This window comes from Streptomyces sp. NRRL F-5126, from assembly GCF_000721265.1.
Classification (GTDB): Bacteria; Actinomycetota; Actinomycetes; order Streptomycetales; family Streptomycetaceae; genus Streptomyces.
The window spans coordinates 288,358-345,243 of the sequence record NZ_JOFZ01000005.1 but is presented as its reverse complement, the minus strand read 5'-3'; the positions used below and the strand labels follow the sequence as shown (position 1 = coordinate 345,243).

The 56,886-nt window shown below is 72.2% G+C and carries 50 protein-coding genes and 1 riboswitch (1 of these 51 only partly in view); of the genes, 19 read left to right on the top strand and 31 right to left on the bottom strand.

Features of this window, described 5'->3' with window-relative positions; all coding sequences use genetic code 11:
* A protein-coding gene (locus tag IH48_RS0112710) for a bifunctional salicylyl-CoA 5-hydroxylase/oxidoreductase (RefSeq protein ID WP_051839655.1) crosses the window boundary here: on the bottom strand, positions 1-485 show its 5' end (the start). The gene continues 1,888 nt to the left of window position 1, outside the view; the window shows 485 of its 2,373 coding nt (coding positions 1-485); it begins with the start codon at positions 483-485; the stop codon falls past the left edge of the window.
* Between the two features lie 4 nt (positions 486-489).
* On the bottom strand, positions 490-1,317 hold the full coding sequence (locus tag IH48_RS0112705) for an enoyl-CoA hydratase family protein (protein ID WP_030903085.1): 828 nt from the start codon (positions 1,315-1,317) through the stop codon (positions 490-492).
* A 176-nt stretch (positions 1,318-1,493) separates the two neighbouring features.
* On the opposite strand from IH48_RS0112705, the gene IH48_RS0112700 reads away from it, so the two are divergent.
* The gene (locus tag IH48_RS0112700; RefSeq protein ID WP_234434225.1) at positions 1,494-1,982 is read left to right on the top strand and encodes an ATP-binding protein; all 489 of its coding nucleotides are present in this window, start codon (positions 1,494-1,496) and stop codon (positions 1,980-1,982) included.
* A 46-nt stretch (positions 1,983-2,028) separates the two neighbouring features.
* Here the strand turns inward: IH48_RS0112700 and argF are convergent, their stop codons facing one another.
* From argF to IH48_RS0112660, 8 genes are all read right to left on the bottom strand, one after another.
* Positions 2,029-3,033 (bottom strand): ornithine carbamoyltransferase, encoded by a 1,005-nt coding sequence (gene argF, locus IH48_RS0112695; protein ID WP_030903080.1) that lies wholly within the window; start codon positions 3,031-3,033, stop codon positions 2,029-2,031.
* 96 nt (positions 3,034-3,129) lie between these two features.
* Positions 3,130-4,362: an arginine deiminase gene (locus IH48_RS0112690; protein ID WP_030903078.1), complete on the bottom strand. Its 1,233-nt coding sequence runs from the start codon at positions 4,360-4,362 to the stop codon at positions 3,130-3,132.
* Positions 4,363-4,471: 109 nt separating this feature from the next.
* On the bottom strand, positions 4,472-5,377 hold the full coding sequence (mmuM, locus tag IH48_RS0112685; RefSeq protein ID WP_030903076.1) for a homocysteine S-methyltransferase: 906 nt from the start codon (positions 5,375-5,377) through the stop codon (positions 4,472-4,474).
* Positions 5,378-5,392: 15 nt separating this feature from the next.
* Positions 5,393-6,316, bottom strand: coding sequence for an LLM class F420-dependent oxidoreductase (locus IH48_RS0112680; protein WP_030903073.1), 924 nt, complete (start codon positions 6,314-6,316; stop codon positions 5,393-5,395).
* A gap of 49 nt (positions 6,317-6,365) precedes the next feature.
* Positions 6,366-6,902 (bottom strand): DUF6099 family protein, encoded by a 537-nt coding sequence (locus IH48_RS0112675; RefSeq protein ID WP_078849669.1) that lies wholly within the window; start codon positions 6,900-6,902, stop codon positions 6,366-6,368.
* 185 nt (positions 6,903-7,087) lie between these two features.
* Positions 7,088-7,420 carry a nucleotide pyrophosphohydrolase gene (locus tag IH48_RS0112670; protein WP_030903069.1) on the bottom strand — a complete coding sequence of 111 codons (333 nt, stop codon included), beginning with the start codon at positions 7,418-7,420 and terminating at the stop codon, positions 7,088-7,090.
* Positions 7,417-7,818 carry a cell division protein SepF gene (locus tag IH48_RS0112665; RefSeq protein WP_030903067.1) on the bottom strand — a complete coding sequence of 134 codons (402 nt, stop codon included), beginning with the start codon at positions 7,816-7,818 and terminating at the stop codon, positions 7,417-7,419. Before IH48_RS0112665 ends, IH48_RS0112670 begins: the two co-directional genes overlap by 4 nt.
* A gap of 51 nt (positions 7,819-7,869) precedes the next feature.
* Positions 7,870-9,606: an APC family permease gene (locus tag IH48_RS0112660; protein WP_078849668.1), complete on the bottom strand. Its 1,737-nt coding sequence runs from the start codon at positions 9,604-9,606 to the stop codon at positions 7,870-7,872.
* Between the two features lie 467 nt (positions 9,607-10,073).
* Here IH48_RS0112660 and IH48_RS0112655 point away from each other — a divergent pair, with 467 nt between their 5' ends.
* The gene (locus tag IH48_RS0112655; protein ID WP_030903062.1) at positions 10,074-10,787 is read left to right on the top strand and encodes a glycosyltransferase; all 714 of its coding nucleotides are present in this window, start codon (positions 10,074-10,076) and stop codon (positions 10,785-10,787) included.
* Here IH48_RS0112655 and IH48_RS0112650 read toward each other — a convergent pair.
* The 3 genes from IH48_RS0112650 to IH48_RS0112640 form a co-directional block, all read right to left on the bottom strand.
* The gene (locus tag IH48_RS0112650) at positions 10,765-11,910 is read right to left on the bottom strand and encodes an ABC transporter ATP-binding protein (RefSeq protein WP_051839650.1); all 1,146 of its coding nucleotides are present in this window, start codon (positions 11,908-11,910) and stop codon (positions 10,765-10,767) included. The two genes, IH48_RS0112655 and IH48_RS0112650, sit on opposite strands and share 23 nt — an antisense overlap.
* Before the next feature lie 19 nt (positions 11,911-11,929).
* A complete protein-coding gene (locus tag IH48_RS0112645; protein ID WP_030903059.1) occupies positions 11,930-13,708 on the bottom strand; it encodes an ABC transporter permease in 1,779 nt (592 codons plus the stop codon).
* A gap of 112 nt (positions 13,709-13,820) precedes the next feature.
* Positions 13,821-14,936: an ABC transporter substrate-binding protein gene (locus IH48_RS0112640; protein ID WP_030903056.1), complete on the bottom strand. Its 1,116-nt coding sequence runs from the start codon at positions 14,934-14,936 to the stop codon at positions 13,821-13,823.
* A gap of 431 nt (positions 14,937-15,367) precedes the next feature.
* Here IH48_RS0112640 and IH48_RS0112635 point away from each other — a divergent pair, with 431 nt between their 5' ends.
* Complete coding sequence (locus IH48_RS0112635; RefSeq protein WP_107059288.1) at positions 15,368-16,132, top strand: FadR/GntR family transcriptional regulator; 765 nt, start codon at positions 15,368-15,370, stop codon at positions 16,130-16,132.
* Positions 16,133-16,207: 75 nt separating this feature from the next.
* On the opposite strand, the gene IH48_RS0112630 is transcribed toward IH48_RS0112635, so the two are convergent.
* The 3 genes from IH48_RS0112630 to IH48_RS0112620 all read right to left on the bottom strand — a co-directional run bounded on the left by IH48_RS0112630 (position 16,208) and on the right by IH48_RS0112620 (position 19,405).
* Positions 16,208-17,506 (bottom strand): MFS transporter, encoded by a 1,299-nt coding sequence (locus tag IH48_RS0112630; RefSeq protein WP_030903054.1) that lies wholly within the window; start codon positions 17,504-17,506, stop codon positions 16,208-16,210.
* Positions 17,507-17,627: 121 nt separating this feature from the next.
* Positions 17,628-18,320 (bottom strand): class I SAM-dependent methyltransferase, encoded by a 693-nt coding sequence (locus IH48_RS34340; protein ID WP_030903053.1) that lies wholly within the window; start codon positions 18,318-18,320, stop codon positions 17,628-17,630.
* A gap of 68 nt (positions 18,321-18,388) precedes the next feature.
* Entirely contained in the window at positions 18,389-19,405 is a 1,017-nt protein-coding gene (locus IH48_RS0112620) for a cupin domain-containing protein (RefSeq protein ID WP_030903050.1), read from the bottom strand.
* A gap of 344 nt (positions 19,406-19,749) precedes the next feature.
* Here IH48_RS0112620 and IH48_RS0112615 point away from each other — a divergent pair, with 344 nt between their 5' ends.
* Entirely contained in the window at positions 19,750-21,030 is a 1,281-nt protein-coding gene (locus IH48_RS0112615) for an NAD(P)/FAD-dependent oxidoreductase (RefSeq protein WP_051839648.1), read from the top strand.
* A gap of 461 nt (positions 21,031-21,491) precedes the next feature.
* Here IH48_RS0112615 and IH48_RS0112610 read toward each other — a convergent pair whose 3' ends face one another.
* Together IH48_RS0112610 and IH48_RS0112605 are read right to left on the bottom strand one after the other, a co-directional pair.
* On the bottom strand, positions 21,492-23,084 hold the full coding sequence (locus IH48_RS0112610; protein ID WP_037841744.1) for an ethanolamine ammonia-lyase reactivating factor EutA: 1,593 nt from the start codon (positions 23,082-23,084) through the stop codon (positions 21,492-21,494).
* A 91-nt stretch (positions 23,085-23,175) separates the two neighbouring features.
* The gene (locus tag IH48_RS0112605; RefSeq protein WP_030903045.1) at positions 23,176-24,291 is read right to left on the bottom strand and encodes an ethanolamine ammonia lyase-activating protein; all 1,116 of its coding nucleotides are present in this window, start codon (positions 24,289-24,291) and stop codon (positions 23,176-23,178) included.
* Positions 24,292-24,599: 308 nt separating this feature from the next.
* Between IH48_RS0112605 and IH48_RS0112600 the strand changes: the two genes are divergently transcribed.
* The 6 genes from IH48_RS0112600 to IH48_RS0112575 all read left to right on the top strand — a co-directional run bounded on the left by IH48_RS0112600 (position 24,600) and on the right by IH48_RS0112575 (position 31,393).
* Positions 24,600-24,923, top strand: coding sequence for a 2Fe-2S iron-sulfur cluster-binding protein (locus tag IH48_RS0112600; RefSeq protein ID WP_030903043.1), 324 nt, complete (start codon positions 24,600-24,602; stop codon positions 24,921-24,923).
* 72 nt (positions 24,924-24,995) lie between these two features.
* The gene (locus IH48_RS0112595; protein WP_030903040.1) at positions 24,996-26,282 is read left to right on the top strand and encodes an aromatic ring-hydroxylating dioxygenase subunit alpha; all 1,287 of its coding nucleotides are present in this window, start codon (positions 24,996-24,998) and stop codon (positions 26,280-26,282) included.
* A 2-nt stretch (positions 26,283-26,284) separates the two neighbouring features.
* The gene (locus tag IH48_RS0112590) at positions 26,285-26,821 is read left to right on the top strand and encodes a 3-methyl-2-oxobutanoate hydroxymethyltransferase (RefSeq protein ID WP_234434223.1); all 537 of its coding nucleotides are present in this window, start codon (positions 26,285-26,287) and stop codon (positions 26,819-26,821) included.
* Between the two features lie 76 nt (positions 26,822-26,897).
* Positions 26,898-27,734 carry a 3-methyl-2-oxobutanoate hydroxymethyltransferase gene (locus tag IH48_RS0112585; RefSeq protein ID WP_030903036.1) on the top strand — a complete coding sequence of 279 codons (837 nt, stop codon included), beginning with the start codon at positions 26,898-26,900 and terminating at the stop codon, positions 27,732-27,734.
* Between the two features lie 12 nt (positions 27,735-27,746).
* A complete protein-coding gene (locus IH48_RS0112580; RefSeq protein WP_030903034.1) occupies positions 27,747-28,607 on the top strand; it encodes an alpha/beta fold hydrolase in 861 nt (286 codons plus the stop codon).
* A 26-nt stretch (positions 28,608-28,633) separates the two neighbouring features.
* Positions 28,634-31,393, top strand: coding sequence for a SpoIIE family protein phosphatase (locus IH48_RS0112575; protein ID WP_420705476.1), 2,760 nt, complete (start codon positions 28,634-28,636; stop codon positions 31,391-31,393).
* Positions 31,394-32,094: 701 nt separating this feature from the next.
* Here IH48_RS0112575 and IH48_RS0112570 read toward each other — a convergent pair.
* Together IH48_RS0112570 and IH48_RS0112565 are read right to left on the bottom strand one after the other, a co-directional pair.
* Positions 32,095-32,553, bottom strand: coding sequence for an RpiB/LacA/LacB family sugar-phosphate isomerase (locus tag IH48_RS0112570; protein ID WP_030903029.1), 459 nt, complete (start codon positions 32,551-32,553; stop codon positions 32,095-32,097).
* Complete coding sequence (locus tag IH48_RS0112565) at positions 32,553-33,506, bottom strand: hypothetical protein (RefSeq protein ID WP_030903027.1); 954 nt, start codon at positions 33,504-33,506, stop codon at positions 32,553-32,555. The genes IH48_RS0112570 and IH48_RS0112565 overlap by 1 nt, the downstream gene beginning before the upstream one ends.
* Positions 33,507-33,647: 141 nt before the next feature.
* Here IH48_RS0112565 and IH48_RS0112560 point away from each other — a divergent pair, with 141 nt between their 5' ends.
* The 6 genes from IH48_RS0112560 to IH48_RS0112535 all read left to right on the top strand — a co-directional run bounded on the left by IH48_RS0112560 (position 33,648) and on the right by IH48_RS0112535 (position 39,596).
* A complete protein-coding gene (locus IH48_RS0112560) occupies positions 33,648-34,766 on the top strand; it encodes a zinc-dependent alcohol dehydrogenase (protein WP_030903024.1) in 1,119 nt (372 codons plus the stop codon).
* Positions 34,763-35,488, top strand: coding sequence for a 4-carboxy-4-hydroxy-2-oxoadipate aldolase/oxaloacetate decarboxylase (locus IH48_RS0112555; protein ID WP_051839646.1), 726 nt, complete (start codon positions 34,763-34,765; stop codon positions 35,486-35,488). The genes IH48_RS0112560 and IH48_RS0112555 overlap by 4 nt, the downstream gene beginning before the upstream one ends.
* Positions 35,485-36,507 (top strand): amidohydrolase family protein, encoded by a 1,023-nt coding sequence (locus tag IH48_RS0112550; RefSeq protein WP_030903020.1) that lies wholly within the window; start codon positions 35,485-35,487, stop codon positions 36,505-36,507. Before IH48_RS0112555 ends, IH48_RS0112550 begins: the two co-directional genes overlap by 4 nt.
* A gap of 6 nt (positions 36,508-36,513) precedes the next feature.
* A complete protein-coding gene (locus IH48_RS0112545) occupies positions 36,514-37,509 on the top strand; it encodes a 4,5-dihydroxyphthalate decarboxylase (protein WP_030903016.1) in 996 nt (331 codons plus the stop codon).
* Between the two features lie 134 nt (positions 37,510-37,643).
* Positions 37,644-37,799 carry a hypothetical protein gene (locus IH48_RS36220; protein ID WP_158710282.1) on the top strand — a complete coding sequence of 52 codons (156 nt, stop codon included), beginning with the start codon at positions 37,644-37,646 and terminating at the stop codon, positions 37,797-37,799.
* 18 nt (positions 37,800-37,817) lie between these two features.
* Positions 37,818-39,596 carry an LCP family protein gene (locus IH48_RS0112535; RefSeq protein WP_030903014.1) on the top strand — a complete coding sequence of 593 codons (1,779 nt, stop codon included), beginning with the start codon at positions 37,818-37,820 and terminating at the stop codon, positions 39,594-39,596.
* A gap of 113 nt (positions 39,597-39,709) precedes the next feature.
* On the opposite strand, the gene IH48_RS0112530 is transcribed toward IH48_RS0112535, so the two are convergent.
* Positions 39,710-40,549, bottom strand: a complete 840-nt coding sequence (locus IH48_RS0112530; protein WP_030903012.1) for a LysM peptidoglycan-binding domain-containing protein — start codon at positions 40,547-40,549, stop codon at positions 39,710-39,712.
* Positions 40,550-40,553: 4 nt separating this feature from the next.
* Positions 40,554-40,741, bottom strand: a riboswitch (cyclic di-AMP (ydaO/yuaA leader).
* A 493-nt stretch (positions 40,742-41,234) separates the two neighbouring features.
* Positions 41,235-42,827, bottom strand: a complete 1,593-nt coding sequence (locus tag IH48_RS0112525; protein WP_051839643.1) for a PucR family transcriptional regulator — start codon at positions 42,825-42,827, stop codon at positions 41,235-41,237.
* A gap of 287 nt (positions 42,828-43,114) precedes the next feature.
* Here IH48_RS0112525 and speB point away from each other — a divergent pair, with 287 nt between their 5' ends.
* On the top strand, positions 43,115-44,029 hold the full coding sequence (gene speB, locus IH48_RS0112520; protein ID WP_030903007.1) for an agmatinase: 915 nt from the start codon (positions 43,115-43,117) through the stop codon (positions 44,027-44,029).
* 53 nt (positions 44,030-44,082) lie between these two features.
* Here speB and argH read toward each other — a convergent pair whose 3' ends face one another.
* The 6 genes from argH to IH48_RS0112490 are packed head-to-tail and all read right to left on the bottom strand — an operon-like array spanning position 44,083 to position 49,932.
* Positions 44,083-45,378 carry an argininosuccinate lyase gene (gene argH, locus IH48_RS0112515; RefSeq protein WP_037841739.1) on the bottom strand — a complete coding sequence of 432 codons (1,296 nt, stop codon included), beginning with the start codon at positions 45,376-45,378 and terminating at the stop codon, positions 44,083-44,085.
* A complete protein-coding gene (locus tag IH48_RS34335) occupies positions 45,375-46,064 on the bottom strand; it encodes an AroM family protein (RefSeq protein ID WP_051839642.1) in 690 nt (229 codons plus the stop codon). Before IH48_RS34335 ends, argH begins: the two co-directional genes overlap by 4 nt.
* Positions 46,061-47,311, bottom strand: coding sequence for an imidazolonepropionase (gene hutI, locus IH48_RS0112505; RefSeq protein ID WP_030903000.1), 1,251 nt, complete (start codon positions 47,309-47,311; stop codon positions 46,061-46,063). The genes IH48_RS34335 and hutI overlap by 4 nt, the downstream gene beginning before the upstream one ends.
* Positions 47,308-48,246, bottom strand: a complete 939-nt coding sequence (locus tag IH48_RS0112500) for an ABC transporter substrate-binding protein (protein ID WP_051839640.1) — start codon at positions 48,244-48,246, stop codon at positions 47,308-47,310. Before IH48_RS0112500 ends, hutI begins: the two co-directional genes overlap by 4 nt.
* Positions 48,246-49,013, bottom strand: coding sequence for an amino acid ABC transporter ATP-binding protein (locus tag IH48_RS0112495; protein WP_030902996.1), 768 nt, complete (start codon positions 49,011-49,013; stop codon positions 48,246-48,248). Before IH48_RS0112495 ends, IH48_RS0112500 begins: the two co-directional genes overlap by 1 nt.
* On the bottom strand, positions 49,006-49,932 hold the full coding sequence (locus IH48_RS0112490) for an amino acid ABC transporter permease (RefSeq protein ID WP_030902993.1): 927 nt from the start codon (positions 49,930-49,932) through the stop codon (positions 49,006-49,008). The genes IH48_RS0112495 and IH48_RS0112490 overlap by 8 nt, the downstream gene beginning before the upstream one ends.
* 158 nt (positions 49,933-50,090) lie before the next feature.
* Here IH48_RS0112490 and IH48_RS0112485 point away from each other — a divergent pair, with 158 nt between their 5' ends.
* On the top strand, positions 50,091-51,701 hold the full coding sequence (locus IH48_RS0112485) for a PucR family transcriptional regulator (RefSeq protein WP_158710281.1): 1,611 nt from the start codon (positions 50,091-50,093) through the stop codon (positions 51,699-51,701).
* A gap of 39 nt (positions 51,702-51,740) precedes the next feature.
* Here the strand turns inward: IH48_RS0112485 and IH48_RS0112480 are convergent, their stop codons facing one another.
* On the bottom strand, positions 51,741-53,201 hold the full coding sequence (locus IH48_RS0112480) for a nucleobase:cation symporter-2 family protein (RefSeq protein ID WP_051839636.1): 1,461 nt from the start codon (positions 53,199-53,201) through the stop codon (positions 51,741-51,743).
* A gap of 256 nt (positions 53,202-53,457) precedes the next feature.
* On the opposite strand from IH48_RS0112480, the gene IH48_RS0112475 reads away from it, so the two are divergent.
* Entirely contained in the window at positions 53,458-54,324 is an 867-nt protein-coding gene (locus tag IH48_RS0112475) for a DUF1932 domain-containing protein (RefSeq protein WP_051839673.1), read from the top strand.
* Between the two features lie 125 nt (positions 54,325-54,449).
* Here the strand turns inward: IH48_RS0112475 and nhaC are convergent, their stop codons facing one another.
* Positions 54,450-55,931: a Na+/H+ antiporter NhaC gene (nhaC, locus tag IH48_RS0112470; RefSeq protein ID WP_030902984.1), complete on the bottom strand. Its 1,482-nt coding sequence runs from the start codon at positions 55,929-55,931 to the stop codon at positions 54,450-54,452.
* Positions 55,932-56,112: 181 nt separating this feature from the next.
* Positions 56,113-56,763, bottom strand: a complete 651-nt coding sequence (locus IH48_RS0112465) for a GntR family transcriptional regulator (protein WP_030902982.1) — start codon at positions 56,761-56,763, stop codon at positions 56,113-56,115.
* Between the last annotated feature and the right edge of the window lie 123 nt (positions 56,764-56,886).

Below are 56,886 nucleotides of genomic sequence, written 5' to 3'. Positions count from 1 at the left end.
CGGGTGACGGTCGGGCGGAAGACGTCCGCGTGGGCGGCGCGCGTGGCGCTGCCCGCCCCGTCGGCGGCGATCACCAGGTCGTAGTGGCCGGCCAGTTCGGCGGCGGACGGCGCCTGGGTGCGAAAGCGCAGGTCGACGCCGAGCTGTGTGCAGCGGTCCTGGAGGATGGCGAGGAGCAGGCGCCTGTCGAGGGCGGCGAAGCCGTGGCCGCCGGAGACGAGGGTCGTGCCGCGGTGGGTGATGCCGATCTCGTCCCAGCGCACGAACGCGTCCTCAAGCGCCGCGTACACCACGGGGTCGGCGTGCTCGATGCCGCCGAGCGTCTCGTCGGACAGCACGACGCCGAAGCCGAACGTGGCGTCGGGCGCGCCGCGCTCCCAGACGGTGATGTCGCGCCCGGGGTCGCGGCGGGCGAGCAGGGCCGCCGCGTACAGGCCGCCGGGCCCGCCGCCGATGACCGCGACGCTGCGCGGGCCGCCGTCCATGCCGTCACCGCCCCTGCCAGTGGGCGTCCCGCCTGCCGGTGAAGGCCGCGTGGAACTCGGCGTAGTCGGCGCTGTTCATCAGGAGCGCCTGCGTGCTCGCGTCCATCTCCACGGCGGCGGCGAGCGGCATGTCGAGCTCGGCGGTGAGCAGCGCCTTGGTCTGCGCGTAGGCGAGGGCGGGGCCGTCGGCGAGGTGGCGGGCGAGTGCCGCGGCGCGCTCCCCGGCGCCGCCCGCTTCGGTGAGCTCGCTGATCAGGCCGATGCGTTCGGCCTCGGCCGCCCGCACCGGCTCGCCGAGCATCAGCAGTCTGGTGGCGTGGCCGAGGCCGACCACGCGCGGCAGCAGGTACGCGGCGCCCATGTCGCCACCGGACAGGCCGACGCGCGTGAAGAGGAAGGAGAACCTGGCCGACGGGTCGGCGATCCGGAAGTCCGCGGCGAGCGCGAGTACGGCGCCGGCGCCCGCGGCGATCCCGTGCACGGCGGCGACGACCGGGAACGGGCACTCCCGCAGGGCGCGCACCACCTGGCCCGTCATCCGGTTGAAGTCGAGGAGCCCGGCGGTGTCGAGCGCGAGGGTGGCACCGATGATCTCGTCCACGTCGCCGCCCGAGCAGAAGCCCCTGCCCTCGCCGGCGAGGACCAGCGCGCGCACTGAGCGCTCGCGTGACAGTTCGGCGAGCAGATCCCGCAGGTCGGCGTAGGCGCCGAAGGTGAGCGCGTTGAGCTTGTCCGGCCGGTCGAGGGTGACGGTCATGACGCCGTCCTGCCGGGTCAGCCGCAGGTGTCGCCAGGTCTCGGTGCGGGGCGTGGAGCCGGTGAACGGGCTCATGGAGCCTCCTTCGGCGGATGCGGATACGCTATCACCGCTTTGTGACCATCGTCACGGCTGCGCGATACTTGCAGTGCCGATATGTGGCACACGTCCCATGACGGACCTGTTGTCGCTTCCCGAGCGCCGCCTTTAGCCTCCGATAACGTCAGCCACCGTCCAGGAACCGGATCGCTTTGTCCGACAGTCCACGCCGTTCCCCCTGGCACATCGCACTGCCGCACTCGCCCGCGGCAGTGCCGATGGCGCGTGCGCTGGTGCGGGCCGCGCTCGCGACCCGCGAAGGGGCCGCCGACGCGGACACGGCGGAGCTGCTGACGGCGGAACTGGTGGCGAACGCGGTGGAGCACACGGCGGGCGACGAGCCGATACGGCTGGTGGTCTCGGTGGACACGGCCGGATGCTGCCGCGTCGAGGTGCACGACACCGACCCCGAGCCGCCGCGCGGACTGGCCAGGCCGGGCCCGGCCGCCATGCCCGACCCCTGGCAGGAGGACGGACGCGGGCTGCTGCTGATCCGCACGCTCAGCGCGGAGTGCGGGCACCGGCCGACCGACGGCGGCGGCAAGGCGCTGTGGTTCACGCTGCCCGAGCACGCGGCGCCGGAAGACGGCCTGCCGTCGCCGGCGATCCCCCGGCAGGCGTCGCGGCCGCGGCACATCTGACGAGACGCGGAGGAAGCCCGGCCCCGAGGGAGGCGCCCGCGCGCCGCTACGCGTCGCCCATCGTGGCGACGAGGACGGCCTTGATGGTGTGCAGCCGGTTCTCCGCCTCGTCGAAGACGACCGAGTGCTCCGACTCGAAGACCTCGTCGGTGACCTCGAGCTCACGCATGCCGTACCGCTCGTGGATCTCGCGGCCGACCTCGGTGCCCAGGTCGTGGAAGGCCGGCAGGCAGTGCAGGAACTTCACGTCCGGGTTGCCGGTGGCGCGCAGCACGTCCATCGTCACCGCGTACGGGGCGAGCGCCGCTATCCGCACGTCCCAGACCTCCTTCGGTTCGCCCATGGACACCCAGACGTCGGTGACGACGAAGTCGGCGCCCGCGACGCCCTCCGCGATGTCCTCGGTCAGGGACAGCCGGGCCCCGCTGACCTCGGCGGCCTCGCGCGCCGCGCCGACGACCTCGTCGCCGGGCCAGAACGCGCGCGGTGCGACGATCCGCACGTCCATGCCGAGCAGCGCCGCTGTGACCAGGTAGGAGTTGCCCATGTTGAAGCGGGCGTCGCCCAGGTAGGCGAAGCTGATGCCGGTGAGGGGCTTCGCGCAGTGCTCGGTCATGGTGAGCACGTCGGCGAGCATCTGGGTCGGGTGCCAGTCGTCGGTGAGGCCGTTGAACACGGGCACACCCGCGTATGCGGCGAGCTCCTCGACGATCGCCTGGGCGTCCCCGCGGTACTGGATGCCGTCGAACATCCGACCGAGGACCCGGGCTGTGTCCTTCGCGGACTCCTTGGCGCCGATGTGCGAGCTCGCCGGGTCGATGTACGTGGTCGAGGCGCCCTGGTCGGCGGCTGCCACCTCGAAGGAGCACCGCGTACGCGTGGAGGACTTCTCGAAGATCAACGCGATGTTCCTGCCGCGCAGTCGCTGCACCTCGGCACCCGCCTTCTTGGCGGCCTTCAGCTCGGCGGCCAGACCGACCAGGCCTCGGAACTCCTCGGCCGTGAAGTCCAGCTCCTTGAGGAAGTGGCGGCCCGGGAGGTGGATGGCCATGGGACTGCTCCTGCGGGATCGGCGACGACGGAACGAGTGAGACTATATACGAAACATCGTATGGCTATACAGAGGGGAGGCGCGGAAGCCGCCGATTCAGACCGCGTCCCGCTCGACCGGGCAGCTCATGCAGCGCGGCCCGCCCCTGCCCCGGCCCAGCTCGCTGCCGCGGATCTCGATCACCTCGATGCCCTGCTTGCGCAGGTGCGCGTTGGTGGTGGAGTTCCGCTCGTAGGCGACGACGACACCGGGCTCGACGGCGAGCACGTTGCACCCGTCGTCCCACTGCTCGCGCGCCGCGGAGTGCACGTCCTGGGTGGGGGTGAGCACCCGGATCGCGTCCAGGCCGAGCGCCGCCGCGATCGCCCGGTGCATGTGCTCGGGAGGGTGGTCGGTGACCTTCAGCTCATCACCCCCGTCGCCGGGCTCGATGGTGTACGAGCGGAGCATGCCGAGGCCCGCGTACTGGGTGAACGTGTCGCCGTCGACCATCGTCATCACCGTGTCGAGGTGCATGAACGCGCGGCGCTTCGGCATGTCGAGCGCGACGATCGTGGTGGCCGAGCCCGCGGCGAACAGGCCGCGGGCCAGCATCTCCACGGCCTGCGGCGTGGTGCGCTCACTCATGCCGATCAGGACGGCGCCCCTGCCGAGCACCAGAACGTCTCCGCCCTCGATGGTGGACGGGTAGTCGTCCTGCCCCTCCGACCAGTGGTGGAAGGGGCCGGCGCCGGGGCCGGTGAAGAGGGGATGGTGCTTGTAGATCGCCTCGAAGTGCACGGTCTCGCGCTGCCGGGCGGGCCAGCGCATGGCGTTGATGGAGACCCCGTCGTAGATCCAGGCCGAGGTGTCACGGGTGAAGAGGTGGTTGGGCAGCGGGTCGAGCAGGAAGTCGTCCTGCTCCATGACGTGGAAGCGCACCGAGGTGGGCTCCGCGTGGTCCGCGAGGAACTCCCGCTTGGTCACACCGCCGATCAGCGCCTCGGTCAGCTGGGCGGTGTCCAGCTCGTCGAACGCGGCCCTGAGGTGGCGGATCGCGAGTGGGCCGTACTCCTTCTCGTCGAAGACCCGGTCGAGCACCAGGCTCCGGGCCGCGGGGATCTCCAGCGACTCGCGCAGCAGGTCGCCGAAGAGGTGCACCTCGGCGCCGCGCTCCCGCAGGAGCGCGGCGAAGCCGTCGTGCTCCTCCTGCGCTCGGCGCACCCACAGCACGTCGTCGAAGAGCAGCGTGTCCGCGTTCCCCGGAGTCAGCCGCTTCAGTTCGAGGCCGGGGCGGTGCAGGATGACGCGGCGCAGCCGCCCGGTCTCTGAGTCGACATGGAAGCTCATGCCTCCATCCTGACCGCGGGGCGCCCCGTTCACCCCCGGGAGGTGCCCGTAATCCACGCGCCCACCTCGCACGGCCGGCCGTCGGCCCCCGCACACCCGCGGCCGACGGTCAGGGACTGGCCACGGCCGCGGCGACCTGGGCGATCGCCCCGGGGCCCACGCGGCAGCAGCCGCCCACGAGACGGGCTCCCGCGGCCCGCCACGCCCGCACCAGCGAGGCGTCGAACGTGGCGCGGCCGTGGAAGAGGCCGGATGCCGCGTCCCACCCCTCACCGCTGTTGGGGTAGGCCACGACCGGCTTGCCCGTGACCTCGGCGGCGACCTCCACGGCGCGCTCGGCGTCGCCGGGCGCGCAGCAGTTGACGCCCACCGCGATCACCTGCTCATCCCCCCTGGCCAGGGAGAAGGCGTCGGCGAGCGGCTGGCCCGCCCGGGTCCGTCCGCCCACGACGGTGTAGGAGAGCCACACCGGCACCCCGGTGGGGCGTACCGCCGCGAGCAGCGCTTCCGCCTCGTCGGTGTCGGGAACGGTCTCCAGCGCGAGAACGTCGGGCCCTGCCGCGGCGAGTGCCTCGATCCTGGGCCGGTGGAAGCGAGTCAGCTCCCGCACCGTCAGCCCGTAGCGGCCCCGGTACTCGGACCCGTCGGCGAGCATGGCGCCGTACGGGCCGACGGACGCGGCGACCCACACCTCCTCCCCCACCGTCTCCCCCGCCGTGCGCGCCGAATCCACGCTGCGGGCCAGCAGCCGCGCCGCCTGCCCGGGCCCGGCGCCGCGGCGCGCGAACCCCTCAAAAGTGGCCTGGTAGCTGGACGTGATCAGCACCCGGGCGCCCGCCCGCACGTACGCCGTGTGGGCCGCCGTGATCTGCTCCGGCTCGTCCACCAGCAGCCGCGCGGACCACAGCGCGTCCGACAGATCGCAGCCCTGCGCGGCGAGTTGGTTGGACAGGCCGCCGTCCAGGACGACGGTCCGCTCGGCCAGCGCCGCGGCGAGCGGGCGGACGGGCCGCACGGTTCCCCGCTCCCCTCAGCCGAGCTGGGGCGCGACCTGGGAGGCGACGAGCTCCAGGTGGTCCAGGTCGTCGAGGTCCATCGTCTGGAGGTACATCCGCCGCGAGCCGGCCGCCGCGTACCTGCCGATCTTGTCGACCACCTCGGCGGGCGAGCCCGCGAGGCCGTTCTCCTTGAGTTCGCCCACCTCCCTGCCGAGGAAGGCGGCCCTGCGGGCCACCTCCGCGTCGTCCTTGCCGACACAGATCACCAGGGCGTTGGAGTACACCAGGTCGTCCGCACTCCGCCCGGCCTCCTCGGCGGCCGCCCGTACCCTGCCGAACTGCCGCTCCGTGTCCTCGATCGAGGCGAACGGCATGTTGAACTCGTCCGCGTAGCGCGCCGCGAGGCGCGGCGTGCGCTTGGCGCCGTGCCCGCCGATGATCACCGGCGGCTTGGCCTGGGCCGGCTTGGGCAGCGCCGGCGAGTCGGTCAGCCGGTAGTGGGCGCCCTCGTACGAGAAGGTCTTGCCCACCTCCGTGGCCCACAGGCCGGTCACCACGGCCAGTTGCTCCTCCAGGCGGTCGAAGCGGTTCCCGGGGAACGGGATGCCGTACGCCTGGTGCTCCTGCTCGAACCAGCCCGCGCCGAGCCCCAGCTCCACCCTGCCGCCGGACATCCGGTCGACCTGGGCGACCTCGATGGCGAGCACGCCGGGCAGCCGGAACGTGGCCGCAGTGACCAGCGTGCCGAGCCGGATCCGCTTCGTCTCCCTGGCGAGTCCCGCAAGTGTGATCCAGGCGTCGGTCGGCCCGGGCAGCCCGTCCGCATCGCCCATGTGCAGATAGTGGTCCGAGCGGAAGAAGGCATCGAATCCGAGGTCCTCGGTCGCCTTGGCGACGCGCAGAAGGGTGTCGTACGTGGCCCCCTGCTGGGGCTCGGTGAAGATACGGAGATCCATGTTCCCCATCCTGCACCTTCCCCCGGGGCGGCCTGCCCGCGCGCCCCGGTCATCCCGCGACGCCCCGCGCCGGAGGCTCCCGCCGCACCCTGCCGCCGCGCGGCGGCCCCGGCCCGTGCCGCTCGCACGGCTCCGGCTCGCGCTCCCGTCCCGCCACCAGCCCGAGCAGGACCGTCGCTCGGTCGCCCGACTCCGCGGCGGCGTCGATCGCCTCGACGCACTGCCAGTAGACCCAGGCGTCGTCCGCGGCGGTGGCGACGGCCACGAGCGCCATTCCGACCTCTTCGAGCAGCAGACCGAGCGCGGACAACGCCGCCCGGGGGTGCACCGGGCCCGTCAGCGCCTCCGCCCTGACCCCGCCCGTGGCACGCAGCGCCGCGTGCCCGACCGGGCCGCACCCCCGTTCCCCCGCGTCGGCCAGCTCGCACGCCGCCGTCCGCTCGCGCGGCGGCGCCTCGGCGGCCAGCCGCAGCCCGACCGCCTGCGCCAGGGCCTGCGCCTGCCAGGCCTCGGCCACCACCTCAGCGGTAGTGCCGCTCAGCGCCAATGCGCCCCTGCCCGCCTCCGCGATCCGTACAGCGTCCATCCCACGCCCCGCCCTTCAGCACGCCGGTTCCTTCTGACACCACCCAGCGTGACGGATGGCGAGCAGCGCGTGCAGAGGCATCGGCACATCTGTGGACAAGAGCGGGATTGTGGACAACTCCATCACCCTGGACGGGCTCAGGCCCGGCTCCGGTTGACCGGCTCCGGTTGACCGCCGCAGGGAGGTCAGGACGCCGGCGGGAACCGCCCCTCGTTGCGTTCGATCTTGGCGGCGACAGCCGCCAGCGGATCGATGCGGAGTACCTCGCAGAACTGGAGCAGGTAGGACAGCACGTCGGCCACCTCGTCGTCGACGCGGTGCGCGCTCTCCGGGTCCGCCATGACCCCGGCGGACTGCTCGGGCGTCAGCCACTGGAAGATCTCCAGCAGTTCGGACGCCTCCACGCTCAGCGCGGCCGCCAGGTTCTTCGGCGTGTGGTACTGGCCCCAGTCGCGCGCCGCGGCGAACTCGGCGAGTCTGCGCTGCAGGCCCCTCACGTCGAGCGAGCGTTCCGTCACGAGCCGGGCACCGCCGCGGCCGCCGCGCCCTCCACCTCCGTGCCGACCGGCGCGAGCAGGAAGACGTTCTTGTCGACCCGGTGCATCACGCTGCCGAGCCCGAACACGACCCCGCTGCTGAAGTCCAGGATGCGCTTGGCGACGTCGATGTCGGCCGCCGTCAGGTCGAGCAGCACGGGGATCTGGGCCATCAGGTGCTCGGCCACCTCGCGGGCGTCCGCGAACACCTGGACCCTCAGCACCACGAACCGCCGCTGCTCCTCCGCCATGTCCTGGGGAACGGTGCGGTGATCGACCCGCGAGGGCCATTCGTCGCGGTTGCGCAGCGGTACCACCTGGGCCAGGCCCTCCCACTGCTCGTCGGTGACGTCGTACTCGTACCTGTCGTAGCGGCTCACCGAATCACCCCGCCCGTGTGCTGTGTCTGCATCCGGCCATCCTCCCCCGAGTCACCCGTTCAGCCCATCAGCGACACGGGCCGGCGCGGCGCGGAGATGGCCGGCGCCCGCGCGGACCGCCCACGCGAAGACGGCGAGCGCCACCAGCGCGACCACCACCGAGTCGTACGGCGCCGGCAGCCGCCCCGAGCCGCCGAACGAGCCGAGCCAGGACAGCAGGGTCAGCACGGCGAGGAGGCAGACGAGCCACGCGCCCTGCCGCAGCTCGACCCGGCGCGGGAGTTCGCCCGGGGTGCGCCGCAGCAGCAGGAACATCGGGAGTCCGAGGAGGACGAACGGCAGCGCCAGGCGGAGGCTGTGCCACCCGGACCAGTAGACGAACTCGCTCGACACGACGAAGCTGACGGGCGCGATCCACCGCATCCCCGGCATCTGGCCCGGTTTCCTCGGCACATGCGCCACCCGCCGCGCAGCACCGTCCCCGCCCACGCGTCCGCGCTCGCCCTCGCGCTCGTGCGCGCGGAAGACGGCGACCGCGACCGCCGACGCCGCATAGATCAGCAGGTACATGTCCCCCATCACGCTGACGATCTGCTGCCAGCCACCGAACGGCAGCAGGAAGACGACGATCACCGCGAGGTTGAGCACCAGGGCGCGCCGCGCCGCTCCCGAGCGCGGGTCGATGCGCATGAAGAACCGGGGCAGCAGCCCGTTCTTCGCGAGCGCGTAGGTGTGCCGTGCGTCGATGGCCACACCCACGTAGGCCGATCCGCCGGGCGAGATCACGGCGTCGGCGTAGAGCAGCGCGGCGAGCCACTGGAGGTTGAGGACCAGCGCGAGCTGCCCGAACGGCGAGTCGAAGCTGACGCCCTGCCATCCGTGTGCGAGGTCCGCGCCCGGAACCGTATAGAGGAAGGCGAGTTGCAGCAGGAGGTAGACGAACACGGCGAGCCCGATGCCGGTGAGCACGGCCGCGGGCACGGTACGGCGCGGCCTGCGGGCCTCGCCGGAGAAGTCGAGCGGCGCCTGGAAGCCGTTGACGGAGTAGACGATGCCGCCGCCGGCCAGCGCGGTGAGGCAGGCCGCGTAGCCGTACGGCGCGAACCCGCCGTGGGCCGGGTCGGTGAGGCGGCCGGCGTGCGTGCCCGACAGGAACAGGGCCACCACCGTGACGAGCGGAATGATCACCTTGAGCAGCGAGACCAGGTTGTTGAGCCGGGCGAACAGCCGCACCGCGAACCAGTTGAGCGCGGTGAGCAGCACGCTGAGACCGGCGGCGAGCGCGAGGCCCGAGCCGGTGAGGGAGCCGCCCTTGTAGATGCCGGGCACGTAGTGGGCCGCGTACTGCATGATCGCGCTGATCTCGGCCGCGGTACCGCCGACGGAGAGCAGCACCGACCAGCCGATCATCGTGCCGACGAGCCGCCCGCTCGCGTACAGGGGCCAGCGCGCCGTGCCGCCGCCCTCGGGGCGGGTGGCGCCCAGTTCGACCATGACGAGCGCGACGAGCGCGCACAGCACGCCGGCCCCGACCCAGGACAGGAGGGCGGCGGGGCCCGCGGTCTGCGACGCGTACAGCGCCGCGAACAGCCAGCCGGAGCCGAGGATGTTGGAGAACCCGATGGCGGTCAGGCCCCAGAAGCCGAGATCGCGCTTGAGCCGGTGCTCCTGCGACAGCGCGTCCGGCACGCCCGGCGTGCCCGGGGCGGTCTCCGCGGGCGGTGGCTTCGACGACACGTGGCCGGTCCCCTCGTACGGTGGTCCGTTCCCGGGCCTCGGCGGGCGCATGGGGCGCCTGCTCCAGCCAGTGAGCGTGCCCAGCCTGGCACGGACGACGCCTCGCGGGGAGCAGGGAACGCGGCACGGGGTGCGGAAACGACCGGTGTGTCCGCGTACGGGCGCCGGCGCCGCCGGCGGGGGTCCGTGCCCGCGCCCCGAGCGTCAACGCACGCCCGTTCGAACAGTGTCCGCCCGTGGCGAGTGGTGGGGCGCCTTCCGCCGTGAGACCTTCGAGCTCCGGCATGAAGCCGCCCCGCCTCCTGAGGTACGAGCTCCGCGGGCCGAGGCGGATCGAAAGCCGCTGTTACGTCTTCTCCCGTCCCTGGAGGCATGGTGACCGCCGAGACGACCGCACTGCCCGTCGGCCGGTCCGCGCACGGCCCCGCGGTGGCCCTGCCGGCCCGTCCAGGGACCCGGCCGGCCGCCCGCCGGCCGGGTGATCCTCGCCAGGCGGCCCGGGCGGAAGAGGGGACGGCGTGACGGCGCCCACCGCGTGTGCCGTGGTCGTGCCGGCACACGAGGAGGGCGCGTCGCTGACCGCGACACTGCACTCGCTGCGGGCGGCGGCCCGCCACCCCGAGGCGGCAGGCCTGCCCGTGCTGCTCGTGGTCGTCGCCGACGCGTGCACGGACGGCACGGTCGCGGTCGCCGAGGCGGCGGGCGCGTACGTGGTCCGCGCGGCGTTCCGCAATGTCGGCAGGGCGCGGGCGAGTGGCGCAGCCGCGGCGCTGCGGCTGCTGTCCGCGTACGGCGACGGCCTGTGGCTCGCGACGACGGACGCGGACACGGTCGTGCCGCCGCGCTGGCTCGCGCACCAGTTGCACCACGCGCGCCAGGGGTGGGACTGCGTCGTCGGCACCGTACGGCTGGCGCCGCACCCGCCGCTGAGCGCGACGACGGCCGCGCGGCACGACGCGCACTACTTCGCGGACCGTCCGCCGGGTCCCGGCGCCTGGCGCCACCCGCACGTGCACGGGGCCAACCTCGGTGTGGCGGCCGCGCCCTACCTGGCGGCGGGCGGGTTCCCGCCGCTCGCCCACAGCGAGGACAGGCGCCTGGTCACGCAGCTGGAGCGCGCGGGCCGGCGGATCCTGCGCACGGACACGTGCCCGGTGCTGACGTCGGGCCGTGTCGACTCCCGCGCGCCGCACGGCTTCGGCGCCTTCCTCACGTCGCTCGCGAACGGCTGAGCGGCATGGCGTCCGGGGCTCCCACCGCCCCGGTCCCCGCCGGGATGGCGATGGCGGTCTCCTCGTCGGGCGAGACGAACACCGGGTCGCCGTGGGACAGGCCGACCTTCTCCTTGTAGATGCGCGAGCGCAGCAGGGTGTCGCCGACGCGCACGTGGTAGTCCCAGCAGTCGCCGTGGTAGATGGAGAACTCGACGGTGCCCTTCCAGCCGCGCCCGGTGGAGTCCTTGCGGGACAGCGACAGGCTCTCCGGCCTGACGAAGACGTTGACCCGGTCCCCCTCGGCCAGCTCGCCCGCGGCCACGCAGCGCAGGTCGCCATGGGCGAGCGCGATGTCCGCGAGGCCGTCGCCGCAGGTGGTGACCGAGCCGGGCAGGCTGTTGGAGATGCCCATGAACCGGGCGGTGAACTCGCTGCGCGGCCGGGCGTAGACCTGCTGTGCGGGGCCGCGCTCCACGATGCGGCCGAACTCCATCAGGATGACCTCGTCCGAGACGGCGAGCGCCTCGTCCTGGTCGTGGGTGACGAACACCGTGGTGATGCCGAGGCGTTGCTGCACCGCGCGGATCTCGTCGCGCACCCGGTCGCGCAGCCCTTTGTCGAGGTTGGACAACGGCTCGTCGAGCAGCAGCACCTCGGGTTCCCTGGTGAGGGCGCGGGCGAGGGAGACGCGCTGCTGCTGCCCTCCGGAGAGCGCGGGCGCGGGCCGGTCGGCGAGGTCGGCGAGGCCGACCAGGTCGAGCGCCTCCATGGCCTTGCGGCGCGCCTCGGGCACGGGCAGCTTCTTCTGCCCGGAGCGCAGGGGGAACATCACGTTCTGGACGGCCGTCATGTGGGGCCACACGGCGTACGACTGGAACACCACACCGATCGGCCGCTGGTGCACACCGACATAGACGTGGTCGTCGGACGAGTAGACGACCTTGCCGCCGATGCGGATCTCGCCCGCGTCGGGCCGCTCAAGGCCCGCGATGAGGCGAAGGGTGGTGGTCTTGCCGCAGCCGCTGGGGCCGAGCAGGGTGACCAGTTGCCCTTCCGGCACCGTGAGGTCGATGCCGTCGACGGCGTTGCGGGTGACCGCCTTGCCTTCGAATCGCTTGATCAGTCCGCGTATTTCGATCACGAGACTCTCCTTCGAGCGCTCAGTGGCGGTTCCGGTTCAGCCCGGTCTTCCTGGTGACGAGGGTGACGAGGCCGACGATCACGGCCAGGAAGACGACGATGAGGACGCCGAGCGCGGCCACGATCGGGTAACTGCCGTTCGCCCACTCGGTGTAGATGGTCACCGACACCACCTGCGTGTCCTGGGTGTAGAGGAAGATCGCGGCCGAGATCTCCCGGAACGCGACGATGACGGTGTAGAGGAACGCCGCGAGCAGCGAGGGGGCCAGCAGCGGTACGTAGATGCGCCGGAAGGTGCGGGTCCAGGACGCGCCGCTGACGGCCGCCGCCTCCTCCAACTCGTCCTTGATCTGGGCGATGCCGGGGACGATGTAGCGCATGCCGTAGGGCAGGCCGATCGTGACGAACGCGATGACGAGGATGGTCAGTGTGCCGTACAGGTGGAACGGCAGGGGCGCCGTCAGGTACCAGTAGAGGATGCCTACGCCCATGACGACGCTGGGCACCGCGATGGGCACGGTGGCGAGCCCGTCGAGCAGGCCGCGGCCGCGCGCCTTGGTCTTGATGGTGATGTAGGCGACGAGCGAGCTGAGCACGGTGACGATGGCACCGGCGAGGACCGCGGTGATCAGGCTGTTGGTGACGGACTTGGTCAGTGCCGGGGTGTGCAGGACGGCGCTGTAGTTGGACAGGGTGAGGCGGTGCAGGGCGGACAGCGACGGCGGCTGGTATCCGGGCAGCAGGGACGACCACACCAGCATCAGCAGCGGCAGCGCGACGGCCACGACGAAGAAGACGACGAACGCGGCCAGGCCCAGCCACTTCCAGCGGCCGAGGTCGATGGAGGTGGGCCTGAAGCCCTTGCCCGTGATGGTCTGCGTCTCCGCGCCCGAGCCGCCGAGCCTGCGGGAGAAGTAGAGGCCGACGCTGGCGACGGCGAGGATGAAGACGCCGATGACGCCGACCGTGCCGTAGTCGGTGGGGAACTGCTGCAGTGCGTTGTATATGCGGCTGACGAAGACGAACTTGTGCCCGGGGACGCCGATGAGCTGCGGCACCTCGAACGTCGAGATGGTCTGCACGAACATCAGCAGCGCGGCGGACATCACGGCCGGCCTGATCAGCCGTGCGGTGATGGTGCGGAACACGCGCCACGGCGGCGCGCCCGAGCTGAGTGCAGCCTCTTCGAGCGAGGAGTCCATGTTGCCGAAGGCAGCGGTGCCCATCAGGAACGCGACCGGTGTGACGTGCATGGACTGGACGAGGACCATGCCGGCGAGCGAGTAGATGTCGAATGCCGGCAGGTGGACGTCTCGCAGCAGGACGTTGAGGGCGCCCGTGCGGGGCGCGAACAGCAGCGCCCACGCGACGGTGTTGAGGATGCCGGGGATGATCAGCGGGACGAGCGCGGCGATCTGCGCGAAGAACTTGGCCGGTGTGTTCGTGCGGGAGACGAGGTAGGCGAGTCCGAAACCCACCACGGTGCAGACCACCGCGGTCGCGGCGGCATAGGCGAAGGAGTTGCCGACGAGGGCCCAGAAGTCGGAGGTGCCGAGCGTCTCGCTGTAGTGGCGCAGGGTCCACGAGACCTTGTCGGCCGAGAGGAAGGACGACTGGAGGCTGGCCACGGCCATCGTGCCCGCGGGTACGACGGCCAGGTAGGCGACCACGAGGGCCACGACGGCCAGCAGGATGTTCCGCGGATTGCGGAACCAGGCGACGATGCGGGAGGCGCCGGCGGGACGCGGGGTGCCACGGGTCGGGGGTGGCGCTGGACGCGAGCGACTGAGCAGGCTCATGGCTTGGCCGTCCTCGGAGGATGTGGGACCGGGCCCGGTGGTGGCGGGCCCGACGGGCGAAGAGGGGGCACGGTGGGGGCGCGCCGTGCGGCACGGGTGCCGCGTGGTCCGGTCAGATGGCGTGCAGAGCCTTCTGGTACTCCTGCAGCAGGATGTTGTACTTGTCGGGTTCGATGACCGGTGTGGACCAGGCGGGCTTCCACTTCTTCTCGTTCCACACCGTGGGGTCGTCGTGTGCCAGGTCGCTCAGGGACACGTGGTTGGTGATGGACACGACCTTCCGCTGCCCTTCCTTCGACATGATCCAGTCGATGAAGAGCTTCGCGGCGGCGGGGTGGGGCGCCTTCTTCGCGAGTTCCTCGAGGACGGCGGCGGACGGCAGCGGGTTCGGGTTGGAGAACGCCAGGCGCTCGGGTGTCTTCTCCTTCAGCGCAGCGGCCTTGTAACCGTAGGCGTTGGCGACGGCGGCGGGTTCGCCGCCCTGGACCTCGGTGAGCGACTGGGTGTGGCTCTCGACGAGCCGCGGCTCGTTGTCGCCGAGCTTCTTGACCAGTCGCAGCGCCTTGTCGTGGCCCATCGCCGAGATGAGCCCCTCGTACCAGTTGATGGCCTTGGGGTCGATGGAGAACCGGCCCTTCCAGGCGGGCTTGGTCAGGTCGGCGAGCTCGGTGGGCACGGGCAGGTGCTGCGCCGCAACCGCCTGGGGGTTGTAGGCGATGGTGCTGGTGTTGACGTACACGACGTTGCGGTAGCCGTCGGGCAGGTCCTCGAGCTGCGGCGGCAGCGGGGGGATCTCGGGTACGCGGTACGGCGCGAGAGTGCCGACCTTGATCAGCTGGTAGACGGGCTCCGAGTCGGCCGAGATCACGTCGGCGTTGAACTTGCCGCCCCGCTGCTCGGTGACGAGCCGCGAGGGAAGTTTGTCCGCGCTGAGGCGGAGTGCCTCCACCTTCACGCCCGGGTAGGTCTTCTCGAACGCGGAGACCATCTCCGCGACGTCGTCGTCGGCGAACGTCGTGTACCACAGCAGCTTGCCCTCCTTCCTCGCCTGCGCGAGCAGTTGGCCGGGCTGCTTCGCCGGGGCCACCTCGGTGACGGCGCCGCCTCCGCCAGCCGTGCCGCAGGCCGTCAGGGTGCCGGCGAGCAGCAGTGCGCCAGAGGTCCGTACGGGGGAACGGAGTGTCGTCAGCAGGGCCCGTGGTGCGTGCGGTGCGCCACGTCGACGCATTCCGTCACCTCCAGTCGAAGGCCCCGTGGGAACCCGACCGGTGGGTGTCTTTCGTGGGGCCTCGCCGAAAAACAAGTGTCATTCTGGGCTGAGGGTATGACCATTGCAAGAGCAGCGCAGGGATTTCCCTGGAGTTGTGCGATCCTGCCCCGAAAATGGAGCGCGGCGCAGCGCGCCGCGACACACCCCAGGATGCCCGGGGCGGGCGGAAGTTGGGCCGTGGGACACTGGGCGTGCCCGACGGCGGAAGGAATGCGGGCGACGGCGGCGGAGAATCCCGGACCGCGGACGCGCGGGCACACCGGACGGCGCGGGCGACGGGATGCGCGCGGCGCCGGGAATCCGGGCAGACCGCATCCGCTCGCGGGGATCATTGGTCTTACCGTAATCCGGTAAACTAGGACGGTCAATACATGGCGAAAGGACTCCCTATGCCGGCGCGCCGAACGAGCGCAAAGGACGACGGCCTGCAGGCCGGCCTCCTCACCCCCGTGAACGACCGCCGCATCTCCGCGTTGATCGTGGACCAGGTGCGGACCCTCATCCACGAGGGCAAGCTCACCCCCGGGGACCGCCTGCCACCCGAGCGTGAGATGTGCGAGCGCTTCGGTGTCAGCCGCGTCACCGTGCGCGAGGCCCTGCGCGTCCTGGAGGCCGGCGGCCTGGTGGAGATCCGGGTGGGCGCCCACGGCGGCGCGTTCGTCACGCAGCCGACCAGCGACCGGGTGGGCGCGAGCATCGTCGACCTGCTGACGCTGTCGTCGGTGACGGCCACGGAGGTCACCGAGGTCCGCATGGTGCTTGAGGTCGGCATCATCCCGCTGCTGTGCGAGAGCGTCGACGAGGAGGACATCGCCGAGCTGAACGCCATCTGCGACCGCCAGGAGGCCGCGCTCGACAGCGGCGACTACCACGTGTCGCTGTCCGCGGAGTTCCACACGCGGCTTGCCGCGGCGACGCACAACACGGCCTTCGAGATGCTCGTCCAGTCCTTCCACGGCCCGCTGCTGATGTCGCTGGCCAAGGCGAAGAGCACCGCGCCCGAGATGGGCCGCCGGGGGCTCGACGAGCACCGCGCGATCGTCGCCGCGGTGAGCTCGGGCGATGTGGCGACGGGCGAGCGGATCATGCGCGAGCACCTGACGCGCACGGCCGACCGCCTCTGCCTCGACGAGGTGCCCGCCAAGGGCGCGTGACGGAGCCGCCGGCCGGATCCACCCCGGCCGCGCGGCCCCGCCCGCGGCGCGCCGCCACGTGCACGGCGCGCGGTGTCAGTAGCCCTGCGGGCGCAGCACGAGGCAGCAGCCCAGCGAGATCATCACGGACACGAACAGCACGCCGAAACCGGCGGTGTACGAGCCTGTCGCGGTGAGCAGCGTGCCCATGAGCGCGGGCAGCGCGGCGCCGGCCAGGTTGGTCAGGGACGAGAAGAGGCTGCTCGAGTACTCGGTCTTTTGGGTCGGCATCAGGCTGTGCAGCAGCGTCCAGTTGGTCACCACGCACCACGCGTTGCCGGCCAGGCCGAGGAAGATGAAGAAGCTGTCCACGCCCGCGTTGCCGAACAGTGCGGTGCCGGCGATGCCGACGCCCTCGACCGCGAACCCCCACGCGGCCCAGCCCGCGCGTTTGACCTTGCGGTCCGAGGCTCGTCCCACGAGCACCATCACCACGATGGACAGCACGTTGGCCACGGTCAGCACGATCCCGATGTTGCCGAGGGTGACGTGCCGCGCCTGCCGCAGGTAGAGCGGCACCCAGGTGACCAGGCCGTAGAACGGCGCGTTGGTGCCGATGTACATCAGCATCGTCAGCCAGTACCGGTAGTTGCGGAACGGCGACTCGGGGCCGCGCTTGGGCACCGTGGTCGTGTTCTCGAACCGGTCCGCCTCGATGTGCCTGACCTCTTCGTCGCTGACGCCGCCCGCGTCCTCGGGGCGGTCCTGGAGGAGGACGAGCACGATGCAGAAGGCGAAGAGGGCGGCGACGACGGCCTGGGTGAGGAAGGTGACCCGCCACCCCGTGCCGGAGATCATCACGGTGGTCAGCGAACTGCCTATCGCGGACCCCACGAAGATGCCGGAGAGCCAGGAGGCGTTGGCGCGCGCCCGCTCCTGCATCGGGAACCACCGCGCGGTCAGGGTGTGCGCGACCGGGTAGAAGCATGCCTCGCCCACGGCGAGGAGTATGCGGGTGCCGTACAGCTCGTTCAGGCTGTTGACGAACGGCGGGAGGGCCAGGGCCAGGACCCAGATCGCGGTGCCGATGAGCATCGACCTGCGCGGGCCGAGCCGCTTGAGCACGAATCCCCAGCCGAACAGCGCGATGCCGTAGGCGTAGAGGAAGAGGCTGGTCAGCCAGCCGACGGAGCCGGGATGCTTGTCCAGGCCGAACTGGTGGCTGAAGGCGTGGTCGGTGACGATGACGCCGATGGAGGACTTGCTCAGCTGGGCGACGGAGAAGGCGATCAGCAGCGGCAGGCTGACGTGCAGCCATCTCTGGAGGTGCCGGCCGCTGAGGGCGGCCGAGCGTCGCGTCGCGGGTTTTGCCCTCAGGTCTGTCTCGGGTGTCACGTGCTTGCGTCCTTGCGTGTACGTGCGAGTGAGCACGCGCGCCTTGAGGGGCGCCGCCGGCGGAGGCCGGGGAAGGTGCCTGGCGCGCGTGCTCACGAGATGTGCGCGGGGCTCGGGGAACTCAGCCCTGTGGGCGGCGGCCCAGGAAGAGGCAGGTGTAGAACGCCTTCCAGGCCACGTCCACATCGGTCAGACCCGCCGCGCGGTATCCGTCGAGGTGGTCATCCATGCTGGTGAGGGGGTAGTTGTGGTGGTGGGCGGGGGCCGGCTTCCGCGGTGACCAGTGCTTCCCCCGCACCGAGCGGTACCGCCGGTCCCAGATGTCCTCTGGGCCGATGTGGTCGAGGTTGACCAGCCAGCCGCCGGGAGCGAGCAGCCCCGCCGCCTCCGCGTAGAAGGCGTGCAGTTGCGCGCGGTCGAGGTGGTGGCTCGCCCGCGAGCTGAGGACGACGTCGGCGCCGTCCGGCACTCCGGCCGCGCGCAGCGCCTGCATGTCGCCGACGGTGTAGAAGACGCGGTCGCCGAAGCCGGCCAGGTCCTTCCTCGCCTGCTTGAGCATGGTGTCGGAGACGTCCATCCAGACGCCCCTGGCCTCGGGGAACGCGGTGAGCAGTACGGAGAGGAACTTCCCCGCGCCGCTCGCGATGTCCACGATCAGCCGGGGCTCAGGCGTCTCGTCCGCCACCAGTTGCGCGGCGATCGTGCGGGGCAGTTGGAGCAGGTCGTGCTCGCCCTGCGGGTCTCCGCCCAGCCACGCCGTGGCGAAGACCGGGTCGGACCACACCTCGGCGGCCGACGGTTCCTGTTGTCGCATCTCGTCTCCTGGCCGGCCCGGCGCGGGGCTCCTGTGCCCCGCGCCGTCCGGTGGGCAGGGGGGCCGGTTCAGGACCGGGCCCCTTCGGGACCGTCGTAATCGGGGGCGTTCTCGAGGAACACGGTGTTGTGGTAGCCGAGCTCCTTGAACAGGCGGTTCTGCGCGGAGATCAGCCGCAGCGGGGTGCCGTCGGCCGCGAAGTGCTGGGCGACGGTGTTGTGCGGGATGTAGAGGGTGTCGCCCTCCTTGAAGTCGTGGCGCGTGGGCTCGTGCGCGATCCGTGCGTAGTACTTCTCCGCGATCTCCGCCTCGACCTCCCAGTGCAGGCTGTAGCCGGAGCCCTGGCGCACGTAGAGCACCTCGTCGGCCATCGTCCAGCGCTTGCCGGAGCGGCTGCCCGCGGGTACTTCGAGCACGAACGCGTCGACGCTGAACGTGCGGACGTCGTCGCCCGGCTGCGACATCACACGGACCTTGCCGAGCGGTGTGGACTGCCACGGTGTGTCGGCGGACTTGACGACCTTGCGCTTCTTCTCGACATCCGGGGTCCACAGCTGCGACCAGTCGACACGCTCGCCGAACTTGTCGGGGTTGTCGATCGGCCCGCTGCGGCCCTGCTGGATCAGGCCGAGGTACATCCACATCGACTTGGCCTTGAAGATGAGGCACTTCGCGGTCTCGTCGTACGGGTTGAAGTGGCGGTGCACCGAGTCGGTGTGGACGATGACGAGGTCGTCCTTCTCCCACTCGTAGCGCTGGTCGTCGTGGATCTCGTAGCCGGCGCCCTCCAGGATGTAGAAGGCGGCCTCGTTCTGGTGGCCGTGGCCGTGGTTGGAGGACTGCGGCGGGAGTTCGACGAAGTGGATCTGCAGGCTCTGGGTGAGGAACGGGTCGTCACCGGGGCCGATCCGCCACCAGGTGCGGGACTTCTCCGAGTCGCCAGAGTGCGCGACCTTCGCGTCGTCGACCACAACCGAGTCGTCACGCACGCGGGGAGCGTCCAGCTGGTTGCGGCGGAACTCCTTGAGGCCGTAGGTCTCCGAGGTGATCCCCCTGAGGAAGACCCGCCCCTTCTTCTCGCTCATACACTTCTCCTCATGTGTCGGACGGGACGCGACGGCGCCCGGGTCCGTACGGCGGTCTTGTCCCCGGCACCTGCCGGGAAGAACGGACTCGGACGCGCAGGCCACTGGTTCGGCTCTGTGGGGAAGTTGGGAGTCCGTCGGCCGGAGACCGCTGGCTCGGCCGGATTCGATTCGGGCATTCAGCCTGACTTCATTGGCCTAACCTTTATATCAACGGGCCGGAGAACGAGTCAACGATCCACCGAGGCGGGCAGGAACTCACAGGAGCGGACGCGAGGCGCCGTTCCGCTCGATGGTTTAATGGTATTACATTAACCACGAGCACTGACTGAGAGGGGTTACCGATGCCAGGCAAGGACGGCGAGGGCCGCGCGGGGCGCGACGGCACGCTGATCGTCGGCGCGAGCCAGGCCGGCCTCCAACTGGCCGTCTCACTGCGGCAGCTGGGCGACACCGGGCGGATCACACTCGTCGGCGAGGAGGCACACGCGCCCTACCAGCGGCCGCCGCTGTCCAAGGAGTTCCTCGCCGGAGCGGCGGAGCTGGACTCGCTGGCCTTCCGCGCCCCGTCCTTCTACGCGGACAACGGGATCGACCTGGTGTGCGGGGAGCGGATCACGGCGGTGCGGCCGGGGCTCGCGACCACCGCGTCCGGGCGTACGCTCCCCCACCGCCGGCTCGCCCTGACGACCGGCGCCTCGCCTCGGCGGCTGCGGGTGCCGGGCGCGGACCTGGCCGGCGTGCACTACCTGCGCGACCACGACGACGCCGCCGGCCTGCGCGGCGAACTCGCGTCCGCACGGCGGGTCGTCGTGGTCGGCGGCGGGTTCATCGGCCTGGAGGCGGCGTCCGTCGCGCGCGCGGCAGGCCGGTCGGTCACGGTGGTGGAGGCGGCGGACCGGCTGCTCGGCCGGGCCGTGACACCGCTGGTCTCGGAGTTCTACGCGCGGGCACACCGCCGCCGGGGCGTCGAGGTGCTGCTGTCGGCGGGGGTGGCGGGGTTCGAACCCGCGGAGGGCGGCGGACGGGTCGGCGCGGTCGTGCTCGGGGACGGCTCGTCGCTCGCCGCCGACCTGGTGCTCGTCGGGGTGGGCGCGGTGCCGCGCACCGAACTCGCCGAGCAGCTCGGGCTTGCCTGCGAGGGCGGCATCGTCGTGGACGCGCAGGCGCGCACCAGTGACCCGGCCGTCGTCGCGGCAGGCGACTGCACCGTGCAGCCGCACCCGGTGACGGGCGAGGGCCTGGTGCGGATCGAGTCGGTGCAGAACGCGGTGGCACAGGCGCAGACGGCGGCGGCGACGCTGCTCGGCCGGCCGGCGCCGGCCGGGGCGGTCCCCTGGTTCTGGTCGTTCCAGGGTGACTTGAGGCTCCAGATCGCCGGTCTTTCGGCGGGGCACGACACGTACGTGGTGCGCGGCGATGTCGACGGCGAGCACTTCTCTGTCCTGTACTACCGCGACGGGCGGCTGCTGGCCGTGGACGCGGTGAACCGCCCCGCCGACTACATGGCGGTGCGCAAGGCGCTGACGCAGGGCGCGACCGTCCCGCCGGGCGCGGCGGCGGACGGCTCTGTGCCGCTGAAGTCACTGATCACACGCACCGAGGACGCGGCCCCCGCCGCGTAACGCCTCCGGCGGGGGCCGCACACCGCTCGTGTGACGTCACGCGCGTGGCACGTCGGCGCCCCTGGGGCCGCCCGCCCGCACCGGGCACGACGGCGGCGCGGCCCCGCGGGAACGGCGCGGCAGGCGCGCCGTGCGCCCGACCTGGTGCCCGCCTCCGCATGGGCGTCGCGCCGCGGACCGCGACGGCGGCCCGGGCTCATCCGGGCGCCACCCGCGTACGTCGGATGGGCGCGGCCGGGCACACCCGGCAACTGACGGCACGACCTGTGCGAGTGGCGAACGCCCGCGCGAGCGGTCGCCCCTGCGGGGCCACGCTCGGCGGCGCCCGCCGCACACCGCGCGCCCGACGCGAGCACATGCCCCGCGTCGGCAAGGCCCGAGCGGGGCAGCCCTCCACCGCGAGGCACGGGGCCGGAACCGCCAGGCGGCGGGCCGGTACCGCGCCGCCGTGACCCGCGTCGTCAGGCCGTGGTGGGCGGGGCCTCGTGGAAGATCAGGGACTTGATCGTGACCGGGACCGTGCGCGAGGGGAAGCGGAGCCGGCCGATGTCGATGTAGTCGAAGTCCCGCAGGCTCACCCCGTCGATCACCAGCATCTCGTTCTCGACGCCCAGTTCGTCCCTGAGCAGCCGGCCGAGTGTCATCGCCACGTCGCCGTCCAGCAGCACGTACACCGGCCGGCCCGCGGCCGTGCGCGGTGCCAGGCCGTCGCGGATGCCCTGGGCGAACGCCGCCACCCGTGCGTAGTCGGGGGAGCCCTGCCAGGACATGGCGAGGGCGACGTCGGTGCCGTCCGCCACGTCAAGGGCTGTCAGGTGGCGGCGCACCGCGTCGGCGACCGCCCCGGCCTCCACGGCCTCGCCCAGCTCGTACACGGGCTTGACGACCTGGAGGTTGCGCCGCGGCAGCAGGGCATCGGGCGCGGTGATGAAGCCCGTGTTGCCGCTGAGCTGCACGCTGTACTCGCTGGCGCCGAGCGCGGTCGCCCTGATGCACTCCCCCGCCGGGAGCAGCGGGTACGGCAGCGCTCCCGCGTCGAGGCGGCGGCGCAGCGCGTGGCCGAGCGGCAGGCCCAGGTCGCCGAAGCGGCGCTGCTCGCGGTCGTACACGTACTCGGCGACGCCTCCGGAGACCATCACGCCGTCCACGTCGCCGAGGGGGCCGAGGGGCTCCGTCAGGTACAGCGCGGCCAGGTCGGCGGGGAGCGGGTCCGCGGTGATGGCCGTGACCAGCGCGTCGGCCATCACCTCGGCGACCTTCTCGACCTCGGCCACGCCGGCCGAGTCCCCGAGACTCCAGGCGTACCCGGCGCGTTCGGCGTGCGCACGGCCCGCCGGGTCGAGCCGTACGATGCGGCCCGCCTCCTCGGTGACCTGGAGGCGGCCGCCGATGTGCACGGCCGCGGTGCGCAGCACGCGGCCGTTCTCGACGAGCGCGAGCTTCGTGGTGCCGCCGCCGATGTCGATGTTGAGTATCCGCAGGCCTTGGTCGTAGGACGCCTTGGCGGCGCCCGAGCCGTACGCGGCGAGCATGGCCTCCATGTTGTGGCCTGCGGTCGCGGTGACGAGCTCGCCGCCGCGTTCGGCGAGCACTCCGGCGATGGCCTCGGCGTTGCTGCGCCGCAGCGCCTCGCCGGTGAGGATGACCACTCCGGTGTCCACAGCCTCCGGGCGCACGCGCGCGGTGTTGTAGGCGCGGTCGATGATCGAGCCGAGCGCGGCGGCGTCGATCTGCTCCGCGCTCGCGTAGGGCGTGAGCTCCACCGGCGAGCGGTACACGGTCTCGCGGCTCACCACGATGTACCGGCTGGTCAGGTCCTCGCTGATGCGGCGCAGCCTGAGCCGCGAGAAGACGACCTGGGTGCCGGACGACCCGATGTCCATGCCGACACTGTGCAGGGTGACGTTGTCCTGCTGCCAGATCGGGTTGTCCTCCAGGGGGCCGAGCGGCTCGTCGTCGTGGACGTGGTCGTCGTCGGGCGCGTGCGCGGCGGAGTAGACCGCCCGCTCCGCGTCGTCGTGGCCGTGGCCGTCATGGTCGTGGTGGTCGTGCACGTACGTACTCCTCACACGCCGTGCGGCCCGCCGGAGTCGCCGGACGGGCCGCACGGAACAGGGTCGGGCGCTCAGGACTCGGCGCTTGCGGTCACGGCTTGGGCGGCAGGTTCGGGATCTCGGACTCGTAGACCTCGTCCATCTGCGGCTTCATGCCGATCTTGGCGAGTTCCTCGCGGAACATGTCGCGCACGACGGGCGACTCGTCCGCGTAGTCGATCTGGTCGCCGCCGATGCGCATGCTGATCCACGCCTTGGGCACACCCTGCGCGTTGCGCACGGAGACCACCTCGTGCTTGAACGCGAGGTAGCGGCCGGGCTCCTCGCCCGTGTTGAAGTGCTGGTGGAACCACATGTTGGGCGGCACGATCAGGGTGCCGGGGCCCCACTCGTAGCGCTTGGGCTCCTCGCCCTCGGGCCACATCAGGCTGTAGCCGGTGCCGGAGAGCATGATCACGTGCGCGCCGGGGCCGTGCCTGTGGCCCTTCTTGTAGGTGCCGACGGGGAACTGCGAGATGTGGCTGTTCATCGAGCCGCGCGCCATGTTGAAGCGGATGTGGCCGCCGCCCGCACCACGCTCCTTCGCCTCGATCAGCGGCAGGTTGGCCGCGTCGGCGACGAAGTTGGTGTCGAGCAGCAGGCCCTTCTGCTCGCCCTTGGGCGAGAAGTAGTCGGGCTCGCCGTTGAAGCGGCTCGGGAAGTCCTTCTCGGTGCCGAAGACGAAGTCCGCGTCGTCGTAGAGGTTGATGATGGGCGGCATGTTCGTCGAGGAGACGAACCGGGCCGCCTTCCGCCCCGAGCCGTTGAAGTGCTGGTGGTGTGCGTTGAGCGGGATCGCGAAGAGCGATCCCGTCCCCCACTCGAAGGTGACCTCGGCGCCCTCGTCGTTCCACACCTTGGTGGAGCCCTGGCCGTCCAGGACGAGGATCATCTCCTCGAACAGCTGCCGCTGGGGGGCGAGCTTGCCGCCGGCGGGGATCTCGCACACGTAGCAGTCGTTGGACGTGCGCGTGGCCTCGTGGTTGATGAAGACGCCACGGCCGCCCCTGCGCTCCCAGTCCTTGAGCTCCACGGTGCGCAGGTCGGGCACGTAGTGCGCGGCGATGATGTCGAGGCCCTCGGCCGCGACCCAGCGTGTGTAGGGGGAGTCCTTCTCGGTGGCGAACTTCGCCGCCAGGGTGTCGTTGACGATCGCGTCCTTGGCCATGCGGGGCCCTCCCTGTCGTCGTACCGGGCCCCGCGAGAGGGGGCCGGCGGCGCCGCGGGACGGTCCCTTGCGGACCTTTCCTCTGCACCTCGCCGGATCTTTTTCTCCGGTGGGGGTGCCACGGCGGCGCATTGGTAGGACCCTAAGGCCAGGGTTTTCGGCCTGTCAACGGCGCCCGTGCGTCCACCGACGGCCGCTTGTGGAGTCGCGCAGGCGTCTGGTCTAATGGACATACCAACGGCCCCGCACGGCGAGGCCGCGCGTCCCGCCACGCAGGGGGACGACCGAGCGAGAGGACACGAGGGATCTTGTCCAAGGTGACCTATACCGACAGCTCAGGCCGTGTGTACACGGTCGATGCGACGGTCGGTGAATCCGTCATGGCAGCGGCGGTCAAGAACGGGGTCCCCGGGATCGTCGCGGAGTGCGGTGGCAACTGCTCCTGCGCGACCTGCCACGTGTACGTGGGCGAGGAGTTCGCCCACCTTGTGGGAGGCCCCGGGGACATGGAGGACGACCTCCTCGACATGGCGGTGTCCGAGCGGCGCGGCACGAGCCGCCTGTCGTGCCAGATCCGCGTCACGCAGGAGCTGGACGGGCTGGCCGTCGAGATCCCTCCGGACCAGCCCTGACGGCTGTGCCGCGCACCAATGCAGGGTTGCCGCCACACAGGTGGCGGGCCATCACGTGAAAGGGAAACGGCCGTGCTCAGAAAAGACATCAACGAGCTCCTCACGCAGACCGGCCCGGGGACCGCGATGGGCGAGATGTTCCGGCAGTACTGGATGCCGGCGATGCTCGCCGAGGAACTGCCCGAGGACGACTGCCCGCCGGTCCGCGTGAAGCTCCTGTCCGAGCGCATGGTCGCCTTCCGTGACAGCGAGGGACGGTACGGTCTCGTCGACGAGTTCTGCGCGCACCGCGGCGCCTCGCTCTGGTTCGGCCGCAACGAGGGCTCCGGGCTGCGCTGCCCGTACCACGGCTGGAAGTACGACGTGACGGGACAGTGCGTCGAGGTGCCTTCGGAGGCGGACAACAGCAGCTTCTGCCAGAACGTGAAGCTCACCTCGTACCCGCTGGTCAGGATCGGCGACGTGCTGTGGACGTACATGGGGGACCCGGCGAAGACGCCGCCGCTGCCCGAGTACGAGTTCGCGCAGGTGCCTGCGGAGCAGACGTACACCTCCAAGCGCTGGCAGCAGTGCAACTGGCTGCAGGCGTTCGAGGGCGGCATCGACTCCAGCCATGTGACGTTCCTGCACTCGGGCGGGTTGAAGACCGACCCGCTGTTCAAGGGTGCCAAGGGCAACGAGTACAACATGAAGGACACGAAGCCCTTCTTCGAGGTCGCGGACACCGAGGGCGGGCTGTTCGTGGGAGCACGGCGCAACGCGGAGGACGGCGCGTACTACTGGCGCATCACACCGTGGGTCATGCCCAACTTCACGATGGTGCCGCCGCGCGGCGACCACCCGGTGCACGGCCACTTCTGGGTGCCGATCGACGACGAGAACTGCTGGGCCTACTCGTTCGACTACCACCCGGTGCGCGCGCTGACCGCGGCGGAGCGCCAGGCGATGGTCGACGGACACGGCGTGCACAGCAAGAACATCCCCGGCACCTACCGGCCCGCAGCCAACATGGACAACGACTACCTCATCGACCGCGAGGCGCAAAAGCGCGGCGAGACGTACTCGGGTGTCGCGGGCATCGCCATGCAGGACGCGTCGCTCCAGGAATCGATGGGGCCGGTCGTCGACCGCGCCAAGGAGCGCCTGGTGCCCGCGGACAGCGGCATCATCAAGGCCCGCCAGAAGCTCCGGAAGGCGGCGCTCGCGCTGCGCGACGAGGGGGTCACGCCCCCCGGCGTCGATCCCGAGCACCACAAGGTGCGCTCCGCGGCGATCGTCCTGCCGCAGGCGGAGTCGTTCCTCGAAGCGTGCCGCGACGCGGTGACCGTCCAGCCCGGCGTGCGTCAGACGACGGTGTGACGGTGGCCAGGACGAGTCAGGCGCCCCCGCCCCCGGCGGAGCAGCGGCAGCAGGAGGCGCGGCAGCAGCTCAGCGAGTGCGCGCGGGCGACGTCGGCGTACGAGTCGCGCTTCCGCATCGACCGGCCGATCGTGCCGGCGCGTGCGGCGCGCGTCGTCGCGCTGGACGAGCGCGCGGTCGCCGTCGCACGACGGGTCGCGGGGCGCCAGTGGGCACACGCCAGGTTCTACGCGTGCGAGGGCGGCGACCCGCTCGACCCGGTGCTGCGCAGGCTCGACGGCGTGCCGGCGCCCCTGCGGCAGGTGCTGACCGGAACCGACGTGGTGGTCGTGCTGGCGACGGAGGATTCGGGCGAGGCGTACGCGGCGGCGATCGGCAGGACCTGCTGGGAGCGCGGCATCACGACGGCGGGCCTGGTACTGGGCATCGACTACGAGGCGCAGGACGCGGTCGCGGCGCTGCGGCCGTACGCGCGGGTACTGCTGCCGTCGGCCGACGAGAGCGACGTCCTCGAACTGCTCACCGCGCTGCGCGTCTGAGCGGCGCGTAGGGCACACGAGGACGCGACCGTACAGAGGACGCGGACGGCACACGAGGAGAGGCGGTGCGGCCACCATGGCCGAGAAGGTCACCACGGGCACGCTCCAGCGGATGAAGGACGACGGCCGCAAGATCGTCGGCGTCGTCGCGTGGGACTATCAGATCGCGCGGATCGTGGACCGCGCGGGCGTGGAGATCGTGTCGGTCGGCGACACGGTCGGGGTGAACCTGTGGGGGCAGGCCAACCCCTTCGAGATCACGATGGACCAGATGGTGACGGTCGCGCAGGCGGTGCGCCGCGGCGTGCGCCGGGCCCTGGTCAGCGTGGACTTCCCGTTCGGGCCGCTGCAGGAGGGCACGGACAGCGCGGTGCGCGCGGCCATCCGCTTCGTGAAGGAGGCGGGCGCCGACATGGTGAAGGTCGACGCGGCGTCCGACTTCCCCGAGGCGGTCACCGCGATCACCCGGGCCGGCATCCCGGTGTTCGCGCAGTTCGGCATCACACCGCAGACCGCGCTGCGCTACGGCGTCGAGTACAAGTCGGTCCCCTCGGCCGCCGACGCGGTGCCCGAGGCGATGAAGGACGCCATGGTGGCGGAGGCAAGGCGCCTGGAGGAAGCGGGCGCGGTACTGCTGAACTTCACCAACTCGGGCCCGGTGGCCGGCGCCGCCGTGGCCGGCGCGGTGTCCGTCCCCGTGGTCGGCGGCTTCGGCGGCGGCCCGTGGCTCGACGGGCGCATGCGGATGGCGCATGCGGCGATCGGGTACGCGGCGTCGGCCGTGGACGACCCGCCCGACACCTACGCGAACGTCGCGCGGACCACGCTGGACGCGATCAGCGCCTACGCGGCCGACGTGCGCGCGGCACGGCAGGTGGCGGGCGGCATCCCCGTGCCGCCGCCGGGAAACTGAGAGGAGCGGGCCATGCCCGTCACGGAGATCGACGGCCTGCGCACCAGGTACGAGGTGAGCGGGCAGGGCCCGGCCCTGCTGATGTTCTCGCCCGGCGGCTTCGACTCGACGCTGGAGAGCTGGCGCACCGTCGGCGTATACCGGCGGCTGAACCTGCTTGAGCACCTGTCGCGCTCGTACACCTGCGTCACGTTCGACCGCAGGGAGTCGGGCCACTCGGGCGGCCGGGTGGAGCGCGTGTCGTGGGCCCACTACGTGGCGCAGGGGGCCGGCCTCCTCGACCACCTGGGCATCGAGCGCGCGCACCTGATGGGCGGCTGCGTGGGGTGCTCGACGGTGGCCTCGTTCGCGGTCGCGCACCCCGGCCGGGTGCTCAGCATGGTGCTGTACTCCCCCGCGGGCGGTGTGAAGTACCGGATGCGGCAGCACGCACGCTTCGTCGAGCACCTGGCGTACGCGCGCGGCGAGGGCCTGAAGGCGGTGGTGGAGCTCGCGCGCGACTCGGAGGCGGGGTTCACGGCCGACCCGCGGCTGGGTCCCTGGGTATCGGTGCTGCGGACGGACGACGCGTTCGCGCGGCGGTACGCGGCGATGGACGTGGAACGGTACGCGACGACGGTGACGGGGCTCGCGCGCCACCTGTTCGACCGGGACACCGTGCCCGGCCCCGAGCCCGAGGACCTGCTCGCGCTGGACGTCCCCGCGCTGATCGTGCCGGGCCAGGACACCTCGCACGCGCCGTCGGCCGCGCGGTACCTCCAGGAGTGCGTGCCGGGCGCGGAGTACTGGGACGTGCCGGTCGCGGAGCAGACGGAGGAGAGCGCACCCGCACGGGTGCTGCGGTTCCTGCGGGAGGCCGGGCGCGGCGCATAGGCGACCCACGTGGGTAAAAATGACATATGGCACGACATGGGCACGTGGCGCGCTCCTCGCCGCACGGCCGGACCGAGGGCGCGCGGCGGCGCGGCCGGGCGGAGGCCAGGCGGCTGCTGAGCCCGCGCAGTGTCGTGGGCCAGATGTTCTTCCTCCAGGTCGTCGTGGTGATCCTCGTCGCGCTCGCGTCCGGCACGCTGCTGGTGCTCACGCTGCAGCACGAGGAGGCTCAGGACGCGGCGCACCGCTCGCTGTCCGTCGCCGAGGGGTTCGCCAACTCCCCCGGGGTCGCCGCGGCGATCACGTCGCGTGACGCGCCTCTCGAGCTGCAGCCCCAGGCGACGGCCGCGATGCAGGGGGCGGATGTCGACTTCCTGACCGTGGTCGACCGCCAAGGCGTCCGGCTCACGTCGCCCACGCCCGGCCTGATCGGGCAGCCGAGCGACCAGGACATGGCGCCGCTGCTCGCGGGGCAGACGGTCCAGTCCAAGACCACCGGCGCGCTCGGCCCGCAGTACCGCGCCTTTGTCCCCGTCGAGGCCCCGAACGGCTCGGTGGTGGGCGCGGTGGGCGCCGGTGTCAGGACGAGCAGTGTCAGCGACACGGTCAACCGCCAGATCCCTGTCGTGCTGGGTCTGGCGGCCGCCGCCATCGCCGTCATCACCGCGGGCGCGGCCCTGCTCAGCAGACGGCTGCTGCGCCAGACCCACGGCCTCGGCCCGGCCGAGATCACCCGGATGTACGAGCACCACGACGCGGTCCTGCACGCGGCCCGCGAGGGCGTGGTGATCGTGGACGGCGACGGCTCACTGCTGCTCGCCAACGACGAGGCGCAGCGCCTGCTCGACCTGCCGGAGGACGCGCAGGGCAGGCCGGTGCGCGGGCTCGGCCTGCCACCGCCCATCGCGCAGTTGCTCGCGGACAACAGGGCGGCCAGCGACGAGGTGCACCTGGTGGGCGGCCGGGTACTCGCCGTCAACCAGCGCCGTACCGGCACGGACGGCGGGCCGCCGGGCAGCGTGGCGACGCTGCGCGACTCGACGGAGCTGCAGGCCCTCGCGGGGCGTGCCGAGGCGGCGAGCAGCCGGCTCAAGCTGCTGTACGACGCGAGCATCGGCATCGGCACGACGCTGGACGTGCGGCGCACGGCGGAGGAGCTGGGCGAGGTGGCCGTCCCCGAGTTCGCCGACTTCACCACCGTCGACCTCGTCGACACGGTACTGAGCGGCGAGGAGCCCGAGGAGGGCACGGCGAGGTGGTACCGCCGCGTCTCGGCCGCCGGCGTCACGGAGGGCCATCCGCTCATCCCCACCGGGGCAAGGCACAGGCCCTCGGACGGCGGACCCCAGCTGCGGGGCATCGATTCCGGGCACGCCGTCCTGGAGCCCGATCTGCGGCGTGCCGGCGAGTGGTGGGCGGAGGATCCCGAGCGCGCGGACCGCGTGATGGACTTCGGGATCACGTCGCTGATCTCCGCCCCCTTGTACGCGCGTGACACGGTGCTCGGCGTGGCGACGTTCTGGCGGTACGAGGAGTCCGGCGCCTTCGAAGCGGACGACCTGGCGCTGGCCGAGGAGCTCGCGGCGCGGGCCGCCGTGTGCATCGACAACGCCCGCAGGTTCACCAGGGAGCACGGCATGGCCGTGACACTCCAGCGCAGCCTGCTGCCGAACCGCCTGCCGGAGCAGGGCGCGCTGGACGTGGCGTACCGCTACCTGCCGGCCCAGGAGAGCGTGGGAGGTGACTGGTTCGACGTCATCCCACTGCCGGGCGCGCGGGTCGCGTTGGTGGTGGGCGACGTGGTCGGGCACGGGTTGCACGCGGCCGTCACCATGGGGCGGTTGCGCACGGCGGTGCACGTGTTCGCGGCGCTCGACCTCCCGCCGGACGAGCTTCTCGCCCACATGGACGAGCTCGCCGACCGCATGGACCAGGAGGGCGGGCCGCCCGACTCCGACGAGGGGATCATCGGCGCGACCTGCCTGTACGCGGTGTACGACCCGGTCGGGCGGCGCTTGACGATGGCACGCGCAGGGCACCTGCCGCCCGCCCTGATCGGTCCCGACGGCGCGGTGCGGTTCCTCGACCTGCCCGCGGGGCCACCGCTCGGCGTGGGCGGCCAGCCGTTCGAGGCGGCCGAGGTGGTGGTGGAGGAGGGCAGCCGGCTGGTGCTGTACACGGACGGCCTGGTGGAGGCGCGCGGACGCGACATCGACGAGGGCCTGGCTCGCCTGGCCCGGACGCTGGCCGTCGCCCGTGGCGGCCCCGAGGAGGTGTGCGCCACGGTGCTCGACGCGCTCCTCCCGGGGCGCTCGGCGGACGACACCGCGCTGCTCGTGGCGAGTACGCGTGCGGTGCCGCCGTGGCGGGTGGCGCGCTGGGAGGTGCCGAGCGACCCGGCGGCCGTCGCGGAGGTGCGTGCGGCCGTGGCGGCGAAGCTCGCGCAGTGGGGACTGCGGGAGACGGGCTTCACCACGGAGCTGATCCTCAGCGAGCTCGTCACCAACGCCATCCGGTACGCGGACGGCCCGATCACGGTGCGGCTGCTGCTGGACCGCCGGCTGATCAGCGAGGTGTCGGACGCCAGCAGCACGGCCCCGCACCTCGGTCATGCGGCCGCGACCGACGAGGGCGGCAGGGGCATGTTCCTGGTGGCGCAGCTCGCCGAGCGCTGGGGCACCAGGTACACGCGCGACGGCAAGATCATCTGGGCGGAGCAGCCACTCCCGCCCGGCTACCACCCGCCACAGCCGGCCCTTCCCCACACGGCAACGCACCCGGCCTGAGCCGCCGGCCCGTCCACTCCGGCCGCGCAGCGGGGCGCCGCCGTGCTTCGGGCGGGGCCGACGGCACCACGCATTCCCCCGGGCAGCCGACCGGAGCCGCGCACGGGCGAGGAGATCCGCGGGCGCAGCCCGGCAGCCGCGCCGCGCCGGCCCCCCTGCGCGGCGCCCCGGCACGGCGCTCGTGCGCAGCCCCGTGCGGGGGGCACGCTCGTACCGTCCCGGCGAACTGCCCCGCCGGGCAACTGGGCCGCACCCGGCAGCCGCTGGACCGCCGCCTTGAGCGGGCGGCGGGCGAGGCGGCCCGCGCACAGCCCGGCTGACGCCACGGTCCGCTGCCCCGCCCCAGCGGCCCCTGCCCCCACCGGCGCCCGGCACAGGCGCGGGCACGTGCGCCGCCCCGTCGGAATCCGCCTTGAGCGGCCGGGGCCTGGGGCCGCCTGCCGGCGCAGCCGGGCTGCCGTCAAGGTCCGGCGCTCAGCCGCGGGTGCGGGCCGCAGCGCCCGCGGCTCTCGTCGGACTGCCGCCCGTAGGCCCGGGCTGCCGCCTTGAGCGGGCGGCGGCGAGGCGGCCCGTGGGCGCGGCCGCCCGGCACGGCCCGTCGCTCAGGCGCAGCCGCGCGCCGCACACCGTGCGCCGCGGGCTGCCGCGCCGCGCCGGTCGGGGCGGGTGCCCCGGCGGAGCGCGACGCGCCGGCGGCGGCGTCAGTGCGGCGGCTCACCGCGTTCCAGTGCTGCGATCTGGGCGACCCTGCGGGCGTGGACGCCGCCCTTGAACGGGGTCGTCAGCCAGGTCGCCACGACCTCCTCGGCCGCCTGCGGGGCGAGCGTCTTCGCTGCGAGCACCAGCACGTTCGCGTCGTTGTTGCCGCGCGAGATCCCGGCGCTCCACACGTCGTGGCAGAGCCCCGCCCTGATCCCGTGGATCTTGTTGCAGGCCACCGTCTCACCGAGCCCGCTGCCGCCGAGTACCAGGGCGCGGTCGGCGCGGCCCGCGACCACCTCGGCGCAGGCGTCCGCGCACAGCGCCGGGTAGTCGACGACGCTCGCCGCGTCGCTCGCGCCGCCGCGGTCGTCCACGGTGTGCCCCTCGGCGGCGAGCCACCGTACGAGGCGCGCCCGCAGGGCGACGCCGTTGTGGTCGGCCGTGACGGCGATCCGCATCAGGCCGTCACGTCCAGCGTGGTCTCGGCGAAGACGTCCTCCAGCTTCACGGGCGCCCGCAGGATCCGCTGGTCGACGGCGTGCCGCACCAGCGTTTCCAGGACGGCGTGGTTGGGCTCGATCCCGTAGGGCAGCGGGTCCTCGCCGGTCACCTCCAGCACGCGCGCGTACATCCGGTCCGTGGCCGTCGGCTCCGCGATCGCGCCGGCGCGCAGCCGGTCGACGTAGAGCGACTTGGCCCGGGCGAACGCGTCGAACACCTCGAACCCGAACTCGGGCCGCTCGCGCAGGAGTTCGTCCTTGACTACCACGAGGTGGTTGATGGGGTAGAAGCCGCGGGAGCGCAGTGCCGCGTACCCGGCCCCGACCGGGTCGGGGATCAGCGGGACGATGCCGGGCGCGTCGGGCGCGGGCCCGATCGTCGCGGCCAGCTCGCCGTCGAGCAGCATCTGTTCGAGGCTCGCGCCTGCCGGCATGCGCACGACGTTCGACGGCGGCTCGTAGGCGGCGACGTGCTCGTCGCCCGACAGCACCCAGGTGATGGTGGACAGGTCGACGCCGTACTCCTCCTGGAGCACCGCGCGCGCCCACACGCCCGTGGTGACGGTGTAGCCCCTGTTCACGCCGACCCGGTGGCCCTCCAGGTCCTTGGGGTGCCGGATGCCGGGCCACCGCGAGGGATTGGCGTGGATCGCGCCGTGGTGGAAGCCGCGCACCAGGAACGCGGGGACGGCGGTGAAGCGCGCGCCGTGCTCCTTGGCCACGAGGTACGTGGTGAGCGCCATCTCGGTGACGTCGAACTCGAGTCCGCGCACCATCCGGCGGAAGGCGTGCACGAGGACGGGGACCTCCTCGAAGGCGAAGTCCCAGCCGGCCGGCGTCACCTCCCCCGTCTTGAGCGCCTCGTTGTCGCCCTGGGTGCGGGTCACTGCCCGCAGTCGGCGGTCGGCCATGTCGTCTGCTCGATTCTGTCGCGCGCGGACCTGTCGCACCCGAAAGGTAGCATGGTCAGTCCATCAGGCCATAGAGTGTGGGAGCACGCGGGGCCACCGCGCAACGGCCCGGCGCACGCGTCCCCACGGTGAGGAGAGGTCATGGCAGAGCAGGTGTTGGCGGCGGTCAGGACGGGGCCAGGCACGACGGAGCTGCGCGAGTTCCCCATGCCGGACGTCCCGGCCGACGGCGCCCTGTTGAAGGTCGAGGTCGCCGGCATCTGCGGCACCGACGTGAAGATGTACGGCAAGCCGCCCTTCGCCGATCCGGTGATCATGGGCCACGAGAACGTCGGCGTGATCGCCAGGGCGGGACGGGAGTTCACCGAGCGCAAGGGGCTCGTCGAGGGCGACCGGATCTTCGTGGAGCACTACGTCGGCTGCATGCGGTGCGCCTGGTGCCACGCGGGCGAGTACCGCCACTGCGAAGGCACGGACTGGCGCACCAACCCCGACGCGCGGCGCTACGGGTACACGTCGGCGAACAACCCGTACCACCTGTGGGGCGGCTTCTCGCAGTACCTCTACCTGCCGTGGAACTCCGTGACCCACCGCGTGCCGGATGGCGTCTCGGCCGAACTGGCGGGACTTGTCACACCGTTGTCGAACGGCATCGAGTGGGCGCTGGTCACCGCGGGCGTCGGCTACGCGAGCACCGTGCTCATCCAGGGGCCGGGACAGCAGGGCCTTTCGCAGGTCGTCGCCTGCAAGCAGGCCGGCGCCTCGCTGATCATCGTGACCGGCACGACGAAGGACGCCGCGCGCCTGTCGATGGCGCGCGCGCTGGGCGCCGACGCGGTGATCGACGTGCGCGAGGAGGACGCCCTGACGCGCGTGCGCGAACTCACCGGCGGGCGCGGCGTCGACGTGGTGCTCGACTGCACCGCGGGCGCGGGCACCGCGCCGGTGCTCCTCGGCGTCGACGCGCTCAAGCGCCGCGAGGGCACCATGGTCGTGCAGGGCGAGGTGGCGGCCTTCCCCGACTTCCCGCTGAAGAAGCTCACGGAGAAGTCGATCGCCATGAAGAGCGCGCGCGGCCACAGCTACCGCGCCTGCGAACTCGCCCTCGAACAGCTCGCGTCGGGCCGCTTCCCGCTGGAGCGGCTGGCCACGCACACCTTCGGCCTCGCGGACACCGACAAGGCCATCAGGACCGTCGGCGGCGAGAGCGGCGAGGACGCCGTGCACGTCTCCCTGCTGCCCTGGGCGGAGGCGGCATGAGCGGCCTCGTCGTACGGGACACACCGCGCGCGGACGAGGCCGCCGTGGACGCGCTCGCACGGTACGGCGTGGCGACGGTCCACGAGGCGCAGGGGCGCACCGGGCTGCTGTCCTCCGCGCTCAGGCCGGTCTTCGCGGGCGGCCACATCGCGGGCTCGGCCGTGACGGTGAGCGTGCCGCCCGCGGACAACTGGACGCTGCACGTGGCGGTCGAGCAGTGCAGGCCGGGCGACGTCCTGGTGGTCTCCCCCACGTCGCCCTCCGACGCCGGGTACTTCGGCGAGCTGCTCGCCACGGCCGTGGCCGCGCGCGGTGTGCGCGGCCTGGTCATCGACGCGGGGTGCCGCGACGTAGCCGAGCTGACCGCGATGGGATTCCCCGTGTGGTCGCGCCACGTCTGCGCGTTCGGCACGGTGAAGGAGACCCTCGGCGACGTCGGGCTGCCACTGGCGTGCGCCGGGCAGCGGATCGACCCGGGCGACGTGATCGTCGCGGACGACGACGGCGTCGTGGCCGTACCACGGGGCCGTGCGGCCGACGTGGCGGCGGCCTGCCGGGCGCGCGAGGACAAGGAGGCACGCTCGCGCGAGCGCTACGCGCGCGGTGAACTGAGCCTGGACGTCGGGGCGATGAGGGAGCGCCTCGCCGCGAAGGGCCTCACCTACGCCGACCACGCCGACCTGGCGGGACGCGAGGACGGCCGCGGGGTGACGGCCCGGTGATCATCGACTGCCACGGCCACTACACGACCGCGCCGCCGCAGCTGCAGGCCTTCCGCGACGCGCAGTTGGCGCGCCTGGCCGAGCCGGGACGGGCGGTGCCTGCGATGGCGCCCGTCACGGACGACGCGCTGCGCGAGTCGGTGGTCGACCACCAGCTGAAGGTGTTGCGGGAGCGCGGCGGCGACCTGATGCTGTTCTCGCCGAAGGCCTCGGGCATGGAGCACCACGTCACCGACACGGCGACGGCACACGCGTGGGCCGAGGCGAGCAACGACCTCGTCCACCGGGTGTCCCTGCTGTTCCCCGAGCACTTCGCCGCCGTGTGCCAGCTGCCGCAGACGCCGAACGGTCCGCTCGACGGTGTGATAGCCGAGCTGCGGCGCTGCGTCGGGGAGCTGGGGTTCGTCGGCTGCAACCTCAACCCCGACCCGTCTGGCGGCCATTGGACGTCGCCGCCGCTGACCGACCCGTACTGGTTCCCGCTGTACGAGGTGCTGGAGGACCTGGGCGTACCGGCGATGGTGCACGTCTCGACGTCCTGCAACCCCTCCTTCCACACGCTCGGCGCGCACTACCTGAACGCCGACACGTCGGTGTTCATGCAGCTCGTCCAGGCCGACCTGTTCGACCGCTTCCCCGGGCTGCGCCTCGTCATCCCGCACGGCGGCGGGGCGGTCCCGTACCACTGGGGCCGCTACCGCGGCCTCGCGATGCGGATGGGACACCCGGACCCGGCCGAACACCTCAAGGACAACGTCTTCTTCGACACCTGCGTCTACCACCAGCCCGGTGTGGACCTGCTGACCCGTGTCGTCGGCACGGGCAACGTCCTGTTCGCCTCGGAGATGCTGGGCGCCGTGCGCGGCGCCGACCCGGCGACCGGGGTGGCGTGGGACGACACCAAGCGCTACGTGGACGGCACCGGCCTCACCGGCGAGCAGCTCGCCATGGTCTACGAGACGAACGCGCGCCGCGTCTACCCGCGGCTCGACGCGCTCCTCATCGCACAGGGAAGGTGATCAGGCATGTCACGCCTGCGACTGACGATGGCCTGCGGCGACTACGACCGCACCCGTGCCCTCCAGGAGGGCACCATCAGGCCGGACGGCATCGACCTCAACTACCTGCGGCTGCCCGTGGAAGAGACCTTCTTCCGGATGATGCGCCACCAGGAGTTCGAGGTGGCGGAGCTGTCGCTGTCCTCGTACGTCCTCTCGCTGCGGCAGGATCCTTCGCCGTTCGTGGCGCTGCCGGTGTACACGTCGAGGATGTTCCGGCACGGCGCGCTGTACTGCAACGCGGGGTCGGGTATCGAGCGCCCGGAGGACCTGCGGGGCAAGGTGGTCGGCAACCCCGAGTACCAGCTGACGGCGAACGTGTGGATGCGCGGCATCCTCTCCGACCGCCACGGCGTGCCCTTCGACTCGGTCACCTACCGCACCGGCGGCCAGGAGGGCACCGGCCGGGTGGAGAAGGCGAAGGTCCCGCTGCCGGGCTCGCTGCGCATCAGCCCGATCACGGGCGACGCGACCCTGTCGTCGATGCTGGCGAGCGGCGAGATCGACGCGCTGTACACCCCGCGCATCCCCAGCCCCTTCGTGGCCGGCGACGCGCGCGTGCGACGGGTGTTCCCCGACTTCGTGGCGGCGGAGAAGGAGTACTACGCGGACACCGGCATCTTCCCGATCATGCACGTGGTCGCCGTGCGGCGCGACGTGTACGAGGCGAACCGCTGGGTCGCGCAGTCGCTGTACAAGGCGCTGCTGGCCGCGAAGGAGGAGGCGTACGCGGGCCTGTACGACACGTCGGCGCTTCGCTTCACCCTGCCCTGGCTGACCTCGCAGTTCGAGGAGGCGAGGGCGCTGCTCGGCGAGGACTACTGGGCGTACGGCCTGGGCCGCACGACGCTGTCAGCTTTGTCAACGTTCCTGCGCTACCACCACGAGCAAGGGCTCTCCGACCGGCTGCGCACGCCGGAGGAGCTGTTCGCGCCCGAGGCGATCGAGGCGGCGGTGATCTGACCTTCGGCCGAGGCGTCGAAGGGAGCCCGGGCCCCCTCCGACGTGGACCTCCACAGAATGACGTGCAAGGGTGTGGGCGGTTCCCGGCACAGCCGGGCCGCTCGTGAACCCGTCGCATTCGGAGGTGGCGTCGCATGCCGGCAGAGGGTCCGGGGTCCGCAGGCGTGACGAAGCTCCCGCACGCCGCCCGCAACCTCCGCGCGCCCCTGTGCATCCTGCAGAGTGCGGCCCGTGCGAAGACGACCCGCGACATCGCGCGCCGGCCGTCCGCACTCGGCCACGACCACTGACGGACAGGGAGCTCGCAGATGACGGACCCGCGGGACGGGGAGCCTTCCCGGCAGGCGACGCGGCATCGTCCCTCGGGCCCGCCGCGTCAGCGGACGCCGGGTCACGGCACGGCGCGTCCGCCCTCAGCCGGCTCGGCCCAGGAGCCGCCGGGCGGCGGCAGGGCCGCGGCCCGCAAGGCGGCACGCGCGGGTGACGGCGGCCGCAGGCGCCGCCGCGCGAGGCCGCCGTCGCGGCGCAGGCGCGTCCTGCGGATCGTGCTCGGCGTGGTCTCCGCGCTGGTGCTGATCACCGCGGGCGGCGGCGCCTACCTGTACGAGCACCTCAGCGGCAACATCAAGAGCGTCTCCATCGGGGGCGGCGGCAAGGAGAAGGCGGACTCGTTCGGCAGGACCCCGATCAACGTGCTCGTGATCGGCTCCGACGGCAGGAACTCCAAGGACGACTGCAAGCTCGGCGGCGGCTGCGGGTCGAGCGACTCGACGGCGGGCCACAACGCCGACGTCGAGATGGTCGTGCACATCTCGGCGGACCGCTCCAACGCCACCGCCATGAGCATCCCCCGCGACACGATGACCCGGGTCCCCGCCTGCCAGGGGACGAACGGCGGCCCCTCGACACCGGGCTACGAGGGACAGATCAACAGCGCCCTGCAGTACGGGCCTGCCTGCCAGGTCAAGACCGTGCGGCAGCTCACGGGCATCACCATCGACCACTTCGTCATGCTCGACTTCGCGGGAGTCGTGAAGATGTCGGACGCGGTGGGCGGTGTGTCGGTGTGCGTGTCGGACAACGTCTACGACACCTACTCGCACCTCAAGCTCTCCAAGGGTCAGCACACCCTCAAGGGCGACGCGGCGCTCGAGTTCGTCAGGACGCGGCACGGCCTCGGCGACGGCAGCGACCTCAGCCGCACGTACGCGCAGCACATCTTCCTCGGCGCCATGATCCGCAAGCTCAAGAGCGCCGGCACGCTCAGCGATCCCACCAAGGTCTACGCACTGGCCGACACGGCCACCAAGGCCATGACCGTGGACACCGGCCTGGGCAGCATCGCGAAGCTGATCGGCCTGGCCGACGACCTGAACAAGGTCCCGCCGAAGCGGATCACGTTCACCACGATGCAGACGGGCACCGATCCGACGAACGCGAACCGGGTGATCCCGGCGCCGGGCGCGTCGGCGCTGTTCGCCGCGATCGCCGACGACAAGCCGCTGACATCGCCCGACGGCAAGAAGACGTCCGCGGGCAAGAAGACGGGGGCGTCGAAGTCCCCGGCCTCCGGCGGCTCGGGCAGCGGCCCCTCGTCGTCCGCCACGGTCGCGCCCTCCGACGTCACGGTGAGCGTGGACAACGGCACGAGCACCTCGGGCCGGGCGGCCGCGGTCGGCGCCGCGCTCACCGCCAAGGGGTTCGGCGCCGGCACGTACGGGAACGCGAGCACCCCGCAGTCGAAGACCACGCTCGCCTACGGCCCGGGCCAGAAGGCGCAGGCCCAGACCGTGGCTGACGCGCTCGGCCTGCCGTCGTCCCGCCTGTCGTCCACCGGCACGCCCGGCGTCGTGCTCACCATCGGCGCCGACTGGACGAGCGGTACGTCCTTCCCGGGCGGCTCGGGGTCCGGCGGCTCGAAGGCCGACACGCACGCGGCCGTCTCCGGTGCGCACGCCGAGCACGCGGACGACTCGACGTCGTGCGCGAAGGTCAGCAAGTACAAGACCGTCGAGATCAACGGCGTACCGATGACGCCATCTCAGGCATACACGGCATCACCGAACAAAAAGGACTCGGCGCCCTGATCCGGACAGGCTGAGCCGTCCGGGCCAGGGCGCCGAGGAGGGGCGCCGTGCCACCGGTGCGGCGTGCGGGGCATCCGCCGATGCCACGCACGCCACCGGGTGGCGCGTCCCGTCTAGTACGGGCCGTTCACGTTGTCGATCGAGCCGTACACGGCGGCGGCGTAGTTGCACGCCGCGGTGATGTTCGCGACCGGGTCGTACGGGTCCATCGAGGTGCCGGCCACGTGGTACGTGTTGAACGTGGGGTCGATCACCTGGAGCAGGCCCTTGGACGGGGTGCCCTGCGCGGCGTTGGAGTCCCAGTTGTTGATCGCCTGCGGGTTGCCGGACGACTCGCGCATGATGTTGCGGTAGATGCCGTCGTAGCTGCCGGGGATGCCGTGCTGGGCCATGATGGCCAGCGACTGCTTGATCCAGCCGTCCAGGTTGTCCGAGTAGGTCGTGGTGGACGCCTGCTTGGTGGACGTCTGCGCGGCGGGCGCCTTGGCGGCCGGGGCGGAGTCCGCGGTGTTCTGGGCCTTCAGGGTCGTGGCCTTGTGCTCCGAGCCCGTGGCCTTGTGCGCCGCGGTCCGGGCGGCACCGCCGTGCAGCGTCAGCTTGAGGCCGGGGTGGATCAGGTTCGGGTTGGCGCCGACGGCGTCCCGGTTGACCTGGTACAGCTTCTTCCAGCCGCCGGACAGCGAGTGCGAGGTCGCGATCTTGTAGAGCGAGTCGCCGCTGACAACGGTGTACGGGGCGGCGGCCTTCTTGGCGGCCGCCTTGACCGCGGCGGGCGCCTTGGGCGCCTGGTGCACGGCCGCCTCGTGGCTCACCGACTGCGCGACGGGCGCGGCGCTGGCGCCGGTGGCGGTCAGCAGCGGGACGGCGAACACGGCGCTTCCCACACCTGCTGCCATCAGTCCGCGGGACAGCGAGCGGGGCATGGGACGGCGGTGAATGGCCTTTTTGGGCATGCTGAATTCCTCTCCGTCGCCTGCGAGGTGAGCTGTCGGGTTCGGGCTGGAGATGCCCGGCCGCACGAATGCGACTTCACCCCTAGCCGTTCCGCGTTCGCGACTCGGCGGCTTACCTGGGTCCCCCGCTCCTGCCGAATGGATGAATGGTTGAGGTATCCGGACAGCGGCAGGATTCGGCGGTCTGTCCGGAATGACGAGAACGTAAGCGAAGACCTCGCGGCGAAACAAGTTGCGAATTCGCTCAGCCATGCCCCGGGCACTCAAAGCCAGGAACCCAGCGATCACCGGATCGCCTTCCGGAATGCCAACACGCCGCACACAACGCCCACATGGGCTGCCTACAGGAAGCGGCAAGATGACCGACAGGTGATACATATCACCGATCGGAAGGTCAACCACCCTTCACAACACACGCCAGACAGCTACAAGTTACCCGAACGCCCCAGACAACCCCTTAGGTACTAATTGGACAAATACTCCCATACAGCCACGCAGGCCTGCCTCATAGGGAACGCACAGCTTGAAGGCCGGTCAGCGAAGCGGAACCCGCCCGGCGGAAGCACCACTGTCATTCACCCCGCGAGTCGCACGGTATCCCCGTGCTCAATTCTGACGTGCTGTCAAAAGCACGGGAAAGATGACCGCTCCCGAAAGAAGAGGGATGCCGCCATCGAATACAGCGTCAGGAATGCGACGGGCCCGGCCACCACCTGAGTGCGAGAAGGAGTTCGGCCCGCGCGGTCGCGTCCGAAAGGTCGGCGCCGAGCAATTGCTCCGCGCGCCTTACTCGATGGCGAACGCTGTTGCGGTGCAGTCCGGTCAGCTGGGCGGTACGGTCCCAGCCGCCGTGGCAGGCCAGCCACACGCGCAGCACCTCGGCCAGTTCGGCGCCGCCGCGCCCCTCCGGGTCGTCGAGGAGCGGGGCCAGCGTCCGCCGCGCCCACTCCCCCGCGAGCGCCGGGTCGAGCGCCCCCGCGATGCCGAGGCCGTCCTCGCCCGCCACCAGCGGTGTGCCGGACTCGGCTGCCTGGCGCAGCAGCAGCCCGGCTTCCCGGTCGGCCGCGGGCAGTTGGCCGGGCAGCACGGGTCTGCTGAGCACGGCGAGCCAGTCGCCGCGTTCGCGGAGCCGGTCGAGTTCCGGCCGCCCCATGGCGGCGGGAACGACGCCGCGCAGCGTGTCTGCCCGCACGTCGACGAGCGGGCCCGGCGGGCGGGCGTCCGCGGTGGCTCCGGGCGGGCGCCCGGCGTGCAGCACCCTTGCCCGCGTGGGCTCTTCGCCGGCCGAACCGCCGTTGCCAGAAGACGAACCGCCGGCTTCGGGCTCCGTCCCGGCCAGGAGTTCCCCGAGCAGTTCCCGGGCGCGCCCCGACTCCGCCGGGTCGTCGCCCAGCAGCAACAGGGCTGCCAGCCCGCCCTGTTGGTCCACGCTCCGCTCGCCTCGGGAAAGCAGCCCGAGCAGCCCCACCGCCACGGCGACCGCGCCACGGCCGGCGGCCGGCGCCGGCCGGGCGCCGCCGAGGAGCAGCACGCGCACCGCGGCGCCCGCCGCCTCCACGGGGTGGAGCGCGACCCGGCCGGCTTCCGTGTGGTCGACGGCGCTGCGCGGACCGTCGCCGCGGGCGAGCCGCACGGCCAGCTCCCGGACCGTGTCCCCGGGCTCGGGGGCCTCCGATGTGGTCGCGAGGGTGCGGCCGTCCGCGTCGAGGAGCGCGGCCCAGCCGCCCACGGCGCGTGCCGTCGCTTCGAGGACGGCGGGCACCGGCGCGTTCCTGTGCAGCGCGGCCCCGGTGATCGCGGCCTGGGCCTCGGCGAGCGCGAGCAGCTGCTCGGTGTGGCGCCGCTGGAGTGCGGCGGCGACGGTGCGGGCGACCCGGTGGAAAGGGGTGGACTCGGGGACCGTGAGCAGCGGCAGCCCCCGCTCCTCGCAGGCGGCCGCGAGCGCGCGGGGCACCGAGCGGTGCACGGGTGCCAGCCCGAGCCCGAGTGCCGCGACGCCGGCGGTGACCAGCTCGTCGACGTAGGAACCCGGGTCGGCGGGCAGCGCCAGGCCGGCCGTGAGCAGCAGCTCGCCGCCCAGCAGGTAGGGGCCGGGATCGGGCAGCTCGCTCACGTGCGCCCAGCTGACACGCCTGGTCAGCAGCGCCTGCGAGGTCACGGACGTGAGTCCGAGCGCGGGGTCGTCGACGAGGCTGCGCAGCGCGAGGGACGGGATGGCGTCGGGGCTTTCCCCTGACGCGGCCGAGGCCCGGGGCTCCTCGGGTGGTGGGGCGTCCATGACAGGCTCCGGCCGGCTCGGGGAGGACACGGCACTGCGCGTCTGGGCCGATTCATCCTATGCGTACATCAGCACAGGATGATTCGTCCCGTGACCCGGCCGGGTGTCGTGCCTAGGCTGCTCGGCGGTGGCCCCGCAGGGCCGCTTCCCGCCGCCCTCGTAAGGAAGAGGCCCGTCCCGTGTCCCCTGCCGACCCGCGCCCCGCCGCCGATCCGACGCCGTCTGCCGAGGAGCCCGCAACCGGCCGCCCGCGCACAGCACCCGTCGGCCCCGTCGACAGTTCCGTCGTGCCCCGGTACGCCGGCATCGCCACGTTCGCGCGGCTGCCGCGGCTCGACGAGGTCGGCCGGGCCGACGTCGCGGTGGTCGGCATCCCCTTCGACAGCGGCGTCTCCTACCGGCCGGGAGCCAGGTTCGCCCCGGCCGCCGTCCGCGAGGCGAGCCGCCTGCTGCGGCCGTACCACCCGGCGCTCGACGTGTCCCCCTTCGCGGCGGTGCAGGTCGCGGACGCGGGTGACATCGCGGTCAACCCGTTCGACATCGGCCAGGCGGTCGCCACGGTCGAGCAGGAGGTGGGTGAGCTGGCGGCGACGGGTGCCTCGGTGGTGACGGTCGGTGGCGACCACACGCTGTCGCTGCCGCTGCTGCGTGCGGCCGCCCGGCTGCACGGCCCGGTGGCGCTGCTGCACTTCGACGCCCATCTGGACACCTGGGACACGTACTTCGGCGAGCCGTACACGCACGGCACCCCGTTCCGCAGGGCCGTGGAGGAGGGGCTGCTCGACACGGAGGCGCTCAGCCACATCGGCACCCGCGGCCCCCTCTACGGCAAGGCCGACCTGGACGAGGACCAGCGCCTCGGCTTCGGCATCGTGACGGCGGCCGACGTGATGCGGCGCGGCGTGGACGAGACGGTGGCGCAGGTGCGTGAGCGGATCGGGGACCGTCCGCTGTACGTCTCCGTCGACATCGACGTGCTCGACCCGGCGCACGCGCCGGGCACGGGCACGCCGGAGGCGGGCGGCCTCACGTCGCGCGAGCTGCTGGAGATCCTGCGGGGCCTGGACGGGACGCGCATCGTCGGCGCCGACGTGGTGGAGGTGGCGCCCGCGTACGACCACGCGGACATCACCTCCGTCGCCGCCTCGCACGTGGCCTACGACCTGGTCAGCCTCCTCGCCCTGCGGCGGGCCGCCGCCTGAGGCGCCGGCGCCCCGCGCGCACGGGCCGGCCGTCCGCGGCCCGTGCGCGCCGCCTACGGCACAAGACCCGCGAGCCTGTCCTCGATCCGGTCCAGCTGCTCGCGGTACGTGGCGGGCATGCCCCGCGCATCGCGCGCGGCGACCGCCTCCTCCACCGTGGGAGAGGTGAACCGCTCGCCCCGGGCGACGCGTGCGGCCACCGCGTGGTGGGCGTCGCGGAAGGTGCTGCCCCCGACCACCAGGCGTTCCGCGACGTCGGTGGCCACCGTGCGCCCGTCGTCCGCCGCGGCGCGCATCGTCTCCGCGTCGAAGCGAAGCGTCGCGTAGGCCAGGGCGAACACCTCGGCGGACTCGCACACCGCGTCGATCTGCTCGTACGCCTGCGGCCTCGTGTCCTGCAGATCGCGGTTGTAGGACAGCGGGATGCCCTTGTTCAGCGCGAGCAGGCCGGTCAGCCTGCCGATGGCGACGCCCGCGCGCCCGCGTACGAGTTCGGCGACGTCGGGGTTCTTCTTCTGCGGCATCATGCTGGAGCCGGTCGCGACGGAGTCGGCCAGTTCCGCGAAGGCGAACTCCTGCGACGTCCACAGCACCAGTTCCTCGGCCATACGCGACAGGTGCACCATCGTGACCGTGGCCGCGTAGCACAGGTCGAGCAGGAAATCCCGGTCCGAGACCGCGTCGAGGCTGTTCTCGAAGCTCGCCGTCATGCCGAGTTCCCGCGCGCTGAACTCCGGGTCAAGGCCGAGGCTGCTGCCGGCCAGTGCCCCGGCGCCGAGCGGCGAGACGGCGGCGGCCTCGCCCGCGGCGCCGAACCGGGAGATGTCGCGCAGCAGCGCGGTGGCGTGCGCGGCGAGGTGGTGCCCCAGGGTGATCGGCTGCGCCCGTTGCAGGTGTGTGTAGCCGGGGAGTACGAGGTCGCCGTCGCCGCGGGCGCGGTCGACGAGGGTGCGTGCCAGCGCGCCCACCGCGCTTGCCGCCTGGCCCGCCGCGTCCCGTGCCCACAGCCGCGTGGCCACCGCGGTCTGGTCGTTGCGCGAGCGGCCGGCATGCACCCGCTTGCCGAGTTCGCCGAGGCGCTCGACGAGGACACGCTCGATCATGGCGTGGATGTCCTCGTCGCCGTCGGGTGCGAACTCCAGCTCGGCCAGGGCTTCCTGGAGCGCGAGCGCGTCGCGCTCCGCGAGGAGCCCCTGGCGTTCGAGCATCCGCACGTGCACCATCGACGCCTTCAGGTCGTACGGCAGCAGCCGGCGGTCCCTCTCGACGAGGACGCTGAAGTCGAACACCTGGGGATCGAGGCCCTGTTCGAGGCGGCCGCTCCACAACGGCTCGGGGCGCGTGGTCATTCTTGCTCCGTTTCGTAGGGTGTCCGCTCGCCGAGTGCGGCGAGTGTGTGGGCGAGGACCACGGCCGGGCAGATCACCGGCAGGGCACAGGCGCGTGCGGCCTCCTCCTGGTGCTCCCGCCCGAACCCCATGCAGTCCAGCACCAGGAGTGCCGCGCCGGACTCGGCCAGCTCACAGGCGGCGGCGGCCACGGAGGGTCCGTGACCGTACGGGTCGGCCGCGGCGTACAGGGCCCCGGGATCGTGCCGGGCCCACGAGCCGGGGGCGTCGGCGAGGTCGGAGGGCAGGCTCACCACGCCGAGCCGCCGGCCGCGTGCGGCTGCGGCGACGGTGCCGTGCAGGAGCGCCCCCGAGTCGAGGAGCAGCAGTTCCTCACGGCCCGTGTCGGGGAGCGCGCCCGTGCACAGGTAGGCGGCGAGCCGCACCGCGGGCGGCAGCCGGGCCGCGGCGCTGCGCAGCAGCGGCGGCAGCGCGTCGCGCCGGACGACGATCGTGCTGCCGTCGGCGAGCCGCGTCTCGATGCCCGCCGGTCCGGCGGGAACGGCGAGTTCCGCTATCTGTTCGCGTGTGAGGCCGTCCAGCGCGCCCTCGCACACCAGGGGTGTCTCTCCCAGTACCTCGGCGAGGGTCGGCTCCACATCGGGTCGCGGACTCTGGCCGATCGTGAGCAGGCCGACGGGTGTCATGCGCCACCGCCCGTGACGACCCGGCCCTCGATGACCAGCTCGCTGACCGGTGCGTTGCCCATGCTGACGCAGATCTCGTTCGGGTGCGGGCAGTCCACGACGGTGAGGTCGCCGCGCTTGCCGACGTCGATCGAGCCGCGGTCGCGCCCGCGTGCGCAGGCGTAGGCGGCGTTCAGGGTGGTCGCCGTGATCGCCTCTGCCGGCGTCATGCGGAACCAGCTCGTCCCGAGGGCGAGGCTGAGCAGCGTGGACGTCGGGTGCAGGGCGGAGCAGTAGTCCGTGGCCAGCGCGACCGGCACGCCCTGCTCGATGAACAGCCGGGCGTTCGCCTTGCGTTCGTCGAGGTAGAGCTGTTCGGCGACGGGCAGCAGCACGGCGACGGTGGAGGTGGTGCCCATCTCGCGGATCTCGGCGTCCGGGGTGTAGGTGAGGTGGTCGGCGGCGACGGCCCCGCCCGCGACCGCGGTTGCCCAGCCGCGCGAGGCCGAGTTGGCGTCGGCGTGCACACGCGCGGGCAGCCCGGCCTTCCGGGAGGCCGTGAGGAGCGGGGCGGCCAGGTGCGCGCCGAAGACCCCTTCCTCGCACACCAGGTCGTGCAGGTCGGCGAGGCCCTGCTCGACGACGGCGGGCAGCATCCGGGCACGTACGTGTTCGGCGTAGCTGCCGGCATCCGCGGCTTCGGGCGGGACCACGTGCGCGCCGAGGAAGGTCAGCACCAGCGACTGCGGCGTCATCGCCCGTGAGCGGTGCAGGAGTTCGAGTGCGCGCAGTTCCTGGTCGGTGGACTGCCCGTAGCCCGTCTTCACCTCGACGGTCGTCGCGCCGCCGCGCAGCAGTCCGGCGTACGCACGTGCCAGATCGGCGAGCAGCGCGTCGTCCTCGGCCGCGCGGGTGTGCCGCACGGCCGCCCCGATGCCACGTGGCGCCGACGCGTCCCCCACGGGCATGCCGGAGAGTTTCTCGGCGTACTCGCGGTGGCGGTCCCCGGCGAACAGCGGGTGGGTGTGGGACTCGACGAGCCCGGGCAGCACGGTGCGCCCGCGGGCGTCCAGGGTGGGGGCCGGGCCGGCGGTGCGCAGCACCTCCGCGGTCGGTCCCGCGGCCACGATCCGGCCGGCGCGGATGGCGACCGCGCCGTCGGCGAGTATCTCCACCTCGCCCTGCGCCCGCCCGCGCCGGGGACCGCCGTCGTCCCTGACCAGCACGAGGGCCTCGGCTCCGACGACGTTGAGGTCGTGCGCGTTCATTGCCTGCCTTTCAGGTTCAGACCTGGCTCGGACAGGGCGGATCCCCGCAGGTTCCAGGTCTTCAGCAGCTCGGCGTACACGCCGTCCGCGAACAGCTCGCGTGCGGCTGCGAGCACCGCTGCCGTCAGCCGCTTCTTGGGTTTGGAGATCGCTATGGCGTACGGGGCGGGGTTCAGCGGCTTGCCCAGGAGGACGAAGGTGCCCGGCGCCTGCTTCATGACGTAGGCCAGCGTCTCGGGTTCCTGGACCGAGGCCTGCACCCGGCCCTGCTGCAGTTGCAGGCGGGCGCTGGCCGAGGAGTCGACGCCGACGATCCTGATCGGTGATTTCCCGGCCGCCACGCACTTCTCGGCGCTGAACTTCTGGATCGTGCCGTAGTTGTCGGTGCTCTTGCTCAGCGCGATCGACTTCCCGCACAACTGCCTGAGGTCGTCGTGGCGGCTGCCGGCGTCGCGTGCGGTGGTGAACACCTGGGCGCCGGAGCGGAAGTAGTCGATCATGTTGAGGGTCCGCTCCCGGATCGCGGAATCGGACATGCCGGAGATCACCACGTCCACCCGGCCGGTGTTCAGCGAGTTGATCAACTGGTCGAACGGCGAGACCTTCACCTGCAGGCGGACACCGAGCTTCTTCGCCAGCGCCCGGGCGAAGTCCAGGTCGAAGCCGTGCATCTCCTGGGACCCCGGCGGCTTGAACTCCATCGGCGCGAAGATCGGGTTGAGGCCGAGCACCAGACGCCCGCTGCCGCGGATGTCGGCCGGCAGCGCCGCCCGCAGCCGCGGGTCGGTCCGCACGGAGTCGAGCACCTTCTGGTTGGACGGGGGGTGCAGGGCCGCGGTGTCCCGCGGCGCGGCGCATCCGGCCACGGCCATCAGCGCCAGCACTGCCGACAGGATCAGCACGCGCGGCCTGTGCCGCCTGGGTGCGCCCGCCATCACAGCACCTTGGAGAGGAAGGAGCGGCAGCGCTCGCTCCGGGGGTTCTCCAGCACGTCGGCCGGCGGGCCCGATTCGACGATCACACCGGCGTCCATGAACGCGACCGTGTCGGCGACCTCGCGGGCGAATCCCATCTCGTGGGTGACCACGATCATCGTCATCTCGCGTGCGGCGAGCGCCCGCATCACACCGAGCACATCGCCCACCAGCTCCGGGTCGAGTGCGGAGGTCGGCTCGTCGAACAGCAGCACCGAAGGCTCCATGGCCAGTGCTCGCGCGATCGCCACTCTCTGCTGCTGGCCGCCGGAGAGCTGCGAGGGGTAGCTGCCCTCCTTGCCCGCGAGGCCCACCTGGGCGAGCAGCTCGCGGCCGAGCTGCTCGGCGGCCGCCTTCGGGCGCCTGAGCACCTGCACCGGGCCCTCCATCACGTTCTCCAGCGCGTTCATGTGCGGGAACAGGTTGAAGTGCTGGAACACCATGCCCACGCGTGCGCGGAAGGAGGCGACGTCGCGCTCGCCGAGCTGGTGGAGCCTGCCGGCCTTCCTGCGGTAGCCGACGAACTCGCCGTCCACCTCCAGCACACCGCCGTCGATGGATTCCAGCCGGTTGATGCACCGCAGGAACGTGGACTTGCCCGAGCCGGATGGGCCGATCAGGCAGCACACCTCTCCGGCCGGTACCGAGAGGGAGACCCCGTTCAGCACGTCGACGTGGCCGAACCGCTTGCACACCTCGTGTGCGAAGACCAGTGGCCGCTCACTCATTGCCGCCTCCTGCCCGGCGGTTCCCCCGCCGCGTCGAGGTCACCGTCCTCCAGAGTGTTTCCAGCAGCGTCGGGCCGGCGGAGCGCGCGGTGCCGCGGTTGAAGCGCCGCTCGACGAAGTACTGCAGGACGCTGAAGACCGAGACGACGACCAGGTACCAGACCGCCGCGACGATCAGCAGCTCCATCACCTTGCTGTTGATGAAGTAGATCTGCTGCGCGCTGTTGAGCAGCTCGCTGTAGGAGATGGCGCTGGCCAGCGCCGATGTCTTCAGGAGGTTGACGAAGTCGTTGCCGAGCGGCGGGAGGACCACCCGCATCGCCTGCGGCAGCACGATCCGCCGCATGATGGCCATCGGCCGCATCCCGATGGCCATGGCGGCCTCGCGCTGTCCCGGGGCGACGGAGGAGATGCCCGCGCGCACGATCTCGGCGACGTAGGCGCCCTCGTTGACGCCGAGGCCGAGGACTGCGGCCACGAACGACGTGATCAGCGAGACCGTCGGCACGCTCCCGAGACCGGGGAAGCCGATGCGCGGCAGGATGATCGCGAGGTTGAACCACATGAGCAGTTGCAGGTACACCGGGGTGCCGCGGAACAACCACACGTACAGCCAGGAGATGGTCCGCGTCACCGGGTTCTCGGAGAGCCGCATCAGCGCGAAGACGACACCGATCGCCACGCCGAGCACCATCGAGACCACGGATATGAGGACGGTGTTGCCGAGGCCCTTGAGGATGACGCCGACCGTGAGGAAGGAGCGGACCGTTCCCCAGTCGATGGAGCTGCTGCCGAACAGCCAGACGACGTACCCGAGTACCAGGATGGCGATGACGCCGCCGACCCATCGGCCGTAGTGCCGCAGCGGGACCATCTCCGGTTGGCCCCGGAGAGTCGTCTCCGGGGATGTCTGCACCATGGTCTCCCCTTCAGTCGTGCCGAACAGTCGTGCCGAATGGCTGGTCGGCGCCTTGTGCCGGGCGCCGCCTCGACACTCTTCACCACGACCGCCCGTGCCCGCATGCTCGTGGACGAGGAAACGCCGAGGGTGCTGTGCTCGTGTGCGAGCATGCACGGGTGAGCACTGTCGATGAGCTGTTGCGTGGCGTCGGGGCGCGGCGGCTGCGGCTGCGCACCGCCGGGAGCGGCGACCGCGAGATATCCGGGCCCGTCTTCGTCCACGGGGACCCGGTGGTCGTGGAGAACGGGCCCGACGGCAAAGGGAGTTGCCGCGGAGGAATCGCCCTGCTCATCGGAGCGGTGCCGCACGGCCCGGCGGCGCGGGCCGCCGTGGCGGCGCTGACAACGGCCGGAGCCGCGGCGGCGGTGATCCGAACCTCACCGGAGCGCGAGCACGCGTCCGCGGCGCTCACCCGCGACTGCGACGAGGCCGGTGTCGCGCTGCTCGAACTGACCGAGGACGTGCCATGGCTGGAGATCGCCGGGCAGATCAGGGACGTCCTGGCGACGACGGCCGGCACGCCGCGGTGGGGCACGGTGGCGTTGGGAGGCGCCGCCGATCTGTCCGCACTCGCCGACATGATCGCCGCGACGGTCGGCGGCGCGGTGGCGATCGAGGACCAGCACGAGCGCGTGCTCGCCTACTCCAGCCTCGCCGGCCAGCCCACCGACGAGGTACGCAGGTCCTCCATCCTCGGCAGGAAGGTGCCCGACCTGCCCTACAACCCGAACTCCTACGAGCGGTTGCTGCGCTCCTCCTCGGTCGTACGCTTCGCCGGGGTCGCGCCGACCCTGCTGCCCAGGCTGGCCGTCGCGGTCCGGGCCGAGGGCGAACTGCTCGGCTCCCTGTGGGCCATCGACGCGGAGGGCGCGCTCTCAGCGGGCGCGCGGGACGCCCTGCAACGCGCCGCGAACCTCACCGCGGTGCACCTCGTGCGCGCCCGGCAGGCCCGCGACGCCGAACAGCGCCACCGCACCCGGGCCCTGGTGGACATGCTCGGCGGCACGATGAGCCCCCAGGCGTGCCGGGCGCAGCTCGGCGCGGGACCCTCCGCCACGGCTGCCGTCGTCGGCTTCGGCGTCGAGGACCCGGAGTGCTCGCCGCTGTCGGCACCGGCGCGACTCGCCCAGGCGGTGCAGAGCTACTTCGAGGTCCACCACCATTCCGCGCTGTGCGGTGTGGTGGACGACCGGGCGTACGCGGTGCTCGCCGAGCCCCGGCCGGGCGGCGAACTCACCGGCCTGATCAGGTGGACGTCCGCCAACGCGTCGGTGGCACTCGGTGTGGCGGTTCGAGCGGGCATCGGGCACGGCGACGGGGGCTGGACGACGCTGCCGCGGGCGCGCCGGGACGCCGACCGTGCGCTGCGCGCCGTCTCGGCGGATCCGTCGAGCGGACCGGTCGCCACCTGTGCCGACGTGGCCGATCTCGTCGTGCTCCAGGAGCTCGCCGCCGAACCGAACGAGGTGCTGGCCGCGCCCGTACCGGCCGTCGCGGCGATGCTCGACCACGACAGGCGTTTCGGCACGCACTACGCGAGGACGGTGCACGCGGTGCTGGCCCATGGGCCGGGCGGCGGCAGCGCGGCGTCGCTGCTCATGGTGCACCCCACCACGTTGCGCTACCGCCTGCGGCGGGCCGAAGAGCTGTTCGGCCTGGACCTCGACGACCCCGACGCCCGACTCGTCACCTGGCTCCAGTTGCGGCTCCGCGACACGAGCCCGTGACGTCGCGGCCCGCCGGCGGGCGACCGGCGGGCCACTGCCTCAGGCGGCGCCGCCGGGCGCACCCACCTGCGTCCGCGGCGACGGTATCTCCGCCGCCGGTTCCATCACCGCCGGCGCCGTCCCGACGCGTGCGCGCCTGCCGGTGTGGTGGAACAGCAGGTTGAGCAGCACCGCCACGACGCACCCGGTGGAGATGCCGGAGTCCAGGACGATCCTCGCCCGGTCGGGGAAGGCGTGGTAGAAGTCGGGCGCGGCGATGGGTATGAGCCCGACGGCCAGGGAAACGGCGACGATCATCACGTTGTTGTCCTTCACCAGGTTCGCCTTGGTGAGCGTCTGCACGCCGCTCGCCGCCACGGAGCCGAACAGGACGACGCCCGCTCCGCCGAGCACCGGACGCGGTACGACGGCGATCAGCGAAGCGGCCATCGGGCACAGGCCCATCAGCACGAGGAAGCCGCCGCCCACGGCCACGACGAAGCGGCTGCGGATCCTCGTCATCGCGACGAGGCCGATGTTCTGCGCGAAGGCGCTGCACATGAACCCGTTGAACAGCGGGCTCAGCGCCGACCCCAGCGTGTCGGCGCGCAGGCCGGCCGCGATGGTGCGCTCGTCCGCGGGGCGTTCCACGATCTCCCCGAGCGCCAGCATGTCGGCCGTCGACTCGGTCAGGCAGACCAGCATCACGATGCACATGGAGACGATCGGGGCCACCCCGAACTGCGGTGCGCCGAAGTGGAAGGGCGTGGGGAAGCCGACGACATCGGCGTGCACGACAGGACCGAAGTCCGTCGCACCGAACGGGATGGCGACGAGCGTGCCCGCGACCATGCCGAGCAGGACAGCGATCTGCTTGACGAACCCGCTGGTGAAGCGGCGCAGGACGAGGATGATGACGAGTGTGGCCCCGGCCAGGGCGAGGTTCCCGAGGGAGCCGTAGTCCTTGGCGCCCGCGTCGGGCCCCTGCATCCACTCGAAGGCGACGGGCAGCAGCGAGACGCCTATCAGTGTGATCACGGTGCCGGTGACGACCGGCGGGAAGAACCGCACCATGCGGGAGAAGTACGGGGCGGCGATGTAGCCCAGGACTCCCGCGACGATCACGGCGCCGAATATCACCGGGAGCGCGTCGTGTTTGTCCTTCGTCGACGCCACGACCGCGAGCATGGGGGCCACGCCGCCGAAGGTCACCCCGTTCACGAACGGCAGCCTGCAGCCGATCTTCCAGACGCCGAGCGTCTGGAGGAACGTGGCGAGGCCCGCGGTGAACAGGCAGGCGCCGGTGAGGAATGTGAGGTCCTTGGCCGAGAGGCCGATGGCCGCTCCGACGATCAGCGGTGGCGCGACGACTCCCGCGTACATGGCCGCGACGTGCTGGAGGCCGGTGGCCGCCATCCGCAGCGGCGGCAGTCTCTCGTCGACGGGGTGCGGGGCGGCCGGCTCCGCGGGGCCCCCTGTCGGCGCGTCACCTGTGGTGCTCAACCTGCTGAACCCGGGCATCTTTGCCACTGCGGCTCCTCCGTTCGTCCTCCAGCGTCGGCCGTGGCCGCACACTTTCGCTCCAGGGAGGTGGTACGAGAACTACTCGACAAATTCCGCTATTCCGCATTATGAAATTGTTGTTCTGTCATGCGGAATGAATGTAATGTGCGCCGTTGGGGCGGTCAAGGGATCGGGCACCGCCGCGATCAGGACGCACCCCACCACGCGCGACGGCCGGTGGACAATGGCGGAACACGCCGACGAGGAGGCCGCGATGAGCGAGGACGGACAGGCCGGAGCGGGTTGGCCCGGCCGGCGGCCGGTGGTCGGCGTCCTGCACCCCGGCGCGATGGGCGCCGCGCTCGGAGCCGCGCTCAAGGCTCGGGCGGGGGGAGTGCTCTGGGCCGCGGCCGGACGCTCGGACGCCACGGCGAAGCGCGCGGAACTCGCCGACCTCGTCGCCGTCGCGGACATCGCGGCCCTGGCACGCCGCTGCGATCTGATCGTCTCGATCTGCCCGCCTCACGCGGCGTTCGACACGGCGGCGCGGGTGGCGGAAGCTCTGGCGGCCGGCGGAGAGGGCGGCCACCGTCCCCTGTACGTGGACGCCAACGCGGTCTCCCCCGCGACCGTCCGGCGGATCGCCGGCCTGTTCGGTCCCGGGCAGGTGGTGGACGGCGCGGTGATCGGGCCTCCCGCGTGGGAACCGGGGCGGAGCGTGCTGTGGCTCTCGGGACGGCACGCCGAGGCGGTGGCGGCCCTGTTCGACTCCACGCCGTTCGCCGCGAGGACGCTGGGCGCGCAGCCGGGGCGCGCCTCGGCGCTCAAGGCGTGCTTCGCGCTGCAGAGCAAGGCGCTGCCGGCGGTCTGGGCGCTGATGGAGCGCGCCGCTCAGAGCGCCGGGGTGGACGCGGAACTGCGGGCCGAACTGGCGAGGAACGGACTCGACCTGGACGAGCGGCTCTCGGCGTTGTCGGCGAAGGCAGGCGACAGGGCGTGGCGCTGGGCCGGTGAGATGGACGAGGCGGCGGAGGCGATGGCCGGACTCGGAGTGCCGGACGGCTTCTCCCGCGCGGCGGCGGAGGTCTACCGCGCGATGCGGGAGGGGCCGGGGCCCGCGGGGCGGCCGCCGCTCGGCTGAGGCACGGTCTCAGCCGCTCGCCGGGACACGGCGGCCGCCGAACGGGGGCCCGCTTTCCCGCCCGGCGCCGCGTCAGGCCCTGCGGGCGCGCCCGCGGCACGTGCGCGGGGCCGCGTCCCCGCGTGTCAGACCGTGGTGGGCACGGGCTCCTCGGCCGCCTGGCGCGCCGGCTCCTGGCGGGCGATGCCGAATCCGGTGTAGCCGCAGATCACGGCGATGATCACGCCGAAGTAGTTCAGGAACGCGTAGGGCGCGTACGCCATGGTCGCGACGCCGAGGGTCGTGGACATGTAGGTGGCGGCCTCGGTCCACGGCACGAGCGGCACGAAGACGGTGCCGGAGTCCTCCAGGGTGCGCGACAGGTTCTTCGGCGCGAGTCCGCGCTGCGGGTAGACGTCCTTGAACGCCTGTCCCGGCACGATGATCGTCAGGTACGAGACGCCCATCGCGAACGCCGCGCCCACCGAACTCATCGAGGTGGCGAGGATGATCCCGCCCGTCCTGCGTACCTTGCCGAGCAGCCGGCGCATCAGGACGTCCAGGCAGCCGGTCTCGGTCAGGATGCCCGCGAACGCGAACCCGGCGAGGCCGATCAGCACGGTCGACACCATGGACGACATGCCGCCGCGGTTGAGCAGCGTGCCCACCGCCGCGGGCAGGTGGTGGGGGTCGACGCCGCCGTGACCGCCCAGCATGGAGGTGGTGAAACCGGTCGAGGCCGAGGCGGAGACCTGCTGGAGCGAGAAGCCCTGGACGGCGGCGCCCAGGATCCCGGCCACCGCGGACGAGGCGATGATGACCGGCAGCGGCGGCTTCTTCATGAGCGCTCCCGCGAGCACCACAGCGGGCGGCAGCAGGAGCAGCAGGTTGAAGTGGAACCCCTGCTCCAGCACGGCGTGCAGCGCGTCGGTGCGCTGGGCGGCGTGCGCGTCCGCGTGCTGGGTGCGGCCCAGCACCAGGTAGAGGACGCCGGCGAGCACCGCGGCCGGTCCTGTCGTGTAGAGGAGGTGCCTGATGTGCTCGAAGAGCGTCGAACCGGCCACGGCGGGCGCCAGGTTGGTGGTGTCCGACATCGGGGACATCTTGTCGCCGAAGTAGGCCCCGGAGACGATGGCGCCCGCGGTCATCGGCAGGGAGACCCCCAGCCCGTCGGCCACGCCGATCAGGGCGACGCCGACGGTGCCGACCGAGCCCCAGGATGTGCCCGTCACCGTCGAGACGACCATGGTGATCAGGAACGCGAGCACCACGATCCACGACGGCTCGATGACCTTGAGGCCCCAGTCGACGATCATGGGGATCGTGCCGCTCAGCGTCCAGGTGCCGATGAGCATGCCGATGGAGATGAGGATCAGCAGCGCGGGCATCGCGGCGTCGATCTTCTCCCGGATGCCCCCGAGCATCTCGTCCCAGGTGACGCCGAGCCGCCAGGCGATCACACCGGCGACGACGCAGGCCGCCACCAGCAGGACCACGGGGTCGAGGCCGAGCCAGACAGTCCCCGCGATCATGAGGGTCAGCATCAGCACCACGGGCAGCGCGGCGACGAGCAGTCCTGGCGTGCGGCGCTCGCGCGGGGGCGCCGCCGCGGTGGAGGGGTCGGTCATGCGGGTTCTCCAGTGGCCCGGCGGGACGGGCGGGGTCGGCGGACGAAGGAAGACACGTCCGCGGGTGGCGGCGGCCGCGGGCCGTGGGCCTGGGCCGTGTACGGGGGTCTGCGCGCGGGTCGCGCGGCCGCGCCGTGGGCACGATGACCGCGGCCGGCGGGGTGGGCGTCCCCGGCAGGGATCAGCCTGCGGTCAGGGAGGCCGTCATGTGGGCCAGCACCCGTCCGAGATGGAGGCGCATGAGCGCGGTGGCCCGATCGCCGTCGCCGTCCGCGACAGCGGCGGTGATCTCCTCGTGGTCGTCGAGGGAGTCGGCGGTGTGCGCCGCCGGGACCTCCAGCGGGCTGCGCAGCAGGATGATCTGCTGCTGCACCCGCCACAGCTGTTCCGCGACGCGGGGGCTGCGTGCCGTGTCCGTCAGGGTCCGGTGGAAGTCCAGGTCAAGACGGTGCACGAAGCGTCTGCCGCCCTGGATGGTCTTGCGTGCCCGTGCGCAGGCCGAGCGCAGGGCGGCGACGTCCTTGTCGTCGCGCCGCTCGGCGGCGAGCCGGGCGGACGCCGTCTCCAGCGCGGTGCGTAGTTCGAACAGGGCCCGCACGTCGTCCGGCCCCGCCGCGAACACGGTGGCTCCACGGTTGGGGTTGTGCACGAGCAGGCCCTCGCTGACGAGTTGCCGCACGGCCTCGCGCAGGGGTCCCCGGCTGGTTCCGAGCTCCCGGGCGAGCACCACCTCGTTGATCCGTGTCCCCGGTCGCAGATGGCCGCCGAGCAGGCGTTCACGCAACACCTCGGCGATCTGGACGGCGAGGCCGCGCTGCAGGGTTCCGCTCATGTGACGACGCCTCCTCCGATCGTGCAAAGTGTTGACAGTCGCCAGTTGACAGGGGCGTTTCCGCAGCTGTCAAGGGCCTGCCGCGAAATCACCCCCGCACTCGACAGCTTCCGCGCCAAGTGA

Coding starts and splice junctions, on each gene's coding strand:
- IH48_RS0112615 (WP_051839648.1), top strand. CDS start 19,750: ATGCCAGGCAAGGACGGCGAGGGCCGCGCGGGGCGCGACGGCACGCTG.
- IH48_RS0112620 (WP_030903050.1), bottom strand. CDS start 19,405: ATGAGCGAGAAGAAGGGGCGGGTCTTCCTCAGGGGGATCACCTCGGAG.
- IH48_RS0112575 (WP_420705476.1), top strand. CDS start 28,634: ATGGCACGACATGGGCACGTGGCGCGCTCCTCGCCGCACGGCCGGACC.
- IH48_RS0112640 (WP_030903056.1), bottom strand. CDS start 14,936: ATGCGTCGACGTGGCGCACCGCACGCACCACGGGCCCTGCTGACGACA.
- IH48_RS0112465 (WP_030902982.1), bottom strand. CDS start 56,763: ATGAGCGGAACCCTGCAGCGCGGCCTCGCCGTCCAGATCGCCGAGGTG.
- IH48_RS0112475 (WP_051839673.1), top strand. CDS start 53,458: ATGAGCGAGGACGGACAGGCCGGAGCGGGTTGGCCCGGCCGGCGGCCG.
- IH48_RS0112525 (WP_051839643.1), bottom strand. CDS start 42,827: ATGGACGCCCCACCACCCGAGGAGCCCCGGGCCTCGGCCGCGTCAGGG.
- IH48_RS0112675 (WP_078849669.1), bottom strand. CDS start 6,902: ATGGACGCTGTACGGATCGCGGAGGCGGGCAGGGGCGCATTGGCGCTG.
- IH48_RS0112555 (WP_051839646.1), top strand. CDS start 34,763: ATGAGCGGCCTCGTCGTACGGGACACACCGCGCGCGGACGAGGCCGCC.
- IH48_RS0112565 (WP_030903027.1), bottom strand. CDS start 33,506: ATGGCCGACCGCCGACTGCGGGCAGTGACCCGCACCCAGGGCGACAAC.
- IH48_RS0112495 (WP_030902996.1), bottom strand. CDS start 49,013: ATGAGTGAGCGGCCACTGGTCTTCGCACACGAGGTGTGCAAGCGGTTC.
- IH48_RS0112570 (WP_030903029.1), bottom strand. CDS start 32,553: ATGCGGATCGCCGTCACGGCCGACCACAACGGCGTCGCCCTGCGGGCG.
- IH48_RS0112545 (WP_030903016.1), top strand. CDS start 36,514: ATGTCACGCCTGCGACTGACGATGGCCTGCGGCGACTACGACCGCACC.
- IH48_RS0112490 (WP_030902993.1), bottom strand. CDS start 49,932: ATGGTGCAGACATCCCCGGAGACGACTCTCCGGGGCCAACCGGAGATG.
- IH48_RS0112645 (WP_030903059.1), bottom strand. CDS start 13,708: ATGAGCCTGCTCAGTCGCTCGCGTCCAGCGCCACCCCCGACCCGTGGC.
- IH48_RS0112605 (WP_030903045.1), bottom strand. CDS start 24,291: ATGGCCAAGGACGCGATCGTCAACGACACCCTGGCGGCGAAGTTCGCC.
- IH48_RS0112530 (WP_030903012.1), bottom strand. CDS start 40,549: ATGCCCAAAAAGGCCATTCACCGCCGTCCCATGCCCCGCTCGCTGTCC.
- IH48_RS0112705 (WP_030903085.1), bottom strand. CDS start 1,317: ATGAGCCCGTTCACCGGCTCCACGCCCCGCACCGAGACCTGGCGACAC.
- hutI (WP_030903000.1), bottom strand. CDS start 47,311: ATGAACGCGCACGACCTCAACGTCGTCGGAGCCGAGGCCCTCGTGCTG.
- argF (WP_030903080.1), bottom strand. CDS start 3,033: ATGGCCATCCACCTCCCGGGCCGCCACTTCCTCAAGGAGCTGGACTTC.
- IH48_RS0112585 (WP_030903036.1), top strand. CDS start 26,898: ATGGCCGAGAAGGTCACCACGGGCACGCTCCAGCGGATGAAGGACGAC.
- IH48_RS0112535 (WP_030903014.1), top strand. CDS start 37,818: ATGACGGACCCGCGGGACGGGGAGCCTTCCCGGCAGGCGACGCGGCAT.
- IH48_RS0112690 (WP_030903078.1), bottom strand. CDS start 4,362: ATGAGCTTCCATGTCGACTCAGAGACCGGGCGGCTGCGCCGCGTCATC.
- argH (WP_037841739.1), bottom strand. CDS start 45,378: ATGACCACGCGCCCCGAGCCGTTGTGGAGCGGCCGCCTCGAACAGGGC.
- nhaC (WP_030902984.1), bottom strand. CDS start 55,931: ATGACCGACCCCTCCACCGCGGCGGCGCCCCCGCGCGAGCGCCGCACG.
- IH48_RS34335 (WP_051839642.1), bottom strand. CDS start 46,064: ATGACACCCGTCGGCCTGCTCACGATCGGCCAGAGTCCGCGACCCGAT.
- IH48_RS0112500 (WP_051839640.1), bottom strand. CDS start 48,246: ATGGCGGGCGCACCCAGGCGGCACAGGCCGCGCGTGCTGATCCTGTCG.
- IH48_RS0112580 (WP_030903034.1), top strand. CDS start 27,747: ATGCCCGTCACGGAGATCGACGGCCTGCGCACCAGGTACGAGGTGAGC.
- IH48_RS36220 (WP_158710282.1), top strand. CDS start 37,644: ATGCCGGCAGAGGGTCCGGGGTCCGCAGGCGTGACGAAGCTCCCGCAC.
- IH48_RS0112680 (WP_030903073.1), bottom strand. CDS start 6,316: ATGGATCTCCGTATCTTCACCGAGCCCCAGCAGGGGGCCACGTACGAC.
- IH48_RS34340 (WP_030903053.1), bottom strand. CDS start 18,320: ATGCGACAACAGGAACCGTCGGCCGCCGAGGTGTGGTCCGACCCGGTC.
- IH48_RS0112635 (WP_107059288.1), top strand. CDS start 15,368: ATGCCGGCGCGCCGAACGAGCGCAAAGGACGACGGCCTGCAGGCCGGC.
- IH48_RS0112480 (WP_051839636.1), bottom strand. CDS start 53,201: ATGCCCGGGTTCAGCAGGTTGAGCACCACAGGTGACGCGCCGACAGGG.
- IH48_RS0112660 (WP_078849668.1), bottom strand. CDS start 9,606: ATGCGCCCGCCGAGGCCCGGGAACGGACCACCGTACGAGGGGACCGGC.
- IH48_RS0112560 (WP_030903024.1), top strand. CDS start 33,648: ATGGCAGAGCAGGTGTTGGCGGCGGTCAGGACGGGGCCAGGCACGACG.